The organism is Fusobacterium sp. IOR10 (assembly GCF_010367435.1).
Classification (GTDB): Bacteria; Fusobacteriota; Fusobacteriia; order Fusobacteriales; family Fusobacteriaceae; genus Fusobacterium_B.
Genome location: NZ_WJWY01000015.1, coordinates 1 through 46,497 on the forward strand (window position 1 = coordinate 1; position 46,497 = coordinate 46,497).

At 27.7% G+C, this 46,497-nt stretch carries 45 protein-coding genes, 1 pseudogene and 1 CRISPR repeat array; all 46 genes and pseudogenes read left to right on the plus strand.

Annotation, left to right across the window (positions count from 1 at the left end; translation table 11 throughout):
• Positions 1–186 precede the first annotated feature (186 nt).
• Positions 187–1,587, plus strand: coding sequence for an anthranilate synthase component I (gene trpE, locus GIL12_RS05605; protein WP_163469511.1), 1,401 nt, complete (start codon positions 187–189; stop codon positions 1,585–1,587).
• On the plus strand, positions 1,584–2,144 hold the full coding sequence (locus GIL12_RS05610; protein WP_163469512.1) for an aminodeoxychorismate/anthranilate synthase component II: 561 nt from the start codon (positions 1,584–1,586) through the stop codon (positions 2,142–2,144). Before trpE ends, GIL12_RS05610 begins: the two co-directional genes overlap by 4 nt.
• 9 nt (positions 2,145–2,153) lie before the next feature.
• Positions 2,154–3,164, plus strand: coding sequence for an anthranilate phosphoribosyltransferase (gene trpD / locus GIL12_RS05615; protein ID WP_163469514.1), 1,011 nt, complete (start codon positions 2,154–2,156; stop codon positions 3,162–3,164).
• Positions 3,165–3,166: 2 nt separating this feature from the next.
• Entirely contained in the window at positions 3,167–3,913 is a 747-nt protein-coding gene (gene trpC / locus GIL12_RS05620) for an indole-3-glycerol phosphate synthase TrpC (RefSeq protein ID WP_163469516.1), read from the plus strand.
• Positions 3,914–3,925: 12 nt separating this feature from the next.
• Positions 3,926–4,546, plus strand: coding sequence for a phosphoribosylanthranilate isomerase (locus GIL12_RS05625; RefSeq protein ID WP_163469518.1), 621 nt, complete (start codon positions 3,926–3,928; stop codon positions 4,544–4,546).
• A gap of 15 nt (positions 4,547–4,561) precedes the next feature.
• On the plus strand, positions 4,562–5,761 hold the full coding sequence (trpB, locus tag GIL12_RS05630) for a tryptophan synthase subunit beta (protein ID WP_163469520.1): 1,200 nt from the start codon (positions 4,562–4,564) through the stop codon (positions 5,759–5,761).
• A 12-nt stretch (positions 5,762–5,773) separates the two neighbouring features.
• A complete protein-coding gene (gene trpA / locus GIL12_RS05635; protein ID WP_163469522.1) occupies positions 5,774–6,535 on the plus strand; it encodes a tryptophan synthase subunit alpha in 762 nt (253 codons plus the stop codon).
• 102 nt (positions 6,536–6,637) lie between these two features.
• Entirely contained in the window at positions 6,638–7,753 is a 1,116-nt protein-coding gene (locus GIL12_RS05640; protein WP_163469524.1) for a GGDEF domain-containing protein, read from the plus strand.
• A 240-nt stretch (positions 7,754–7,993) separates the two neighbouring features.
• Positions 7,994–8,254, plus strand: a complete 261-nt coding sequence (locus tag GIL12_RS05645; protein WP_163469525.1) for a TM1266 family iron-only hydrogenase system putative regulator — start codon at positions 7,994–7,996, stop codon at positions 8,252–8,254.
• Between the two features lie 17 nt (positions 8,255–8,271).
• Positions 8,272–9,723: a [FeFe] hydrogenase H-cluster radical SAM maturase HydG gene (gene hydG / locus GIL12_RS05650; protein ID WP_163469526.1), complete on the plus strand. Its 1,452-nt coding sequence runs from the start codon at positions 8,272–8,274 to the stop codon at positions 9,721–9,723.
• 170 nt (positions 9,724–9,893) lie between these two features.
• On the plus strand, positions 9,894–10,598 hold the full coding sequence (locus GIL12_RS05655) for a radical SAM protein (protein WP_163469527.1): 705 nt from the start codon (positions 9,894–9,896) through the stop codon (positions 10,596–10,598).
• Positions 10,595–11,299 (plus strand): queuosine precursor transporter, encoded by a 705-nt coding sequence (locus GIL12_RS05660; RefSeq protein WP_163469528.1) that lies wholly within the window; start codon positions 10,595–10,597, stop codon positions 11,297–11,299. Before GIL12_RS05655 ends, GIL12_RS05660 begins: the two co-directional genes overlap by 4 nt.
• Positions 11,300–11,313: 14 nt before the next feature.
• Positions 11,314–12,246 carry a tetratricopeptide repeat protein gene (locus GIL12_RS05665; protein WP_163469529.1) on the plus strand — a complete coding sequence of 311 codons (933 nt, stop codon included), beginning with the start codon at positions 11,314–11,316 and terminating at the stop codon, positions 12,244–12,246.
• A 218-nt stretch (positions 12,247–12,464) separates the two neighbouring features.
• Positions 12,465–14,573, plus strand: a complete 2,109-nt coding sequence (gene pnp / locus GIL12_RS05670) for a polyribonucleotide nucleotidyltransferase (protein WP_163469530.1) — start codon at positions 12,465–12,467, stop codon at positions 14,571–14,573.
• 13 nt (positions 14,574–14,586) lie between these two features.
• Positions 14,587–15,921, plus strand: coding sequence for a 30S ribosomal protein S12 methylthiotransferase RimO (rimO, locus tag GIL12_RS05675; protein WP_163469531.1), 1,335 nt, complete (start codon positions 14,587–14,589; stop codon positions 15,919–15,921).
• A 19-nt stretch (positions 15,922–15,940) separates the two neighbouring features.
• On the plus strand, positions 15,941–16,486 hold the full coding sequence (pgsA, locus tag GIL12_RS05680; protein WP_163469532.1) for a CDP-diacylglycerol--glycerol-3-phosphate 3-phosphatidyltransferase: 546 nt from the start codon (positions 15,941–15,943) through the stop codon (positions 16,484–16,486).
• Between the two features lie 13 nt (positions 16,487–16,499).
• Positions 16,500–16,760: a YggT family protein gene (locus GIL12_RS05685; RefSeq protein ID WP_203522533.1), complete on the plus strand. Its 261-nt coding sequence runs from the start codon at positions 16,500–16,502 to the stop codon at positions 16,758–16,760.
• Positions 16,761–16,804: 44 nt separating this feature from the next.
• Positions 16,805–17,755, plus strand: a complete 951-nt coding sequence (gene rsmH, locus GIL12_RS05690) for a 16S rRNA (cytosine(1402)-N(4))-methyltransferase RsmH (RefSeq protein ID WP_163469533.1) — start codon at positions 16,805–16,807, stop codon at positions 17,753–17,755.
• Between the two features lie 15 nt (positions 17,756–17,770).
• Complete coding sequence (locus GIL12_RS05695; RefSeq protein WP_163469534.1) at positions 17,771–18,052, plus strand: hypothetical protein; 282 nt, start codon at positions 17,771–17,773, stop codon at positions 18,050–18,052.
• Entirely contained in the window at positions 18,036–19,400 is a 1,365-nt protein-coding gene (gene rlmD, locus GIL12_RS05700) for a 23S rRNA (uracil(1939)-C(5))-methyltransferase RlmD (RefSeq protein ID WP_163469535.1), read from the plus strand. The genes GIL12_RS05695 and rlmD overlap by 17 nt, the downstream gene beginning before the upstream one ends.
• Before the next feature lie 209 nt (positions 19,401–19,609).
• Positions 19,610–20,236 (plus strand): hypothetical protein, encoded by a 627-nt coding sequence (locus GIL12_RS05705; RefSeq protein ID WP_163469536.1) that lies wholly within the window; start codon positions 19,610–19,612, stop codon positions 20,234–20,236.
• Positions 20,237–20,239: 3 nt separating this feature from the next.
• Positions 20,240–21,544 (plus strand): HAMP domain-containing sensor histidine kinase, encoded by a 1,305-nt coding sequence (locus GIL12_RS05710; protein ID WP_163469537.1) that lies wholly within the window; start codon positions 20,240–20,242, stop codon positions 21,542–21,544.
• On the plus strand, positions 21,541–22,152 hold the full coding sequence (locus tag GIL12_RS05715; RefSeq protein WP_163469538.1) for a response regulator: 612 nt from the start codon (positions 21,541–21,543) through the stop codon (positions 22,150–22,152). Before GIL12_RS05710 ends, GIL12_RS05715 begins: the two co-directional genes overlap by 4 nt.
• A 251-nt stretch (positions 22,153–22,403) precedes the next feature.
• Entirely contained in the window at positions 22,404–24,092 is a 1,689-nt protein-coding gene (gene ggt, locus GIL12_RS05720) for a gamma-glutamyltransferase (protein WP_163469539.1), read from the plus strand.
• A gap of 25 nt (positions 24,093–24,117) precedes the next feature.
• Positions 24,118–24,651 (plus strand): DUF6305 family protein, encoded by a 534-nt coding sequence (locus tag GIL12_RS05725; RefSeq protein WP_163469540.1) that lies wholly within the window; start codon positions 24,118–24,120, stop codon positions 24,649–24,651.
• A 79-nt stretch (positions 24,652–24,730) separates the two neighbouring features.
• Positions 24,731–26,002 (plus strand): TRAP transporter large permease, encoded by a 1,272-nt coding sequence (locus GIL12_RS05730; protein ID WP_163469541.1) that lies wholly within the window; start codon positions 24,731–24,733, stop codon positions 26,000–26,002.
• Between the two features lie 13 nt (positions 26,003–26,015).
• On the plus strand, positions 26,016–26,159 hold the full coding sequence (locus tag GIL12_RS10050; RefSeq protein WP_203522535.1) for a hypothetical protein: 144 nt from the start codon (positions 26,016–26,018) through the stop codon (positions 26,157–26,159).
• A gap of 13 nt (positions 26,160–26,172) precedes the next feature.
• Positions 26,173–27,300, plus strand: coding sequence for a succinylglutamate desuccinylase (locus tag GIL12_RS05735; RefSeq protein WP_163469542.1), 1,128 nt, complete (start codon positions 26,173–26,175; stop codon positions 27,298–27,300).
• 19 nt (positions 27,301–27,319) lie between these two features.
• Positions 27,320–28,447 (plus strand): poly-gamma-glutamate synthase PgsB, encoded by a 1,128-nt coding sequence (gene pgsB / locus GIL12_RS05740; RefSeq protein WP_163469543.1) that lies wholly within the window; start codon positions 27,320–27,322, stop codon positions 28,445–28,447.
• On the plus strand, positions 28,444–28,872 hold the full coding sequence (gene pgsC, locus GIL12_RS05745; protein WP_163469544.1) for a poly-gamma-glutamate biosynthesis protein PgsC: 429 nt from the start codon (positions 28,444–28,446) through the stop codon (positions 28,870–28,872). The genes pgsB and pgsC overlap by 4 nt, the downstream gene beginning before the upstream one ends.
• The gene (gene pgsW, locus GIL12_RS05750; protein ID WP_163469545.1) at positions 28,869–29,822 is read left to right on the plus strand and encodes a poly-gamma-glutamate system protein; all 954 of its coding nucleotides are present in this window, start codon (positions 28,869–28,871) and stop codon (positions 29,820–29,822) included. The genes pgsC and pgsW overlap by 4 nt, the downstream gene beginning before the upstream one ends.
• Positions 29,823–30,172: 350 nt before the next feature.
• Positions 30,173–31,372: a glycine betaine/L-proline ABC transporter ATP-binding protein gene (locus GIL12_RS05755; protein ID WP_239056069.1), complete on the plus strand. Its 1,200-nt coding sequence runs from the start codon at positions 30,173–30,175 to the stop codon at positions 31,370–31,372.
• Entirely contained in the window at positions 31,365–32,195 is an 831-nt protein-coding gene (locus GIL12_RS05760; protein WP_163469547.1) for a proline/glycine betaine ABC transporter permease, read from the plus strand. The genes GIL12_RS05755 and GIL12_RS05760 overlap by 8 nt, the downstream gene beginning before the upstream one ends.
• A 360-nt stretch (positions 32,196–32,555) precedes the next feature.
• A complete protein-coding gene (locus GIL12_RS05765; protein WP_163469548.1) occupies positions 32,556–32,897 on the plus strand; it encodes a conjugal transfer protein in 342 nt (113 codons plus the stop codon).
• Positions 32,898–32,906: 9 nt separating this feature from the next.
• Positions 32,907–33,266: a hypothetical protein gene (locus GIL12_RS05770; RefSeq protein ID WP_163469549.1), complete on the plus strand. Its 360-nt coding sequence runs from the start codon at positions 32,907–32,909 to the stop codon at positions 33,264–33,266.
• Positions 33,267–33,323: 57 nt separating this feature from the next.
• Positions 33,324–33,584, plus strand: coding sequence for a hypothetical protein (locus tag GIL12_RS05775; protein WP_163469550.1), 261 nt, complete (start codon positions 33,324–33,326; stop codon positions 33,582–33,584).
• Between the two features lie 87 nt (positions 33,585–33,671).
• Positions 33,672–34,379 carry a CRISPR-associated endoribonuclease Cas6 gene (cas6, locus tag GIL12_RS05780; protein ID WP_163469551.1) on the plus strand — a complete coding sequence of 236 codons (708 nt, stop codon included), beginning with the start codon at positions 33,672–33,674 and terminating at the stop codon, positions 34,377–34,379.
• A gap of 14 nt (positions 34,380–34,393) precedes the next feature.
• Positions 34,394–35,785 (plus strand): type I CRISPR-associated protein Cas8a1/Csx8, encoded by a 1,392-nt coding sequence (cas8a1, locus tag GIL12_RS05785; RefSeq protein ID WP_163469552.1) that lies wholly within the window; start codon positions 34,394–34,396, stop codon positions 35,783–35,785.
• The gene (gene cas7i, locus GIL12_RS05790; RefSeq protein WP_163469561.1) at positions 35,782–36,678 is read left to right on the plus strand and encodes a type I-B CRISPR-associated protein Cas7/Cst2/DevR; all 897 of its coding nucleotides are present in this window, start codon (positions 35,782–35,784) and stop codon (positions 36,676–36,678) included. The genes cas8a1 and cas7i overlap by 4 nt, the downstream gene beginning before the upstream one ends.
• Before the next feature lie 2 nt (positions 36,679–36,680).
• Positions 36,681–37,793 carry a CRISPR-associated protein Cas5 gene (cas5, locus tag GIL12_RS05795; RefSeq protein WP_163469553.1) on the plus strand — a complete coding sequence of 371 codons (1,113 nt, stop codon included), beginning with the start codon at positions 36,681–36,683 and terminating at the stop codon, positions 37,791–37,793.
• A gap of 8 nt (positions 37,794–37,801) precedes the next feature.
• Entirely contained in the window at positions 37,802–39,976 is a 2,175-nt protein-coding gene (gene cas3, locus GIL12_RS05800) for a CRISPR-associated helicase Cas3' (protein ID WP_163469554.1), read from the plus strand.
• Positions 39,977–39,997: 21 nt separating this feature from the next.
• Positions 39,998–40,486 carry a CRISPR-associated protein Cas4 gene (gene cas4 / locus GIL12_RS05805; RefSeq protein ID WP_163469555.1) on the plus strand — a complete coding sequence of 163 codons (489 nt, stop codon included), beginning with the start codon at positions 39,998–40,000 and terminating at the stop codon, positions 40,484–40,486.
• 12 nt (positions 40,487–40,498) lie between these two features.
• Positions 40,499–41,491 carry a type I-B CRISPR-associated endonuclease Cas1b gene (gene cas1b, locus GIL12_RS05810; RefSeq protein ID WP_163469556.1) on the plus strand — a complete coding sequence of 331 codons (993 nt, stop codon included), beginning with the start codon at positions 40,499–40,501 and terminating at the stop codon, positions 41,489–41,491.
• 2 nt (positions 41,492–41,493) lie between these two features.
• A complete protein-coding gene (cas2, locus tag GIL12_RS05815; protein WP_163469557.1) occupies positions 41,494–41,772 on the plus strand; it encodes a CRISPR-associated endonuclease Cas2 in 279 nt (92 codons plus the stop codon).
• Positions 41,773–41,970: 198 nt separating this feature from the next.
• Positions 41,971–44,727: direct repeats of the CRISPR family, unit length 25 nt; unit sequence ATTTTAATCTAACCAATGTGGAATG.
• Between the two features lie 207 nt (positions 44,728–44,934).
• Positions 44,935–45,848: pseudogene (locus GIL12_RS05820) on the plus strand (DEAD/DEAH box helicase family protein); the annotation flags it as partial.
• A gap of 246 nt (positions 45,849–46,094) precedes the next feature.
• Entirely contained in the window at positions 46,095–46,406 is a 312-nt protein-coding gene (locus GIL12_RS05830) for a DEAD/DEAH box helicase (protein WP_255461046.1), read from the plus strand.
• Positions 46,407–46,497 lie beyond the last annotated feature (91 nt).

Below are 46,497 nucleotides of genomic sequence, written 5' to 3' on the forward strand. Positions count from 1 at the left end.
ACATCCTTTCTTTTGGTGTCGCAACTTAATTGTAACGGATTTTTTTATTTGTCTCAATTTTTTTTTGCAAAAAATAAAGGCATTAGTATTTTTACAAATACCAACACCAAATATTATAGACCCTTTAATAATCGTCCCAGTTTTTGGGACGATTTTTTTTATACTTTTTTATAATTAGGAGGAAAAATGAAATTAAAAACTTATGAAGAGATTATTTCAGGAGACATAGAAACTCCTATCACTTTATTTAAAAAATACATAAAAGAGGAAGTGGGATTTTTACTAGAAAGTGGTGAGAAATTTCATCCAAAGGGGAGATATTCATTTATAGGAAAACCATATATGCTATTAACTGGTGATGAAAAAGAAATAAAAGTTCAAGAAAATAATGAATTAAAAATTATTAAAGGGGATCCATTTAATTTAATAAAAGACTATCTAGATGAAATAGAAGTTGAAAATACAACTACATTTAATTTTGTAGGAGGAGCTGTTGGATCTGTTTCCTATGACTCAATAAGAGTTTATGAAAATATTCCAAATGAAAACAGTGACAAAATAAAAACTCCAATGATTGATCTAATGTTTACAAAGGAATTTATTGCATATGATCATTTATTTCAAAGAATACATATTATTGTTTTAGAGGAAGATACAAAGGCTGGAGAAGAAAAAGCTAGAAAAAAAATAAAAACAATAATGGAAGACATTAACAAAGAGGTTAAATTAAATCACAATATTCAGGATATAGATATTGATTTTAAAAGTAATGTTACAAGGGAAAAGTTTATAGAAAATGTAAAAAAAGCAAAGGATTATATATATGCAGGGGATATATTTCAAGTTGTTTTAAGCCAAAGATTCAGTGGTAAAAAGGAAAATGTGGATTCCTTGGACCTATATAGAAAACTAACTCAAGTAAACCCTTCAGCCTATATGTATTATTTGAAAATGGAATCATACGAGGTTATTGGATCTAGTCCAGAAATGTTAGTTGAAGTAAATAATAATATAGTAAAAAATTGTCCAATAGCTGGAACTAGAAAAACCTCAAAGGATGAAAAAGAAAATAAAAAAATAGAAGAGGGACTATTAAAGGATGAAAAGGAAATATCTGAACATAATATGTTAGTTGATTTAGGAAGAAACGATATGGGAAGAATAGCTAAAATAGGTTCAGTTAAAGTTCCAAGCTATTTAAAAGTAAAAAATTATTCCCATGTAATGCATATTACATCCCTAGTACAAGGGGAACTTAGGGAGGATAAAAATATTTTAGATGCATTTAAAAGTTTTTTCCCTGCTGGAACCTTAAGTGGTGCTCCTAAGATTAGGGCAATGGAAATAATTGATGAGTTGGAAAATTTAAAACGTGGAGTTTACGGGGGAGCTGTTGGATACTTTGGATTTAATAATACTATGGATATGTGCATTGCCATAAGAACAATTATTAAAAAAGATGATGTTATAAATATACAAGCAGGGGCAGGAATAGTTTATGACTCAGATCCTGAATCTGAATATGAAGAAACTTTAAATAAATTAAGAGCCTGTGTGAAAGCTATAACAGGAAAGGAGAAAATATGATAGTACTAATAGATAATTATGATTCCTTTACTTACAATCTATATCAATATATTGGGAAATATAATAAAGATATACTTGTGTATAGGAATGATGAAATAACTTTAGATGAATTGGATAAATTACAAATAGAGGGAATAATAATCAGCCCAGGACCAAAAACTCCATATGAAGCAGGGATAACCCTTCCTATTATAAAAAAATACTATAATAAAATTCCTATTTTAGGTATATGTTTAGGACATGAGGCTATAGGAGTTGCCTTTGGAGGGAAATTAAATCACAGTAAAAAAATAATGCACGGGAAGACAAGTAAAATAAAATTAAATGATGATAAATTATTTTCAAATATGCCAGATGAAATAAAAGTAGCAAGGTATCATTCTTTAATAGTTGAAGATCTTCCAGATGAGCTAGAAATTTTAACAATGGGGGATAATGAAATAATGGGAATAAAACATAGGGACTATGATGTTTATGGACTTCAATTTCATCCAGAATCAATTCTTACCCAATGTGGAGATGAAATAATAGCTAATTTTATTAATTTATGTAGATAGGAGGAAGTTATGAAAGAAATAATAAAGAAATTAGTTAATTTAAATAATTTAAGTGCTAGTGAAATGGAATATGCAATGAACTATATTATGGATGAAAATAGTGATGATATTCTTATTAGCAGTTTTTTAACAGCTCTTTCAATAAAAAAGGAAACTTCTGTTGAAGTTACTGCAGGGGCAAAAGTTCTAAGGAACCTAGCTACTAAAGTAAATGTTGATGACTTAGTTATGATAGATATAGTTGGAACAGGGGGAGATTTATCCAATACATTTAATATAAGTACAGCAACAGCTATAGTAGTTGCTGCTGGAGGTGGATGTGTAATTAAACATGGTAACCGTTCAGTATCTAGTAACTGTGGAAGTGCAGATGTATTGGAAGGATTGGGAGTAAAGCTTGATTTAACTCCTGAGGAAGTTAAAGAATGTGTTCAAAGAACTAATTTAAGTTTTCTATATGCCCCTTCATTTCATAGGGCAATGAAAAATGTTGGAAAAGTAAGAAAAAATTTAGGACTTAGAACTATATTCAATATACTTGGTCCCCTTATAAATCCAGGATCAGCAAATCATATGCTAGTTGGAGTTTATGAAGAAAGGCTAATGGATATTTACGGAGATGTTTTAAAGAATCTAGGTGTTAAAAAAGCTTTAATAGTTTATGGGGAAGATGGATTAGATGAGGCTACTATAACAGGAAATACAAAGGTTCTTGAATTAAATAATGGTGTGTTTAAAAAATATACTATAAATCCTAGGGATTTTGGCTTTGAACTTGGGAAAAAAGAAGATATTCAAGGAAGAGATGCAATTTTTAACGGAAAAATTATAAAAGATATTTTCAAAGGGGAAAAGGGAGCTAAAAGGGATATTGTAATATTAAATTCAGCCCTTGCTATGTATGCTTCTAATTTAGTAACTTCTATAGAAGATGGAATTTTAAAAGCAAAAAAAATAATTGATGAAAGATTGGCTTATAAAAAATTAGAAGAATTTATACTAGTAAGTAATGAGGTGTAAACATGGAGGAATATTTAAAAAAAATTGTGGAAACTAAATTAAAATTTATAGAAAAGAAATATAAGCATAAAAAAAATATGAGCTTTTATGAGGCTATTAAAAAGGATGGATTAAGTATAATTGGTGAAATAAAAAAAGCATCCCCTTCCAAGGGATTAATAAAAAAAGATTTTAATCCTCGTAAAATAGCTAAAAAATATAATAGTTGTGTAGATGCAATATCAGTACTCACAGAGGAAGATTTCTTTTTAGGTAAGGATAAATATCTAAGAATGGTTTCAAAAAAAGTAGAAATACCTGTTTTATGTAAAGATTTTATACTAGATAAAATTCAAATTTATAATGCCAAAGCCCTAGGAGCAAGTGCAATATTGTTGATTGTAAATATTTTAGATGAAGATAAATTGAAAAATCTTTATGAATTAGCAAAAAAAATAGATTTAGATGTTCTTATGGAAGTTCATACAAGGGAAGAAATTCAAATAGCCCTAAGGGTGGGAGCAGACATTATAGGTATAAATAATAGGGATTTAAAAAGTTTTTCAACAAATATTGAAAATACAATTGAACTTAGAAAATATATTCCTAAAAATATTTTAGTTGTTAGTGAATCTGGAATAAAAACAAAGGAAGATGTGGAAAAATTATCAAGTGTTAAAATTGATGGAATTTTAGTGGGAGAAAGTTTTATGCTGTCTCAATGTGTAGAGGATCTAGCTAGAACTTTTAAAGAAAGTTATTCTAATTAAAGGGGAGTTCCCATGGAAATAAAAATATGTGGAATTAAAAAAATTAAAGAAATTAATATAATAAATAACTTTGATTTAACCTATGCAGGTTTTATTTTTTCCCATTCAAAAAGAAAAATATCTTTAGAAATGGGGAAGGTATTAATTGAAAAATTAAGAAGGGATATTTTACCAGTTGGAGTTTTTGTAAATGAAGACATATCCTTTATATTAAAGGCAGTTAAAATATGTAAACTTAAAGTTATTCAGCTTCACGGAGATGAAACTACAGATTACATAGAAAAATTAAAAAATAATTTGGAAATTAAAGGGATAAAAATATGGAAGGTAATCCATGTGAAAAATGAAATAAATATAGATGAAATAAAAAAATATAATATGGTTCATGGAATATTATTTGAAACCTTTAAAACTGGATCTTACGGTGGAACTGGTGAGACTTTTAATTGGGATCTTATTAAAGATATAACTGTTAATCAAAAAAAAATACTAGCTGGTGGAATAAACAGTGAAAATATAAATTCAGCAATAAATATTTCAAAAGCTAATGTTATAGATGTAAATTCTGGAGTTGAAACAAATTTAATAAAAGATAAAGAAAAAATAAAATTGTTATTTAAAAATATAAAATAATACAAGGGGGATAAGATGACAAAATTTGGAATATACGGAGGACAATATGTCCCAGAAAGTTTAATGAATCCTTTATTGGATTTAGAAAGAGAATTAAAAGAGGCTTTAAAAGACAAAGATTTCATGGATGAGTATAACTATTATTTAAAGGAATATGTTGGAAGAGCAAATCCTTTATATTATGCTAAGGCCCTTAGTGAAAAATATAAGGGAGCTAAAATATATCTTAAAAGGGAAGATTTAAACCACACAGGTGCCCATAAAATAAATAATGTATTAGGACAAGTATTACTTGCTAAAAGAATGGGAAAAACTAAAATTATTGCAGAAACAGGAGCAGGACAACATGGTGTAGCAGTTGCCACAGTTGCTACATTAATGGGAATGGAATGTAGAGTCTTTATGGGAAAAGAGGATGTTGAAAGACAGTCTTTAAATGTATTTAAAATGAAATTATTAAATGCAGAGGTTATTTCAGTTACAAGTGGAACTAGTACTTTAAAGGATGCAACTAATGAGGCAATAAAGGAATGGGTACGTAGTGTTGAAGACACTTTTTATGTTATAGGTTCAGTTGTGGGACCTCATCCTTATCCTTATATGGTTAGAGAATTTCAAAAGGTTATAGGTGTTGAAGCAAGGGCTCAAATTTTAGAAAAAGAAGGAAGATTGCCAAATAGAATATATGCTTGTATTGGTGGAGGAAGTAATGCAATGGGAATATTTTATCCCTTTGTAAAGGACGAAACTGTTCAATTAATAGGAGCTGAAGCTGGAGGGCTAGGAGTTAAGTCAGGAAAACATGCTGTTGTTTTATCAGATGAAGTTGATGCTCATATTGGAGTTTTCCAAGGAATGAAATCAATATTATTAACTGATGAAAATGGAAATATTCTTCCTGCCCATTCAATATCAGCAGGTCTTGATTACCCTGGGGTAGGTCCTGAACATGCTTATTTAAAAAGTATAGATAGGGCAGTTTATAAATCTATCACTGATGAGGAAGCTTTAGTTGCTTTAAAGGAGCTTTCAAGTGTTGAGGGGATTATTCCAGCAATAGAAAGTTCCCATGCAGTTGCTTTAGCTTTAAGAGAGATTGATGAAACTACAAAGGATGACATTATAATTATAAATATCTCTGGAAGAGGGGATAAGGATATGAATACTATAATGGATTATTATGAAAACAATGATATTCACAAATTAAATAAATAAGGAGCTGTGATTATGAATAAATTGGAAAAAAAATTAAGAGAAAAGAATAAAAATTTTATAGGATTCTTAACAGGGGGAGATCCTAGTATAGATAAATTAGGATCAATGGTACATGCACTAGAAGATGGAGGATGTGATGTTATAGAAATAGGAGTTCCATTTTCAGATCCATTAGCTGATGGACCAGTTATTCAAAGTGCAGGTCAAAGAGCTATTGAAAAGGGAGTTTGTTTAAGATCAATCTTTACTGAAATCAGTAAATTTAGAAAGGATATACAAGTACCCTTGGTGTTTTTAATATACTATAATTCTATATTTAATTATGGAGTAAAGGAATTTGTGGAAAAATGTGAAAAAATAGGAATAGATGGTCTTATAATTCCAGATCTTCCATATGAGGAACAAGATGAAATTTTAGAATTTTTAGATCAAGAAAAAATAGCTTTAATTCCATTTGCAACACCAACTTCAAAGGATAGAATGAAGAAAACCCTTTCTAGGGGAAGTGGATTTGTGTACACTGTTTCTTCTCTTGGAGTTACAGGAAGGGATTCTGAAATTTATAAGGATTTTGAAGAATATATAAAGGAAGTAAAAAAATATTCTAACATACCTGTGGCAGTTGGTTTTGGAATAAGTAGTAAAGAAGATGTGGAAAATATATATAAATATGTTGACAATGTTATAGTGGGAACAGCAATAGTTAAAAAAATTCATGAATCAAGTGGAGACTATGAAGTTGTAAAAAATTATGTGAAAGAACTTTGCATCTAAAAAATATTTTTATAAAAGAGTTTTAAATTTTACTTTGAAAATGGTATAATATTATAATCATAACAAATTATTAATCATGACAATTCAAAGGAGATGTATGCCTTGCTTTTAAATAATAGAATTTCAACTTTCTATATACCTATATTAACTTTAGTTAATTCTAAATTTCTTTTTGCACATGACACTTTTTCTAAAACAAATTTTGATTTTAAAAATTATGTCCTTTTAGGAACTATAGAACTAATTATTTTATCTTGTTTGTTAATGTTGTCATTATTCCTTTTAATTTTATTAAATTATAAATTAAGAAAAACAAAGGATAATCTAACAATAGCGTTAAAAAATTTAGAAGAAAGTAAACAAAGATTTCTAGATGTTACAGATGCTGCTGAAGCAGTTGTTTGGGAAATAGGAAGGGACAGTAAGTTCAATTATGTATCAAATAAAATAGAAAAAATTTTAGGTTATTTTCCTGAGGAATTATTTGAAATGTCAGTTTATAATATTTTAAAGGAAAAAGAAAATTTTCAAATTGAAATTTTAAAAAGCATAGAGGAAAAGGAAAAACTTTATAAAAGGAAATATAAGTTCATACATAAAAATAATAATGAAATTTGGTTGCAAATAAGTGGGGTACCTATATACGATGAACATAATAAATTCATGGGTTTTAGAGGAGTTTTAAATGATATAACTAGAGAACATCACAGGGAATGTAAATTGAATATTTTAGCTAGATCAGACGCACTAACAGGGCTTATGAATAGAAGATATTTTTTAGAGGAATCTAGAAAATATTTAGAAAGTAACATTCTTGAAGAAAAGGATTTTTCCTATGCAATGGTTGACATTGATTATTTTAAAAATATTAATGATACCTATGGACATGATGCTGGGGACAAAGTTTTAAGAGAGCTAGCTATATTAATGAAGGAAGTTTCAAAGGGGGAATGTTTAATTGGTAGATTAGGAGGAGAGGAATTTGCCTATGCCTTTCCAAATACAAATATAAATCATGCAAAACAACTTATGATTGATTTACAAAATAAAATTAATCGTCATGCCTTTATTGTAAATGGGGAAAAAATATTCATATCAGTAAGTGTTGGAATTAGTTATTTAAATGAAACAAATAAAACATTAGATGAATTAAATAAAGCTTCTGACATTGCCCTATACAAAGGGAAAAACAATGGAAGAAATAGAATAGAAGTATAAAAAAAATAAATTATTATTAAATCTTTAGCCATTGACATTTTAATGAACATGGAATATACTGTAGTAAATGTGCAATGTATTTGCTTGTAATATACTTGGGAATACAGGGCTTTGAAGATATCTGACTCATCGGTATTTCCGTAGAGGAGGACTTATTAATAAATTCAAATGACCTTCCTTGCAAATGTATGGAAGGTCTCTTTATCTTTAAAAAAATTAAGGTTAAGGAAGGGAGATGTTATGAGTGAAGAAAGGGACACAAGAATAGCCATAATAGGAATTGTAGTTGAAAATCTAAGTAAATTTTACTTGGTAAATGCTATTTTACATGAATACTCAAAGCTATTTGTTGGAAGAATGGGAATCCCCTATAAAGAACGTGAAATCTCTGTAATTACATTAATTGCTGAGGGCACAAATGATGAGATATCTGCTGTTACAGGAAAACTTGGAAGAGTGGAAGGTGTATCTGTTAAAGCAATGTTGACTAAAGTTAAATAATTAGGGAGGATTTATAAATGAATTTCACACAAAAATATGCTAAGGAAATGGCAGAATATGATAAAATGGACAAAGATTTTATTGATGATGATTTAATTTGGGAAAAATTAAATCAAGCAGAAGCACCTTCAAAGGAAGATGTTAGAAGGGTTTTAAAAAAGGCAGAGAAATGTGTTAGATTAGAACCAGAAGAAACAGCTATATTAATTCAAAATCAAGATCCAGACACTATTAAAGAAATGTATCAACTAGCATACAAATTAAAACATGAGGTTTACGGAGATAGATTAGTATTTTTTGCACCACTATACTGTAGTGATGAATGTGTAAATAAATGTAAATATTGTGGATTTAGATGTGACAATGGAGTTATGAAACGTAAAACTCTTTCTTTAAAAGAAGTATCAGAAGAAGTTAAGGTAATGATAGAAGAGGGACAAAAAAGAACTATACTAGTTTATGGGGAATCACCTAATACTCAAGTTGATTATATGGTAGATACAGTAAAAACAGTATATGACACAAAAACAGAACACGGTGAAATTCGTCGTGCAAATATAAATTGTGCTCCACTAAGAACAGATGAATTTGCAAAACTAAAGGATATTGGAATAGGAACTGTTCAAGTTTTCCAAGAAACTTATCATCACAAAACTTATAGATTCATGCATCCAGAGGGAACTATGAAGGGTCACTATCGTTGGAGACTTTACTCTATGGATAGAGCAATGAAAGGTGGAATAGATGATATGGGTCTAGGAGTTTTATTTGGACTTTATGATTGGAGATTTGAGGTTATGGGTCTTTTATATCACACAATTCACTTGGAAGAAAATTTCAATGGTGTTGGACCACATACAATTTCATTTCCTAGGATAACATTTGCAACTGAAACACCTTTTAGTAGAGAATTGAAATATAAAGTTTCAGATGAAGACTTTAAAAAATTAGTTGCAGTTATTAGATTGTCAGTTCCATATACAGGATTAATATGTACTGCTAGGGAACCAAAGGAAGTTCGTGATCAAGTTATACCTCTTGGAGTTTCTCAAATAGATGCAGGTACTAGAATAGGTGTGGGAGCTTACGCAAAATCAAAAAAAGCCAATCAATTAAATGATTCTGAACAATTTACAATTAATGATGACAATTCCTTAGATGACGTTGTTAAAACAGTTTGTGAAACTGGAGAAATTCCATCTTTTTGTACTGCATGTTATAGAGCAGGAAGAACTGGGGAAGAATTTATGAAAGTGGCAAAATCTAAATTTGTACATAATTATTGTATTCCAAATGCTATGTTTACATTGAAGGAATATGTTTTAGATTATGCAACACCAGAAACTGCAAAAATTGCACTTAAAGTAATTGAACAACATTTGGAAAAATTAAAGGACGAACCATATTATAAAGAAGTGGCAGATGGACTTAAAAGTATTGATGAAGGAAAAAGAGACGTTAAATTCTAACATAATATTAAAAACAATTGACAAAGTTTGAAAATATTAATATACTTTAACCTGAAAGATGTTCTGCACAGTTAAACCATCTATAAAAAACTAGGTCTAAATTTGTACTATTTAGATTGTCAGGGCAGGTATATTCTGCCCTTTTTTATTTAAATGTAAAAGGAGGTTAAATGGGAATAAGATATAATAAAATTCAAGATAAGCATAGAAGGGAAATAGTACTTTTAAAAAGTTTTCCATGTGCTTATGGAAAATGTAGCTTTTGTAATTATATAGAAGATAATTCTTTAGATGAAGATTCTATGGATATAATCAATAGAGATACAATAAAAAATATTACTGGGGAATTTGGAGTTTTAGAAGTTATAAATTCAGGTTCTGTATTTGAATTAACTGATGAAACTATGAAGATGATAAAAGATGTTGTCTATGAAAAAAACATTAAAATTATTTATTTTGAAATATATTATGGATATTTAAAAAGATTAGATGAAATTAGAAAATTATTCCCAGGAGTAGAAGTTAGAATTAGAATGGGGCTTGAGACTTTTAATGAGGATTTTAGAATTAATCATTATAATAAAAATTTTAAATTAAATGAAGATATTCTAAAATTATTAGGAAAGGAAATATATTCTATTTGTTTACTTGTTTGTACCAAGGGTCAAACAAAAAAAATGATAGATAGGGATATAGAATTAGGGCTTAAATATTTTAAAAATATAACTTTAAATATCTTCATAGATAATGGTACAATAGTTAAAAGAGATGAAAATCTAGTGAAATGGTTTATAGAAAAATATAGTTATCTTCAAGATGATGATAGAGTGGAACTTCTTATCAATAATAAAGATCTAGGAGTGTTCGAACAATGAGAAATGAATTAATGTGGTTGGTTATGTTACTTGTAAATTTTTTAAGTATATTATTTATTTACAAAAAATATGGTAAAATAGGACTATACATATGGATACCTATTTCAACTATACTTGCTAATATACAAGTTGTTTTATTGGTTGATTTATTTGGTGTAGGTACTACTTTAGGAAATATTTTATATGCTGGTGGATTTTTAGTTACAGATATATTAGCTGAAAATTATGGTAAAAAACATGCTCAAAGGGCTGTTTATATAGGGTTTTTCTCTTTAATAGTTATGAGTGTAATTATGAAAATAGCAGTATCATTTGTTCCAAGTGATGTGAAAGAAGCAGTTATAATGTTTCAAGGTTTACAAAGAATATTTGATTTTATGCCTAGATTAATATGCGCATCTCTACTTGCTTACTTAACTTCACAAAGTCACGATATATGGGCCTATGAATTTTGGAAGAAAAGATACAGTGAAACAAAGCATATTTGGATAAGAAACAATGCAAGTACCCTTGTAAGTCAATTAATTGACAATACAATATTTACATTGGTTGCTTTTTATGGTGTTTATCCTAAAGAAGTTTTAATAGAAATATTTATAACAACTTATATTTTAAAAGTTTTAGTTGCGATTTCAGATACTCCATTTGTATATTTAGCTAGTTATTTGCATAACAATGGAAAAATACAAGAAGTTGAATAAGTAAAGGAGATATTATGTTTAGAGGATATGAAGAAGACGAACTTATGGAAAACGAGCTTATAGAAAGAAGACGTAAGGAAAAGGAAGAACTTAAAGAGGAATTAAAATCATATAAAGAACTGGAAAAACAAGGGGAAAAATCATATTGGCTTTATTGCAATATAGGAGGTTGTCTAAGCAGATTAGAAGAAATGGAAGAGGCTGTGGAATATCTATTAAAGGCTGAAGCTCAAAATGAATATGATGAAAATGGATGGTTAAGTACTCAATTAGCTTTTAACTATAAAGCTTTAAAAAAATATAAATTGGCTATATATTATTTGAAAAAATCCCAAAAATATGGAAGGGATGATTATTTAATAATTAGCGAAATAGGTTGGAATTATTCTCAATTGGGAAATTTTCAAAAAGCAATTGAAAAATATATGTTGAGTATTGAGCTTGGAAGGGATGACTATTGGATTTATTCTGAAATGGGTCTTGTTTATGAAAAGATGGGAGACTATAAGAAGGCTCTAAATTACTATTATGGAGCTAAATATCATTTAAATGAGGATATTTGGGTTAATTCTCATATAGCTTGGTGTTTAGAAAGATTAGGAGAAATAGATCGTGCTTTTAAATCTTTATTGTTTGTTGAAGAACAAGGAAGAGACGATGTATGGCTTTATTCACAAATTGCTTGGTGTTATAGTAAAAAATTCCAACACGACAAGGCTATTAAATCCCTTGATAAAGCTAAGGAAAAGGGAAGAGAGGATTTTTGGATATTATGTGAGTATTCTTGGAACTATTCAATGTTAAAGGAATATGATAAAGCTATTGAATTTATGGAAAAAGCTAAAAAAATAAAAAGCAATGATGAGTGGTTATTAAAGCAAATGAAAATAGTTGAAAAGAAAATAAAAGAAAATAATAATGATGAAAAAAGTATGGAAAAAGAGTAGGATTTTTGGTCTTACTCTTTTTCTTTAATTATAATTATCTTTGATTTTTGTGTTTAAAAATGGTATACTTTAAGGATGAAAAGATTGTTATAATGAGGATTGATAAGTAAGTAGTAAGAGATAATTTATGTAAATTTAAGAATTTAAAATACATAATTTTTCCCTTATTATTTACTGATTCCTTTATAATAATTTATAAAAATATTAGGAGGAAATAAATGTTTGAAGAAAAAAAACTAGAAATAGAATTTGCAGGTAGAAAGTTATCACTTTCAACTGGTAAATTTGCAAGACAATCTAATGGGGCTGTTATGGTTAAATACGGTGATACAGTAATGTTAAGTACTGTTAACCGTGGAAAAGAACCAAGAGTTGGGATAGACTTTTTCCCATTAACAATAGATTATATTGAAAAATATTATGCTGCTGGAAAATTCCCAGGAGGATTTAATAAAAGAGAAGCAAGACCATCTACTGATGCAACTCTTATTGCTAGATTAACAGATAGACCTTTAAGACCAATGTTCCCAGAAGGGTTCACTTATGAGGTTCAAATAGTAAATACTGTTTTTTCTTATGATGGAGAAAATGCAACAGAAGCTTTAAGTATTACAGGTGCTTCTGCAGCACTTATGATATCTGATATTCCTTTCTTAGGACCAGTTGCTTCAGTTTGTGTTGGAAGAATAAATGGAGAATTTGTTCTTAATCCAACTCCAAAACAATTGGAAGAAAGTGAACTTAATCTAAAAGTTGCAGGAACAAAGGATGCTATTAACATGGTTGAATCTGGTTCTAAAGAAATGGACGAAGAAACTATGCTTCAAGCTATTATGTTTGGACACAAAAATATCAAAATATTATGTGAATTCCAAGAAGAATTTGTAAAATTAGCTGGAAAAGAAAAAATAACATTCACTAAACCAGAAACTAATCCATTGGTAAAAGGATTTATTGATGAAAATGGAACTGAAAAATTAAAGGAAGCTGTATTAAAAGTTGGAAAACAAGAAAGACAAGATACAGTGGACGCTTTAAAAGCAGAATTAACAGAAAAATTTGTAGCTGAAAATTTTGCAGATGTTGAAGCAGAAGAAATTCCAAAAGAAATTATGGATGAATTTAAAATGTACTATGATAAATTAATGAAAAAATTAGTAAGAGATTCTATTCTTTATCATAAACATAGAGTTGATGGAAGAAAAACTGATGAATTAAGAGAATTATATGCAGAAGTAGGTTCTTTACCTATGCCTCATGGTTCAGCAATGTTTACAAGGGGAGAAACTCAAGCTCTAGTAACTACAACTTTAGGTTCTAAATCAAATGAACAATTAGTTGACACTTTAAATGAAGAATATTACAAAAAATTCTATTTACATTATAACTTCCCTGCTTATTCAGTTGGAGAAACAGGAAGAAATGGAGCTCCAGGAAGAAGAGAATTAGGACATGGATCTCTAGCAGAAAGAGCCCTATCTTATGTAATGCCAAGTGAAGAAGAATTCCCTTACACAGTAAGAGTTGTTTCTGATATTACAGAATCAAATGGTTCATCTTCTCAAGCTTCAATATGTGGAGGATCTCTTGCTCTTATGGATGCTGGGGTACCTATTAGAGAACATGTAGCTGGTATTGCAATGGGACTTATAAAAGAAAATGAAGAATTCACTGTTCTTACTGATATAATGGGACTTGAAGATCATTTAGGAGATATGGATTTTAAAGTTGCAGGAACAAAATCTGGAATCACTGCTCTACAAATGGATATAAAAATAACTGGAATTACTGAAGAAATTATGAGAATTGCATTAAATCAAGCTCATAAAGCAAGAATTCAAATTCTTAAAGTAATGAACGCAGCTATTTCTGAACCAAGAGAAGATCTAGCAGCAAATGCACCAAGAATTCATCAATTACAAATTGCCACTGACAAAATAGGTGGATTAATTGGACCTGGTGGAAAAAATATCAAAAAAATAGTTGAAGATACAGGAGCTCTAATAGATATAACTGACGACGGAAAAGTTTCTATATTCTGTGCAGATTTAGAAGGATTAAAATTAACAGTACAAAGAATAACTGACCAAGTTAAAGATGTTGAGGTTGGAGAAATATACAGAGGTAAAGTTGTAAAAGTTATGAATTTTGGAGCATTTATGCAAATACTTCCAGGAAAAGAAGGACTATTACATGTTTCTGAAATTTCAAAGGAAAGAGTTGAAAAAGTTGAAGATGTATTAAAAGAAGGAGACGAATTTGACGTTAAGGTAATATCTACTGAAAAGGGAAAAATTAGTCTTAGTAAAAAAAGAATATTAGATTAGATGAGGTATGATAATGAAATTAGGTTTAATTAGTTTAGGTTGTAGTAAAAATACAGTTGATAGTGAAAATATGTTGGGTATCCTTATAAATGAAGGAAAAATTCAATTGGTAGAAAATTTAAAAGAAGCAGATGTTATTATTGTTAACACTTGTGCTTTTATAAATGATGCAAAAATGGAATCTATAGAGACTATACTTGAAGTTGGAGCATATAAGGAAGACTATAACTTGAAGAAGTTAATAGTAACTGGATGTTTATCTGAAAGATATAAAGAAGAACTTATGGAAGAAATTCCTGTAATAGATGCTGTTGTTGGAACTGGAAATATTGATCATATTTATGAAATTATAAAATCAGTAATGCATGGAAATAAAGAAACAGTTGTAGGAAAGCTAGACTTTCTTGCAACTACTGATACTAAAAGAGTTCTTATAAATAATGTTCATTCAGCTTATATTAAAATATCAGAAGGTTGTGACAAACATTGTACATATTGTATAATACCTACTTTAAGAGGAGACTTGAGAAGTAGATATATAGAAGATGTAGTGGAAGAAGCTAAGGCTTTGGCAGCTCAAGGTGTTAAGGAATTAAATATATTAGCTCAAGAAACAACAGAGTATGGAAAAGATATTTATGGGGAACTAGCTTTAGCTAAACTTTTAAAAGAAGTAGTTAAAGTAGAAGGAATAGAATGGATTAGACTTTACTATATGTATCCAAATTCAATAACTGATGAATTAATTCAAGTTATTAAAGAGGAACCAAAAATTTGTAAATATTTTGATGTACCTATTCAACATATTTCAGATAACATGCTACAAAGCATGGCTAGAGCAAAATCAGGGAAACAAGTAAGGGATATTTTAGGAAGAATTAGAAGTGCAATTCCTGATGCTACAATAAGAACAACTGTAATAGTTGGATTCCCTGGAGAAACAGAGGAAAATTATGAAGAATTAAAGGAATTTGTAAAGGAATTTAGATTTGATTATGTTGGAGTATTTAAATACTCAAGAGAGGAAGATACAATTGCTTATTCTCTTCCTAATCAAGTTGATGAAAAGATAAAAGACGCAAGATGGGCGGATCTTCTAAATGTTCAAGGGGAAATAGCAGAAAGCATAAATGAAAAATATATAGGAAAAGAAGTTGAAGTTATTATTGATGGAGTTTCTTCTGAAAGTGAATATATGTTAGAAGGAAGAATGAGAAGTCAAGCACTTGATATTGATGGAAAGGTTTTAACTAGCGATGGAACAGGGAAACAAGGGGATATTGTAAAGGTTAAAATTGAACAAAGATTTCAATATGATTTTATAGGGCCTATATTAGAAGATAATTAAAAATATATGGGGGGAGAATATGAATTTACCTAATAAGTTAACAATTACAAGATTATTACTAGCAGTACCTTTTATTTATTTTTTAGAGAATTCACCAGGAAATTTAATTTACAAAATCATTGCTTTAGTTATATTTGCAGTGGCTTCTATTACAGATTTTTTTGATGGATATCTTGCAAGGAAACATAATTTAGTAACAGATTTTGGAAAGATTATGGATCCACTGGCAGATAAAATATTAGTTATATCAGCTTTAGTTGTAATGGTTTCAATAGATTATATACCATCTTGGATGTCAATTGTTGTTATTTTTAGAGAATTTTTAATAAGTGGAATAAGAATGATTGTAGCCTCTAAGGGTGAAGTCATAGGAGCTATTAAATTAGGGAAATACAAAACTACTTCCCAAATGATAGTTATCATGATATTAATTATTTTTGGTAAAAAGTATGATACTATTTTAAATATAAATAATGCTTTAATGTTAATACCTGTAGTTTTAACTATATGGTCAGGATTAGAATACATTAAAATTACAAAGCATCACTTTTTAGAAGAAAATTAAAAAGGGGGAAAATATGAGGATAATGATATGGAATATTGTTAATTATGCTATGACAATACTTAATTTAATTATTTTAATTAGAGTGGCTCTTTCGTGGTTAGTGCCTTATAAGAGAAATGAATTTACAGAAGTGGTTTATGCAATAACAGAACCTGTGCTAGCACCTTTTAGAGCACTGATTCCAATGGGGTCCATGAGAATTGATTTATCTCCCATCTTAGCATATTTTGCTTTAAATGTTTTAAGAAGAGTAATATATTATATAATGTTTTAATTAATAGAGAAGCTCGCTTCTCTATTTTTTCAATGGAGGTAAAAATGAATGAAAAGTTAGATGACACTTTTAGTGATTATCATATTCCAGTTTTATTTAATGAAACAATAGAAAATTTAATAATAAATAAAGATGGAGTTTATCTTGACTGTACACTTGGTGGAGGTGGACATTCAGAGGGAATATTGAAACATCTTTCAGAAAAGGGAAAACTAATTTCAATGGACCAAGATCAACAAGCTATTGATTTTGCATCAAAAAGATTGGAACCATATAAAGATAAATGGCAAGTTTTTAAGGAGAATTTTGAAAATCTAGACACAGTTATTTACATGGCTGGGGAAAGTGAAATAGATGGAATATTAATGGATATTGGAGTATCTTCCACACAATTAGATGATGAAGATAGGGGATTTTCCTATAGATTTGACACTAAATTAGATATGAGAATGGATAAATCCAATCCTATTTCTGCCTATGACATAGTTAATAATTATGAAGAGGAAAGACTTTCAAAGATTATCTATGATTATGGGGAAGAAAGATTTGCTAGGAAAATAGCAAGATATATTTGTGAATCTAGACAAGAAAAGGCAATTGAAACTACAGGGGAATTAGTAGCTATAATTAGAAGAGCTTATCACGGTAGAAGTAAAAAGCATCCTGCTAAAAAAACTTTCCAAGCTATTAGAATTGAAGTTAATAGAGAATTAGAAGTTCTAGAAGTATCAATAGAAAAAGCTGTGAAATGTTTAAAAGTAGGGGGAAGATTGGGAATAATTACCTTCCACTCTTTAGAAGATAGAATAGTAAAAAATAAATTTAGAGAGTTAGCTAAGGGATGTACTTGTCCTCCAACAATACCTATTTGTATATGTGGTAAGAAACCTCAAGTTAAGCTTGTAACAAAGAAACCAATTTGTGCTACAGGGACAGAACTAGATTATAACAATAGAGCTCATTCTGCAAAATTAAGAGTCATAGAAAAAATTTAGTAAAAAGGTGATAAAATGAAAACTTTTGTTGTGGGACTTGTAATTACATTAGTTGTATTTGGAGTAAATAAAAATTATCTCTCTAGAATTGAAAGACTAGAGGGACAAGTTAAATTTGAAAAAAAACAAGTTGAAATTTGCAATAAACAACTTAGAAAACAAATGATGAGTTATTATAATAAATCTAATTTTAAAAAGATAGAACTTGAAATGTTGGACAAAGGAAAAATGGAACATTCTAAAGAAATAAGGTATTTTAAACTAGAAGGAGAAAAAACAGATGTTGAAGGAAATTAGTATTGAAAAAATTGTTAATGGGGGAGAAGGAATGGGTCACATTGATGGCTTTCCTGTTTTTGTACCCATGTCAGTTCCAGGAGATGAATTGGAAATCCAATTAATCTCAAAGAAGAAATCCTACGGAAGGGGCATAATAAAAAAAATAATAAAACCTGGAGAAGAAAGAATTGATTTTCCAAAGTTCACTGAAGAGGATTTTCATGGATGTAATTTTGCAATGCTTAGTTACGAAGCTCAATTAAAATATAAAATGTTATTAGTTTCAGATGTTATGAAAAAAATAGGTGGAGTTTCAGATGCCTATATTTTACCAATTATAGGGTCAGATAAAGAAATTAACTATAGAAATAAAGTAATTGAACCCTTTGCCTATGGACAAAATGGTGAAATAATAACAGGGATGTTTAAAAGAAGATCCCATGAAATTTTTCAAATTGATAAAAATATGTTAAGCTCAGACTTAAGTAATGAAGTTATAAATAAAGTTAAAAAAATCTTAAATAAAAATAAAAATATTTCTGTATATAATGAGAAATTTCACAAGGGAATTCTTAGACATATTATGACTAGAACTAATTCTCAAAATGAGGCTATGTTAGTTTTAATTATTAATGCTAAAAAAATACCAGATGAAGTTTTTGCTTTATTAAAGGAAGTTTATGAAGAAATGGATCAAGTAAAATCAGTATATATTTCTTTAAATGATAAGAGAACAAATGTTGCCCTTGGAAATTCACAAAAACATTTATTTGGTCAAAGAACTCTTCAAGAAAATATAAAGGGAATAGATTTTAGTATTTCTCCAACTTCTTTTTTCCAAATAAACTTAGAACAAACTAAAAAGCTATATGAAGTTGGAATAAGTTATTTCAATAATATACAAGATAAATGTATTGTAGATGCCTTTGCAGGAATAGGAACTATTGGGATGATTCTTTCTAAGGAAGCAAAACAAGTATATTCTATGGAAATAGTTGAAAAAACAGTTGCAGATGGATTAAGAACTGCAAAAAGAAATAATATTACCAATGTTGAATTTATATGTGGTGATGTTAATAGGAAAATACAAGAATTAATGAAGGACGAAAAAACTATAGATGCAGTAATATTTGATCCTCCTAGAAAAGGAATTGAAGAAGAAACATTGAGAACATTATCAAGTCATAAGATAGAAGAACTTGTGTATATTTCTTGTAATCCTTCAACTTTTGCAAGGGATAGTAAAATATTAATAGAAGAAGGTTATGTATTAGAAAAGATTCAACCTTTGGATCTTTTCCCTCAAACTTCTCACATTGAATTAGTAGGTAAGTTTACATTGAATAAATCAGAAGTTACAGAGTAAAAACAAAGTAAATATGTAGAAATGCCAACATTTTGCCAACATTTTTAAAAAGTGTTGGCATTTTTTTATACATAATTAACACTTAAAATAGGTGAACTGGTGTCTGTGTATGGAAAAAGAAAATAAAGTGTGATATAATTTTAAATATTATGTAATTATATGAGTATAATTCGTTAAAAAATAAGTGAGACAAAGAGGAGGGAAATATTTTGAAATTCAATAAAGTACAAATGGAAGCATTGGATAAAATAATAGAAAAAAATCCTAGAGGTTTAAATTCTCCCATGGATCATATGCTAGGAATGGGGTCCCTTTGTAATTATTTTCAAATAGAAGATGAAACTGGTGTCTGTGGATATTTTTCAACTAACAATAAAAATATTATGCTGGAATTTTATTTAGAGGATGAAAATAGAGAGGATATTTATGAAATACTAGAAAAGATTATAAGGGAAAATGAAATTAAGGATGTTGTAGAACATACTAATGATCCACTGCATTATTCCATGTGTAAGAAAATATTAAATAATATAATTTCATTTGATAAAATAAATATAAACTATCCAACTATTAATGAAATTTATGAAATTCTAGGATATTTTAAAAATATAGGTAGATCCAAAGAAAATCCAGAAGATTATATAATAGAAAGAATTAATAAAAATGAAATAATATTATTTAGATATAATGATATTATCATTGGAATAGGTGAAATTATAGGGAATGCAGAGGATGAAAATAAAATTATAAAAGTTACTGTGTCAGATGATTATAGAAAAAAAGGAGTGGATAAGTTTATAGAATCTTCTCTAAAGAAAATATCTTCCAAGGAGTAATGTATGAATAGTGAATTTCAAGCAAATATAAATAGTAGAGAATTAAAAAAAGCAATTGTTGTTTTTTTTCTAGGATTATTATTTCCTATTATTTTTAAGCATGAAAATTTCAAAATATATGATTCTATAATTTATGGGTTGGACAATTGGGATAAGGAGTATATTTTAATAGCTATGTTTAAGTTGGTTTTTTTAAATACAGTGAGATCTTATCCTATTTACCTTTCTATGATTATGTTGTTTGATGCCTTTTCCATAAAAAAAAGAGGAAAGAAAATAATATATAGAAAAATGATTTTAATATCCCTAGTGATTCCCCTAGCATATATTATAATAAATATGTTTTATAAAATTTATCTTCCCTTTGGAAAAACCTCAATTTTAGGCTTAATTTGGTTTTTTTATTATGTGAGGTTAGATTTTGAAAATGTAAACTCCATAGAAAAATACTTTGTTTTCTTATTTTTTATAATAGGTCTTCAATGGCTAGATGTAAGTACCTATTTAAATTTTTTAGGTGTTGGGGAAATAACTTTGTTTCTAAACCAAGCTATTAATTTTATGGGAGCTAAAAGAATTACAACTATTTTATGTATGAGTTTCTTTTTTGTTTTTATGCTTGTTTCAGTTTTATTACTATATTTTTTCAAATGGCAGGAAGAAAATATAAATAGACAAAAATCAGAAATTGAAAATAGATATTTAAAGGAAATTCAACATGTGGTTCATGATTTAAAAACACCTATTTTTTCAATAGGTACCCTTGTGGAAATTTTAGATATGCAAGATGATAATAAAAAACATAAGGAATATTTTTCTAGAATTGAAAATTCCCTTGAGAAATTGAATCTATTAATAGAAGAAATTTTATATAGAAATGTTAGAAAGATAATTAATTTAAAGGATGTAGTTGATTTAACCTTATCCATACTATCAGTTAATGAGAAATCTAAAGATATTAACTTTGAGAATTATATATATAAAAAACATAAAATTTATGGAAATAGGATTTTATTATCTAGAGTGTTAATAAATATAATAACTAATTCATGGGAAGCTAATTCAAAAACAGTTAATTTAATTTTAAAGGAATATAATAATAAGATTGTTATAAAAATAGAAGATTACGGTGATGGAATAGATGGAACAGTTGATAAATTAATGGAAGAGGGCTTTTCAACTAAAAACTCATCAGGAAAAGGCCTTACTTTTGTGAAAAATGTTTTAGAGGAAATTGGTGCTAAATATTATATATTTAAGAAGAAAAAAGGGGTAATTACATATATAGTTTTAGAGGGGGAAATATGAGTAGAATTTTAATAATTGACGATGCTAAGGAAATATGTTTTGCAATATCAGAATATTTTAATTTGAAAAATTGGGAAGTTGAAGTAGCCTATGATATTGAAACAGGACTAGATAAATTAAGAGCTAAAAAATTTGATGTTATTATAGTTGATTACAATTTACCTTATATAAATGGTGTTGTTGGAACTAGACTTATTAGGCAAGTGGATAAGGATGTTTTAATAATAGCTTTAACTATTTTAGGAGAAGAGGATGTTGCAGAAAGTTTTTTTAAAGCTGGGGCAAATGATTTTGCAGTGAAACCTATAAAAATGTTGGACTTATTTTGTAGAATAAAAAGTCATTTGGGAAAGCCCATGGAAGAAAGTGTAATAAAAATAGAAGATTATCCAAAGGGAATAGATAAGAACACATATAAATTAATAGAAGACTATTTAAAATCAACTGATAAATATGTTGATGTTTCAGACATTGCCAGGGAAATAGCAGTTGCAAAAAAAACTGTAAATAGATATTTAAAGTATATGGTTTCAGAAAATGTATTAACTGTAAATTTAATTTATGGGAAAATAGGTAGACCAAGAAAGGAATATAAAATATTAAAATAACTAACATCCTAATGGATTTATTCCTTAGGATGCTTTTTTTTGTATATATTAAATAGATGACTCTAATATACATAAAGCATACTTTTTCAGGAAAAATTGTTCTTAAAATATGTATATAGATTAAAAATAGATGGTTATTCATGAGAATAATGAGAAATAAAGGAAAAAGGTCTTTTATATATGAAATAAAAGATATTTGTGGTATAAATACAATTGATGAATAATACAATAAAATTTTTTAGGAGGGGAAAATGATAAAGTTGAGAAAAAGATTATTAGTTGGATTTGTTGCCACAGTATTAACTACAATTACTTCATATGGTACACCGTTGAACACATATGAAAGGGATGTTGAATCTAAAAATGGTGTAGTAGCAGCAGCAAAACCAGAAGCATCAAAAGTAGGTGTAAAAATATTAGAAGAAGGTGGAAACGCAGTGGACGCAGCAATAGCAACTGCATTTGCCATAGGAGTATTGGAACCAAATGCTTCTGGTCTTGGAGGTGGAGGATTTATGTTAATAAAACCTGCCAATGGGGATCCAGTTGTAATAGACTTTAGAGAAGAGGCTCCAGGAAAATCTACTCCAGATATGTATACACTAGATGAAAATGGAAAGGCAATTAATCAAGAATCAACAGTAGGTGGTAAAGCAGTTGGAGTTCCAGGGGAAACTACAGGACTTTTAACAGCTTTAAAGAAATATGGAACAATGAGCAGAAGACAAGTAATGCAACCAGCAATAGATTTTGCTTACAATGGAATACCTGTAACTGTAAACTTATCTTCAATAATTTCAGACAACTATGATAAAATTTCCAAATATCCAGCAACAGCAGAAATTTACTTAAATGATGGATTACCTTACGAAGTAGGGGACAAAATAAAAAATGTAGATTATGGAAAAACTTTAGAAAAAATAGCTGATAATGGAGCTAAAGCTTTCTATAGAGGTGAAATAGCAGAGAAAATAGCAAATGAAGTACAAAAACAAGGTGGAATATTAACAACAGAGGATTTAAAAAATTATTTTGTTAAAATAAGAAAACCAATTGAAGGAACTTACAGAGGATATGAAATTATATCAACTCCTCCAGCAAGTTCAGGTGGTACTCATGTTATAGAACTTTTAAATATGATGGAAAATTTTGATCTTAGAGCAATGGGAGACAATACAGCTAAAACTTGGCATGTATGGTCAGAGGCTATGAGACAAATGTATTCAGATAGATCAGAATATATGGGAGATACAGACTTTGTAAAAGTTCCATTAAAAGGTTTAACTTCAAAGGAATATGCAAAGGGATTAGTTGAAAAGTTTGACTTGGAAAAACCAAGTGTTGATAAAGTTCCAGGGGAACCTTGGAAATATGAAAGTGAAAGTACAACTCATATAGCTGTTATGGATAAAGAAGGAAATATGGTATCAATAACTAAATCAATTAACTATTTCTTTGGATCTGGAGTAGTAGTTCCAGGAACAGGAATATTATTAAATAACCATATGGATGATTTTGTAGCAGAACCAGGACATAAGAACTCAATAGAAGCAGGAAAAAGACCACTTAGTTCAATGTCTCCAACAGTAGTTTTAGATCCAAAGGGAAGACCATTTATGGCAATTGGATCTCCAGGTGCAACAAGAATAATAACAGCAGTGGCATTAACAATAAGTAATGTTATTGACCATGGTATGAATATACAAGAAGCTATTAATGCTCCAAGAATTACTCAATATCAATTTGGATCATTAAAGGCAGAGGGAAGAATAAGTGCAGCTGCTTACAATGAACTTAAGGAAATGGGACATGAAATAGATTTAAAAGACTATTATGCTCCATATTTTGGAGGAGTTCATGCAGTTATGATGGATTATAGTAGAGGAATATTAGAAGGTGGAGCAGATCCAAGAAGAGATGGAGTAGCAGCTGGATTCTAAATACAAAGATAAAATAGGAGAAGATATGAAGAAAATAATAGGATTACTAACATTTATATTACTAGGAGTAGCAAGTTTTGCAGCAACATTTGAAAAACCAATTTTACTAACTTCAGTTGGTCAAAGTGCAGATGTTCAAATGGTAAAGATTTTATTAAAAAGAGCAAAAATAGAATCTACATTTGATAAAGTAGTTACAGAGGATGGATTAAAGGATTCTAAAACATTGATCTTAGCAATTGGTGGAAGTTCAAAGGGACTAGGAGCAGCAGGAATAAAAGTTGAAGATGAAGTGGCAAGAGCTGAAAAATTAATAGATGCAGCAAAGGAAAAGGGAATGAAAATAATAGGATTACACATAGGTGGAGAGGCAAGAAGAGGAAATTTATCTGATAAATTTGTAAATGTTGCAGCTAACAAATGTGATAAATTAATAGTAGTTTCCAGTGGAAATAAAGATGGATTGTTTGACACAATTGCTGCAGAAAATAATATAGAATTAATATTAATTCCTAAAATAACAGCAGCAGTAAAACCTTTAGAAGAAGCTTTTAATTAATACATTATAAATTATAAATAAAGAAAGGCCTAATATAGCAGCTTTCTATTGAGGGCCTTTTTATATATAAGGAGGAACCGTGCAAATAGAATTAATTATATTCTTAGGAATGATACTTACCTTTACAATTTCTTGTTTTAAATTAAAACTTCCAGTAAGTATTGCCATGGTATTGTCAGCAATAGTAGGAGCTTTAATTGGTGGGGAAGGAATTCCCATAAGACATTTAATTGAAGGTGGGTTTGGTTATTTAAATACAATATTAGTTATAGCAACAGCTATGATTTTCATGAAAGTAATACAAGAATTAGGGACTTTAGATGCTTTAAGTGCTCTAATATTGAAGAAGTTTCATTCAAATAAAATTTTACTACTTGTATTTTTAATGTTCATTAGTATGTTTCCAGGAATGATAACTGGATCGTCAACAGCAGCAGTTTTAACTGCAGGTAGTATAGTTGCTCCAATATTAATGTTAATAGGAATTCCAATAGTGGAAACAGCTACAATTATAGCAATTGGAGGTATATTAGGAATGATAGCTCCCCCAGTAAATGTACCAGCTATGATAATAGGTGGAGGAATTGATATGCCCTTTGTTGGATTTACAATTCCATTGCTTATGTTAACAATTCCAATAGCTATATTTACAGTTTTATTTTTAGGATTAAAATTTACTAAAAATTTAGATTATGAAAAAATTAAAGGTCAATTAAAAACAGAAGACATAGAAAAATTAGGAATAAAAGTATATATTCCAATTATTTTAAGTGTTGTTTTAATGGTACTTGGGAAAATAATTCCAACAGTATTCAATTTAGGAATGCCTTTGATTTTTATAATAAGTGCACTATCAGCTCTTTTCTGTGGAAAGAAAATTAACTTTATAAAAGTATCCAAAGTAGCAGTTAAGGAAGCTCTTCCAGTATTAGGTATTTTAGTTGGTGTGGGAATGTTTATTCAAATTATGACATTAACAGGGGTAAGAGGTTATGTTGTAGTTAGTAGTTTAAGTTTACCTCCAGCATTAATGTATCTAGCAATGGCAATTACAATTCCATTATTTGGAGCAGTATCTTCATATGGTGCATCATCTGTATTGGGAGTTCCATTTTTAATGGCGTTATTATCACATAATCAAATAATAACAGCTTCAGCAATTTCACTTATTGCTGGACTTGGGGATTTAATGCCTCCAACAGCACTTGCAGGAATATTTGCAGCTCAAGTTGTAGGATTAAAAGATTACAGTGAAATATTAAAGAAATCAATAATACCAGCATTGGTAATGATAGTGTATGCAATTGTTATGATTATTTTTTCAGGGAAATTAGCAGGAATTATATATTAAAAGGAGGGATGGAATGTTTTTCATATATTTAGTAATAGCATTGTTTATATTAATTTTAACAATTTTAAATATGTTTGAAGATGACAATATTTTTAGTCAAATGAATGCAGCGTTAATAATAATCCCTTTGATTTTAAGATTGTTGATGATAAAATAATAAGGAGCGTAAGATGATAGGAAATAAAAAAACTGCAATAGGTATATTAGTCTGCTCTTTAATGGTAGCATTTTTAGCAGGTAAAGAGTTTGTGAAAATGAGAGAGCCAGCTCCTATATATAAGGGAGAAGGGGTAACAGATGTAAAAATGTTAAGTGAATACTTCCCTGGAATAAAGGGAACACATGCAGATACAGAAGTTTATATATTAAAGGGAAAAGAAAAAGGTGGAAGTACATTGGTATTAGGAGGAACACATCCTAATGAGCCATCTGCCTACTTAGCAGCAATAACAATAATAGAAAATGCCAAGGTAAACAAAGGAACTATATATGTTGTTCCTAGAACTAACAACAGTGCATTTTCTCACAATGATCCACAAGAAGCATCACCTCAAAGATTTCATATAAAAACTAAAAATGGAGAAAGATGGTTTAGATATGGTTCCCGTGCAACTAATCCTTTAGATCAATGGCCTGATCCAGATGTATATATTCATGCAAGTTCTGGTCAACATCTATCAGGAAGTGAAACTAGAAATATAAATAGAGCTTATCCAGGAAGAAAAGATGGAACTTTTACAGAAAAAGCAGCCTATGGAATAGTGCAATTGGTGAAAAAAAATAATATAAATTTAGAAATAGATTTACATGAAGCATCACCAGAATACCCAGTAATAAATGCTATGGTAGCACACGAAAGAGCTATGGAACTTGCATCTACAGCAGTAATGAATTTAGAATTTGATAATATTAAAATTGGATTAGAACCTTCCCCTGTAAACTTAAGAGGATTAACTCATAGGGAAATAGGAGATTATACAGATGCCTATGCTGTGTTAATGGAAACAGCCAATGCATCTCAAGGAAGACTTAGAGGTAAAACAGATGAAAAACTTGTTTTAACAGGAATAGATCCAACATATGTAAAGGCACAAAAACTAGGAAGACTATATGTTCCCTATGATGAAAAAGGTCATCCTATTGAAGAAAGAGTGGGAAGACATACAACAGGAGTTATAGAACTTATAAATGCTATGGGAGATATAGAACCTAATAAGGCTATAGAAGTGGAAGGAATTCCAACAAAGGATGAATTAATGGAAAATGGTTTAGGTAACTATTTACATGATCCAGAATAAAAAATAAAAAGGGGAGACTATGAATATTGTTGGCTTACTGTTTATAATAATTTATTTTGTTAAAATAATAGTTGAAAAGAAAAGATTAGAAAAAAGTAGATCTAAAATAAAAATTATTATACATGTAAATGGAATAAGAGGAAAGTCAACAGTATCTCGCCTTATTGATGCAGGACTTAGAGATGGAAAAACTAAAGTTTTTACAAAGGTAACAGGTACTAATCCTAGATATATAAATGTGGAAGGAATAGAAAAGCCCATAAATAGAAGAGGAAAAGCAAATATAAGGGAACAAATAAAGATTATAAACAAAGGGGCAAAGTCTAGAGCAGAAATTTTAGTTTTAGAATGTATGGCAGTGAAGCCAGAATTTCAAAGAATATGTGAAGATAAGATACTAAGGGCAAATATTTCAGTAATAACAAATGTAAGGGAAGATCATTTAGATGAAATGGGTGATACTCTTGAAAAAATTGCAGAGTCCCTAAGTTCTACAATTTGTACCAATGGAGCTTTATTTACAGGGGATAAAAATTATTTTGAATTTTTTAAAGAAGTTGCAAAAAAAAAGAACACCAAAGCTTATTTGAGTTCTTGTGAAAATAAAGAGTATGAGGAAATTGATTTTCCAGAAAATGTAGCCCTTGCTTTGGAAGTATGTACCTATTGTGGTGTGGATAAAAAAGAAGCCCTTGAACGAATGAAAAACTATAAAAGGGATGTTGGAATTCTAAAGGGAATTCAGTTTAAAAATAAATTAGAAAAGAACATATATTTTCTCAATGCTATGGCAGCAAATGACCCAAACTCAACAGAAAATATTATAAAACTATATAAAGAGAAACCTGTATGGAAAAGAGAAAGATACCTAATGGTAAATAATAGAAAAGATAGGTTAACAAGATTAAAGCAATTTGCAAAGTTTGTAAAGGAAAATCAAGGGGATTATGAAAAAATATTTATTTCTGGGGAGAGTAAAAATATTTTCTATAAAAACCTAAAACATTTAAAGGACAAAATAAGAATAATAGAAGATTTAAATGAATTTGATGAGCTAAGTTCAGATTCATTAATAATAGCAGTTGGAAATATTTGTGGAAAAGGAAAGGAAATATTAGAAAAGATAGAAAGAAGAGGGGAAAAATGAATGAGACTATAGTGATTTTAGGAATAATTTTAAGTATATTATTTTATGAAATAACAGAAATGTCCCCAGGGGGACTTATTGTACCTGGATATTTCGCTCTTTTTTTAAATGATCCTAAAAGAATAGCTATAACCTTAGTAGTTGTAATAATAGGGCTATTTATAGTTAGATTTTTAGAAAATTATATTATTTTATTTGGAAGAAGAAAGTTTGCTATTTATATAATTGTAACTTTTTTAATAAAAATATTTTTCCAAAGTTTGGATTTGGAAATTTTAATAGGTGGAGAAGTTATAGGTATATTAATACCTGCTATTTTAGCCCAAGATATAGAAAGAAATGGAATGAAAAAAACCATACCTGCTTTAATAATACTTAGTATTACAATTAAAAGTATATACATGCTTTCTGAGGTTATACTATGAAGAGTAAAATATTATACATACAGTGTATTTTAATATTATTAGTATATATAATTGGAAATAATATGCCAAATAAAAAAGTTAAATATTATGGGGATATGGTACAGGCTAAAAATAATGTGAAAATACTCTTTAAAGAAATAAAAAATAGAAAGGAAGAGTTAGGTATAGTCTTTGATAAAAAATTAGATATAAATAATACTGGGCTTATAGGGGAAGAATATACTGGAATGACAACTACAATGGGAGATTTGGATAGTAAAAGATTATCTACCAATTCTAATTTTGCAGCTTATTTCATAAAATTGTTTAAAGATAACAATTTAAAAGAAGGAGATCTAGTATTTGTTAATATGTCTAGTTCATTTCCAGGAATAAATTTATCATTAATATCAGCTTTAGACACATTGAATCTCAAGGGAATACTTATTAATTCCATAGGCTCATCAATGTACGGGGCTAATAATGAAGAGTTTACATTTTTAGAAATGAATAAATATCTCTATAATAAGGGATTAATAAAAAATGAAGTTTCAGCTTATTCCTGGGGTGGAGATTGGGATATTGGAGGAAATTTTTTACCAGAGGTTAAATTAAAAATAGAAGAAAGAATTAAAGATTATAAAATAAAAATGTTTTACAATAAAAATTTACAAGGAAATTTAAATGAAAGATGTAATTACTATAATTCCTTTGGTGAACCTAAATTATTTATAAATATAGGTGGAAATTTATTATTTGAAAAATTAATGAAAAGGTATGAAAATAAAGGAATAAAAACAATTTCAGTATTGAACTTAAAGTTTTATGCAAGTAAATTAGGTTTGTCAATAAAAGAAAAAAATAATATTGAAAATATACCAATTTATTATAAATCTAGGAAAAATATTTTTCAAATAATTATAATTATAATTTTTATAATAGGGTTAATTATTTTTAGAAAATTAAGATGAATATTTGTGAGAATACCACCAAATTTGACATTTAAAAGATTATATGATGAACTATATATAGATTAAATACATTTGTGTCTTTTTTAGAGACAAAATTAATAGTGAAGTAAACGCTGGTAGTAGGAAATAATTTATTATATTAATAAATTACAGGTAATTATAATTCTGAAATTAACGTGGAAAAACTAAATTGAATAGAACTGGGGCTTATCTAGGGTCATTTTTTAATGGCAATGGATTAAACTAATAATTTAAAAGTAAAAGCACTCTAACTCTATGTGTTGGAAACAATTACATAAAGTCAGTGTGCTTTTTTTTGTTTTTTAAAAATTATGGAGGTAGAATGGAAGGTGAAATTAGTGGAGAAAAAAGTTGAGGTAAAGAATTTATATAAGGTTTTTGGTAAGAAAAGCAAAAAAGCCTTTGAGTTATTAAAAAAGGGTGAATCAAAGGATACAATATTAAATAAAACCAAACAAGTAGTTGCATTAAATAATGTATCTTTATCAGTAAATGACGGGGAAATATTTGTTGTAATGGGTCTATCAGGAAGTGGAAAATCCACTCTTATAAGATGTATTAATAGACTTATAGAACCAACAAAGGGAGAAATTTTTATTGAAGGTAAAGATATTACAACTTTAAGTTATAAAGATTTAATTAAAGTAAGAAGAGAAAAAATGGGAATGGTTTTCCAAAATTTTGGACTGTTTCCCCATATAAATATTATTGAAAATGTTGCCTATGGTTTAAAAATCCAAGGTGTTGAAAAAAAAGAACGTCTATTAAGAGCAGAAGAAGCAATTGAAAGCGTTGGATTAAAAGGCTGGGGAAATAGATATACTAGTCAATTAAGTGGTGGAATGCAACAAAGAGTTGGGTTAGCTAGAGCACTGGCAAATGATCCTGATATTTTATTAATGGATGAGGCCTTTAGTGCATTAGACCCATTGATTAGATCAAATATGCAAGATGAGTTGTTAGAAATTCAAAGTAAAGTTAATAAAACTATTATTTTCATAACCCATGATTTAAACGAGGCATTGAAAATTGGAGACAGAATAGCTCTAATGAAAGATGGAGAAGTAGTTCAAATTGGAACTCCAGAAGATATATTACTTACACCTGCAAATGAATATGTAAGAAAATTTATTAATGATGTTGATAGAACTAAGATTCTAACAGCTTCTAGGATAATGAAAAATCCAGTGGTTGTTGCTAGGGATAAAGACAGTGTCGAATTAGTTGCTAAGAAAATGAAAAAGCATAAATTTGATAGTATCTTTGTAGTTGATGAAAATAAAAAATTACTAGGACTGTTAAGAAAAAATAAAATAAAAGACAATGTTAATGAAGAAAATATTATGAATCTATTGGATTCTAATTTTACTAAAATAGATGAAAATGTAAGTATTGATGAATTATTTGTATATTTAGCTAATTCTAATGAACCTATTGCAGTAACTTCAGAATCAGATAAATTAATAGGTGTAATAATTAGAAGTGATATTATTCAATTTCTTGCTGAAAGGAGGGATATAGATGAATAGACTATCAATACCATTAGCAGAAGTGGTTAATAAATTTTTTGATAAAAATATAGAGCATATTGCTCCTATTACAAGGGGTATATCTAAGGGGTTAGAACATTTTATTAATTTAATGGAAAGCGTTTTATTGTTTGTAAATCCATTTGTTTTAATTTTTTCCTTTGCCCTAATAATATGGTTAATAGTAAGAAATAAAAAATTAAGTATCTTTGTAATAGTTTCTTTATTATTTATTTTTTCTTTGGATCTATGGGATGAAACAATGAGTACTTTAGCCCTTGTTCTTACAGGAACTTTTGTTTCCCTTGCAATAGGTATGCCACTAGGAATAGCTTCAGCTTTAAATGATAAAATAGAAAAAATATTAAGACCTGTAATGGATTTAATGCAAACTTTACCAAGTTTTGTATATTTGATTCCAGCAGTAATGTTTTTTGGACTAGGAAAAGTAGCAGCCCTTGTGGCAATATTAATTTTCTCAATGCCACCAGCTGTGAGACTAACAAGTTTAGGTATTAGACAAGTGCCAGCAGATAAAATAGAAGCAGCTCAAGCATTTGGAGCAACTAAATGGCAAATACTTATAGGTGTTCAACTACCTCTAGCAACTAAGACTATTATGGCAGGGATAAATCAATGTATAATGATGGCTTTATCAATGTCTGTAATTGCTGCTATGATTGGTTCTGGAGGACTTGGAAGAGGAGTTTTAAAGGCAATGCAAACAGTTGATATAGGTATGGGTATAGAAGCTGGTTTGGGAATAGTTGTACTAGCTATATTACTTGACAGAGTTACTGAACAACTATCAAAAAGAAAATAAATTAATAAAATACTATAAATAATTTTAAATAAAGCTGTGAATTTTTAAGAAGATACTTCTTATAAACTCACAGCTTTTTATATTTTTTTGAAAATTTCGCAAAAAATCAAAAAAAAATCAAAAAAATCAAAAAAAATAGGGAACATAGGAAACATAGGGAACATAGGGAAACTACGTTCTGGAAAAAATTTTTAAAACATAATAAAATATTAGCAAGGTGCATAAATAAATTATGTAAAAAAAATACGTCATATACGTCATATACGTCATATGCGTCATATAGGTTTTTGACTTTTTTGGAAAAATATTTAAAATATAAGTTAGAAGAGAAAAAAAATATGTATAAAAAGGGAGGACAATATGAATCATAGCTTTAATGTGGAACTGGCAAAAAAATATGGAATAGAGGAGGCAATTCTTATGGAAAATATTGCCTTCTGGATTAAAAAAAATATGACTAATAATAAAAACTATATAAATGGAGAATACTGGGTATACAATAGTTCAAAATCCTTTAATGAATTGTTCCCATATATGAATTGTAAAAAAATTCAAAGGGCCCTATTAAAATTGGAAAAATTAAATGTTATTAAATCAGATAACTTTAATAAACTTCCCTATGATAAGACCAAATGGTATGCAATTGTTGATCCTCAAGTGAAGAGAATCTATGAATTAAATGTAAGTGATGATTTTTTCTAAAAAGACAATATGTCCAATGGAACAGACCATTTTGTCCAATGGAATGACCCAAATTGTCCAATGGATAGGTCAGATTTGTCCAATGGAAGGGACGATTTTGTCCAACCAATACCTGTTATAAACACTATTATAAAAACAGATATAAAAACCACCACTACTAATTCACATAAAAGTAAATTAGATAGACCTAAAGATATACAAAAACCTAGTGGTGGTTCTCTTAGAGCAATAAAACAAAAACTCCTAGATGCTCATCTAGAAATTTTAACGTGCAAAAATATTATGAAAATCATAAATGACAAGAACATAACCCTTGAAAGATTAACTAAAGTACTTGACTTTAGTGCTAAAAATAATAAATCCCCTTGATTCATAGTAGCTGCTCTAAAAAATGATTATACCCTAGATCCTTCCCCTAGGGAAAGTATGTCCATTGAAAGGTCAAAGAAAATTAATGAGGAGATTAGAAGAGACAGGGAAATTAGAGAAAAACAAATACGTGAAAAAGATGAGTATCTAAGGGAAAAAGAACATTTAGATAATTATTTTAATGGACTTTCCAAAGAAAAACAAGGAAAGATAATGGAAGAAGCCAATAGTATAGCTAAAAAGAAATATGGTTTTATATGGGAGATCATGGGAAGAACTAAGGTGAAGTATGACATTTTAAAGGGGTTAAAGGGTTGAAAAAATAAAAAAAATGGGGTATACTTATACTGGCAGATAATTACATAATAAAAGTATTACTTATAAATAGTTAAGGAGGGAAATCAAATGAGATATGAAGTATGTTTTAAATTGGAAAAAAAAGAAATAACAAATGATTATAGAAGAAAATTTATTTCTTATATCAAAAATATTTTAGAAAAATATGATAGTAAAATTAAAGATAAATTCTATGATAATAATCAAGAAAAGGAATTTTCTTTTTCAGTATATTTTCAAGGTGAAAAATTCACAGATGAGAAGATATATTTAAAAAGCAATGATATTAAATTATTTATATCAATTTATTCTTTGGAAGATTCACTATATTTTACAAATGCCATGCTTGGATCAATTCATAAAAAATATTTAATAGCAGACAATCAAATGGAAGTTATAAAAATAAGATCATTACAAGAAAAAAAGATAACAAAGGAAGAAGTTATTTTTAAAACAATGTCTTCAATTGCTATAAGGGAAAAATTAACTGATAAAAAGTCTTGGTATCATGACTTTGATGAAAAAGGGTTAAAAGTTTTGAAGAAAAACTTAATAAATAATTTATCTGATAAGTTTCCTGAAAAGTATTTAAAAGAAATAAATATTTATCCTTATGAAATCAAAAGAACTGTTGTAAAAAATTATGGGATAAGATTTCCAGTGTCCTTAGGAGTTTTTAAGATGGAAGGGAATAAGGAGATATTAAATTATTTGTATAAAACAGGAATTGGGAGCAAGACTAGCTCAGGCTTTGGAATGGTAGATATTTTAAGTTAAAGGAGGTGAATATAATGATTGAAAATTTAAAAAATGACTTTTTAAGAGTCAAACCTTCTAACTGGAGATGGAGTGCTACTATAGTAGGATTAATGAAATATTTTAAAAACTATAATTTAGAATCAGAAGTAAAAGTAGACAATGATTTTATAGAATTTGATTCAAAATTAATAGAAGATGAAAAATATTTACTCTTTGCTGAAAAACACTTTAAAGAAAATATGCATCATAAAAAAGTAGAAGATTTAATAAGCATTGAAAATCCTTCAGAAGAAGTCATAAAAGAAGTAAATGAAAAATTATCAAAAAATGCCGTAAGTAATACTGTTATGCTAAAAACTTTTAAAGGAATAAAATATAATGGGAATAATTCAAAGGAAATTCAAGAGGTAATAGATAAAAACAGATTAAACTTAATAAAACAAACCTTTAAAGGTGGAAGAGCTTTATATTATAATTTTTGCAATGATAATAATCTTTTAAAGGATACTGGTAAATCTTGTAGAATTAAAGGATATAGTTTAGATATGGGGAAAAAAGGAAAATCAGTTTCATATATGGGAGATCAAAGAACTTTTGTATATGAAGATTCTAAATTATTTGATTTTATTCCCTTTGCATTTTCTTTAACTAGAGAAGCTTTTTTTATAAATAATAACTTCTCTATAAAACAATTATTAGAATCTAATAAAAATGATATTTTTGAAAAGGAAAATAATATAAAAAGTGATTTGTTTTTTAAAGTAAAAGAATCTTCAAAATATATAAATTATGACGTTGAAATTATAAGAAAAGATAGAGAAAATGAATACTTTGACACTATTTATTTAAGAAAAGAATCTATTAAAAGATTTGAAAAAATAAACACAATTACTTTAGAGGCTATTTCAAAATCATTAAAACTTGAAAAATATAGAGGAAATGTATTAAATGAGGCTGTAAATAAAGATGGTTATTTAAATGTTCAAAATATAGTTGTTAACTGTATTTTGAATAATCTTAGTCTAGATGATTTGATAGATGTTTTATTAAGAGAAGAAAATAAAAATTATATTATAAGTCATTTAATAAATATTAATATGGGAGGGAAAATGAATTTAGAAGCTAAAAAAGTTGAACAAAAAAAAGCAATAGCTTCAGCTATTGGAATAAAGCAAAAATTTGTAAGAGAAGGAAAGAAAAATAAATTAAGAGCATATGAACAAAGATTTATATCAGCAATTACACTTAAAGATTATGATAGAGTGAAGGAATTATTACTACATATTTCAGCAACTACTCAACAACCACTTCCATTTATAAATGTTTTATTTGAAGATTTTGAGGAAAATAAAGACATAGCTTATACATTTATAAATGCTTTAGGAGAAAAGAAAATTGATAAAAATAAGGGAGGAAATGAATAATGAAAAAATCTTTGACATTAACAATTGTAGCAAATATGACATCTAATTATGGGGAATCTTTGGGAAATGTTGCTTCTGTACAAAAAGTATTTAAAAAAGGAAACACTTATACAATAAAAAGTAGAGAAAGTTTAAAAAATGCAATTATGGTGCAAAGTGGAATGTATGATGATTTACAAGTAACAGTTGACGGAGCTACTCAAAAAGTTGTAAGTGAAGAATTAAATGCAACTAATTGTAGAGCTTTAGAAGGTGGATATATGAATACTAAAGTTGGAAAAGAAGGACTTACATATATTAGAAACAGTTCTTTTTATTTAACAGATGCAATATCTTGTGAACCTTTTGTTTTAGAAAATAGATTTCATAATAACTTATATTTAGCAACTACTTATGCTAAAGCACATGGAAAAAATGTCCAAAATGATGCTAAAGATGTTGGATTAATGCCTTACAATTATGAATACGATAAAAGTTTCAAAATTTATTCTTTGACAATAGATTTAAATAAAATAGGAAAAGATGAAAATTTTGATAGTAAAGAAGCTAGTAAAGAAGAAAAAGTAGATAGAGTTATTTCCATTTTAGAAGCTGTTGAAAATTTAAATCTAATAGTGAAGGGAAATTTAGACAATGCAGAACCTTTGTTTGCAGTTGGTGGTCTTAGTGATAGAATGACTCATAGATTTGAAAATGTAGTAAATGTTTCTGGAGGGAAATTAAAAATAACTAAGGATTTAAAAGATAAAATTGCTAAAGGATATAAGGTTGCTCTTTTAGAAGGAGAAAATTTTGAAAATGAAATGGAGATTATAAAAGAATTAAATCCTGAAAGCATGACAGAATTTTTTGATAATTTAAAAGCAGATGTGAAAAAATATTTCGAGGTATAATTATGAAAGCTATAAGATTAGTACTAACTCAAAATAAAGCTCATTATAGAAAAGAGGAAACAATTACTAATAAAATGACATATCCATTACCACCAATTTCCACTCTAATTGGAGCAATTCACAATGCTTGTGGATATAGAAAATATCATGAAATGGATTTGTCTATACAGGGAGAATATGAATCTATGGGGAAAGAAGCATATACAGATCATTGTTTTTTAAATTCTGTAATGGATGATAGGGGAATATTAGTTAAATCTAGAAATGGAGATTTGCAATCAAAAGCTTTCGAAAAAGTAGCAAAAGCTCTGAAAAGTACAGGAAATAGTTTTAGAAAAAGAAAAACAATTCAAGTATTAAATGAAGGACTTTTTGAAGAATATATTAACCTAAAAAACTTAAATGATGAAATAGGAAAATATAAAAAATTAAAAATTGATAGATTTTCAAAGCTAGCAAAAATCAGAAAAAATTCTTTAAAGGAAAAAAAGAAAATTTTTGATAAAGAATCACAAGAATTTAAACTAATAAGTCACAGAGAAGAGGAAATAAAAAAATTAGAAAAGTTAATCAAGAAAAAATTAGATAAATATATTCATGAAAAATATACAAAGGAAATTTCAAAATATCAATCTCTTACTACATCTATTAAATATTATGAAGTTTTATATGGAGTAAAATTAATTATTCATATAAAAACAGATGAAAAAACATTGAAAGATATTTATGAAAATATATATAATTTAAGATCAATTGGTAGAAGCGAAGATTTTGTAGAAGTTAAAGAATGTGAGTTAATAGAGTTAAATGAAGAGCTACCAGAGAAAATTTTCAGTAAATTTAAAGGGAATTTTATAGGGAAGATAAAAAATTCATCATATTTACTATATGATGAGATTACAAGTGGAAATTTAATATTAAAATCATCTGAAGATGGAACAGATATAAATGGAACTAAATATTACTTAAACAAAGATTATAAGATAAAAAACAATCAAAGAATTTTTAATAAAGTAAAAGTAATATATACATCTAATTATACAATAGATAAAAAATCTAAAAATGTATATTATGACAAAATTGACGGGGAAGATTATTTAGTTAACTTTTTATAGGAGAAAATATGGATTTAAATAAATACTTAGCAAAACCAGAAAAAACAATAAGAGAACATACTGATGATTTACATAATAATTTTAAGATTTTAGAATCTTATTATTCTATTCCTAAAAAAATAAGTGAATTAGTAGAACAAGCTATAGAATATCATGACTATGGTAAGGTAAATAAATATTTTCAAGAAAGAGTAAAGAGTAAAACTAAACATTTTGATTTAGAAGTGGAGATAGCACATAATCTGCTATCTCTATTTTTTATAAATAGAGATAAAATAGAGAATGAAGATTTTTATAAGATTGCATATGCGGTTATGAACCATCATCAAAAGTATGATCCTTATAAAAAATTTAGTGCTCTTGATGACAATATTTTAGAAAATAATTTAGATGGTTTCTTTGATTTTTGCAACGAGATTGGAGATAGAGAAATTGAAAATATTAAAGAAGAAAGGAATAATTTAGAAGCTCAGCTTGTAAAAGGATTTTTACAGAAATGCGACTACTCTGCATCTGGGGGATACGTAATAGAATATCCAAACGATTTTTTAAATAAAAGTTTAAAGAATTTAGGATATAAATGGAGAGAATTGCAAGAGTATGCTATAGAAAATAGAAATGAGAATATAATAATGATTGCTAACACAGGAATTGGGAAAACAGAAGCAGGATTGCTTTGGATAGGGGATAATAAGGGTTTTTTTATATTACCTTTGAGAACAGCTATAAATGCCATGTATGATAGGATCAAAGAAAATATTATAAAAGAAAAAATAGATGAAAGATTATCCTTATTACATTCAGATACAATGTCAGTATATATGGATGAATCTGTTGTGGAAGAAGATAAAGTTAGGGAATATTATAATAAGGGTAAAAATTTATCAATGCCTTTAACTATTTCAACTCTTGATCAAATATTTGATTTTGTTTATAAATATAAAGGATTTGAATTGAAACTTGCAACTTTAAGTTATTCTAAAATTGTAATAGATGAAATTCAAGCTTACTCTCCAGATTTGATAGCGTATATTGTAAGTGCTCTTGAAATGATTAATAAAGCTAATGGTAAATTTGCAATTATTACAGCAACTTTATTTCCATTTATTAAAGATTTAATAGAGGAAAACATTGGGAAAATCCAATATAAAAGCTTTATTAAGGGTGAAGATAGGCATCATATAAAAGCTATTGACAGGAGAATAAATTCTGAAGATATTAAAAATTTTTATAATAATAATCATGGAAAAATATTAGTTGTATGTAATACAATAAAAGAAGCTCAAAATATTTATAAGGAATTAGTTGAAGATAATTTAAATGTAAAATTATTGCATTCAAAATTTACAAAGGAGGATAGATTAAATAAAGAAAAAGAAATTTTAGAATTTGGGAAAACAGAAAATACAAATAATGGAATATGGGTATCTACTTCTTTGGTGGAAGCTAGTTTAGATATTGACTTTGATTACCTATTTACAGAATTAAATGATATTAGTGGATTTTTTCAAAGATTAGGAAGAGTTAATAGAAAGGGAATAAAAAAAGAAATGTTAGTTTCTCCAAATGTATTTGTATATTTATCTATAAATAATAATTTATTTATTAATGGAGAAAGAGGCTTTATAGATCCTGATATATTTAGTATGTCTAAAAATATTCTTTTAAATTTTTCAGGAATATTAAGTGAAGAAAAAAAAGCTAGTATAATTGAAGAAAATTTCACATCTGAAAATTTAAAAAATTCTAAATTTATAGAAAGGTATTTACAAGTAAAAAAATATATAGATTCTTTATATGTAAATGAAATGGAGTTACCTGATGTTAAAAAATATTTTAGGAACATTATTTCATTTAAAATTATCCCAAAAGAGGTTTATAAAGAGAATGAAGATGAAATATTAGAAAATGAGAAGTTATTAAAAGAAAGATATAAATATAATTCTAAAATTAGTAAAGATGAAAACAATAAAGAAAGAAACTTATTTAGAGTAAGACAACAAAGAATAAAAAATGAAATAGATAAATATACTATTTCTGTAGGAATATATGATTTAAATAGTACAGGAATAGTGGTAAATACAAATTTTGAAAAAATTCAAGTAATTGATTGCAATTATGATGGAAAGATAGGCTTTATTAGAAAAAAGAAAGAAAAAAGTAGAGATCAAGTTATTTTCTAAAGTGTTGGAAGGAGGTTATTTATGAGGATAACTGGAATAATGTTTTATTATTATTTTGTATGTCCTAGAAAATTATGGCATTTTAGTAAAGGAATTTCCCTTGAAGATGAAAATGAAAATGTTATGTTAGGTAGATTATTAGATGAGTCTTCTTTTGGCAGAGAGAAAAAGCATATTATGATAGATAATACAGTTAATGTTGATTTTATAAGAGACTGGAAGATATTACATGAAATTAAGAAAAGTAAAAGTATCGAAGAGGCATCAATTTGGCAAGTTAAATATTATTTATATTTTTTGAAAAAAAGAGGAATAGAAATTGAAAAAGGAATATTGGATTATCCTAAGATAAAAGAGAGAGAAGAAATATTTCTATTAAAAAAAGATGAAGAAAAAGTAGAAGATATATTAAAAGAAATAGAAAAAATAGTTAATATGGAGAAAGTTCCTGAAAAAATAAATTCAAAAATTTGTAAAAAATGTGCTTATTACGAGTATTGCTATATCTAGTAGGAGGAGTTTATGAGTGAAACTTATTATTTATTCTCAAATGGAAGATTGAAAAGAAAAGATAATGTTTTAAGATTAACTACACCAGAAGGACAATACAAGGATATGAAAATAGAAGTAACAAATGAGATTTATATTTTTGGAGAAGTTGATTTAAATACCAAATGTTTAAACTATGTGGGACAATTAGGAATAAAATTACACTTTTTTAATTATTATGGTTTTTATACAGGAAGTTTTTATCCTAAGGAAAGAGCAGTCTCAGGAAGGCTTTTAGTAAAACAAGTGAATCATTATGAAGATTTATCCAAAAGATTACTTATAGCCAAAAAAATAATAGGAGGAGCAAGTTTTAATATTAAAAGAAATTTGGGATATTATAATTCTAGAGGTAAAGATTTAGAAGAGGAAATTCTTAGAATAAAAAGACTTAGAATTGAAATTGATAAATGTAAAGATGTAATGGAACTGATGGGAATAGAAGGTAATATTAGAAAAGTATACTATAGTGGATGGAATAAGATTGTTAACCAAGAAATAAATTTTGAAAAAAGAGTAAAAAGACCACCTGATAATTTAATCAATACTATGATATCATTTATTAATTCTTTAATATATACAACATGTTTAGCTGAAATATATAAAACTCAGCTGAATCCAACTATAAGTTATTTACATGTTCCAGGGGAAAGAAGATTTTCTTTATGTTTAGATTTATCTGAAATTTTTAAACCTATTCTTGGAGATAGATTGATATTTTCTCTTTTAAATAAAAACATTATAACTGAAAAGGATTTTGAAAAAGATTCTAATTATTATTATATGAAGGATAAGGGAAGGAAAAAAGTTCTTCAAGCATATGATGAGAGATTGAAGATGACAATAAAACATAAAACATTAAATAGAAATGTGAGCTATAGACATTTAATAAAATTAGAATGCTATAAATTAATTAAACATTTGATGGAAGATCAAGAATATATTCCTTTTGAGATGTGGTGGTAATTATGTATATAATATTAGTTTATGATATAAGATTAGATAAAAACGGAGCAAAAGTTTTGAGAAATGTTTTTAAAATATGTAAAAAATATCTTACTCATATTCAAAATTCAACTTTTGAGGGAGAACTAACAAGGCCTCTATTTGAAAAATTAAAACTTGAATTGAAAGAATATATAAGAGAAGATATGGATTCACTTTTAGTTTTTGAAAGTAGAAATGAAAGATTTTTAAAAAAACATTTTTGGGGGATGAAGGACGATAAAACTTCTAATTTCTTTTAATTTTAAAAACTGTCGACCTCTGATGATGTAAAAACACCTGTAGATCGACAGTTCCTTATAAAGTTAACAAAATAAATAATTTATAGAAAAATAGCAAGAATAAATAAGGAGAACTTATAGCAAAAATCATAAAAATTTAGGGGGTCGACAGAAACAGGGTTCTTATGCTATAATTTTAATAAGGTTATAAGGGTACCTATTTTAATCTAACCAATGTGGAATGATGCTTATTTTCAATAGCAGCTTCAATAACTAAATCGCAATATTTTAATCTAACCAATGTGGAATGATGCTATCTGTAACTAGATACAAAGAATAATCTATATCCTTTTTATTTTAATCTAACCAATGTGGAATGATGCTTAAGAAGCTATTATTGTTAATATTCCAGCTATTCTAGTATTTTAATCTAACCAATGTGGAATGATGCTTACGGAATACATATATTCCTCGTCTATTGTTTCCAAAAATTTTAATCTAACCAATGTGGAATGATGCTTTTTTTCTTGGTCAGCTTTAGTTTTTGGTTCAACTGCAAATTTTAATCTAACCAATGTGGAATGATGCTACTCTTTTGTATTTTACTGATTGAGTAAATATAGGAAATTTTAATCTAACCAATGTGGAATGATGCTTCAAAACATTATACCTCATATAATTTTAAAATTCAAATTTTAATCTAACCAATGTGGAATGATGAAACAGGAACAGTTTTTCTAAATGCTGGCGATACTTATATTTTAATCTAACCAATGTGGAATGATGAACTTGTATTTTACCCCTTCGCGTTCTTCTGTGTTTAGGATTTTAATCTAACCAATGTGGAATGATGTGTTCTTTTGGAATTATTATCCCTTTTGATGTTCCTACATTTTAATCTAACCAATGTGGAATGATGTGGTACAGTAGAGGGAATATTATATATACTCTCTCTTTAATTTTAATCTAACCAATGTGGAATGATGTGCATGTTCAGGTCTAGGCTTTATTTTAGCTGCTCCTGAATTTTAATCTAACCAATGTGGAATGATGTGCAATTTGATATTCAAGCATCACAAACAGATCCTGATGCAATTTTAATCTAACCAATGTGGAATGATGTGAAATGTATGAGCATATTAAAAAAGTAGAAAGAGAATTTTAATCTAACCAATGTGGAATGATGTACGAGAGGTAACTGAATGTCTAACTAAATATATTGTAATTTTAATCTAACCAATGTGGAATGTAAATAAGAATTGAAATTGAATCTTTAAATAAAAAAATAATTTTAATCTAACCAATGTGGAATGTAAATATCTTTTAAAAAATCTTCAAAAGCCATTATATCGCTATTTTAATCTAACCAATGTGGAATGTAAATTCCAAAGCCACATGTTCAGGTCTAGGCTTTATTTTAGATTTTAATCTAACCAATGTGGAATGTAAATGTTAGAAATGCAACAGCAGGTTGAGAAAGCTGGAATTTTAATCTAACCAATGTGGAATGTAAATATGTTATGCAAAAAAAGGCTACACTTTGGGGAGAAGAAATTTTAATCTAACCAATGTGGAATGTAAATATCATTGTTTTTATGTATGATTTAGTGACTGTTTTTATTTTAATCTAACCAATGTGGAATGTAAATAGAGATAATATTAAATGTAAGAGATATCGAGATTAGATTTTAATCTAACCAATGTGGAATGTAAATTTTAAATTCAGAGTACAAATAGTAAAAAATGAAGAGGGATTTTAATCTAACCAATGTGGAATGTAAATATCGAACAAGTTTTAAAGAATGTCTTGGAAGACAGAATTTTAATCTAACCAATGTGGAATGTAAATTCGTTCTATGGAAATATTTTTCTGCATCTTCTTTTCATTTTAATCTAACCAATGTGGAATGTAAATGTGTCACTACTTTCTGCATCAAATGTCACTACTTCAATTTTAATCTAACCAATGTGGAATGTAAATAGAGTTTTAGATTGATACACTAGAAAGCTCCTTGTGATTTTAATCTAACCAATGTGGAATGTAAATAGCTTTTTTTATTTGGTCCAGCGTCATCAATTCTGTGATTTTAATCTAACCAATGTGGAATGTAAATCCGTTAACTTGAGTATCGAATAATTTAAATCTTGCATTTTAATCTAACCAATGTGGAATGTAAATATTTCAAGTTAAAAAATAATTTGGAATGGTTTGAATGGAAATTTTAATCTAACCAATGTGGAATGTAAATTGATTTTTGCCATACCCTTTACGGTTAGTGTTTCCGACATTTTAATCTAACCAATGTGGAATGTAAATGCATTTATATTTTCTTCTAGTATATCACTCACATAGTTATTTTAATCTAACCAATGTGGAATGTAAATGTGTAATGAATTAAAATTATCTGGACTTGTCAACAAATTTTAATCTAACCAATGTGGAATGTAAATATTCTTTTAAATTTCCCAAATAAACTAAGCTTCCAATTTTAATCTAACCAATGTGGAATGTAAATTTCTTTAAAGAACTTTTCACTAATCAACGAAGAATTTATTTTAATCTAACCAATGTGGAATGTAAATCGAACCATATATTTTATAAATGATAGATTTTAGTTTACATTTTAATCTAACCAGTGTGGAATGTAAATTTTGGTACACTATGTTCTATATCATCACACATCGTGTTTTAATCTAACCAGTGTGGAATGTAAATATATTAATTTGATTTTTCTATCTTTTATAATTTTTTCTTTTAATCTAACCAGTGTGGAATGTAAATAAAAAAGATTAATTTGTGGAAACATTCTTTGAATGCTTTTAATCTAACCAGTGTGGAATGTAAATTATCAAATCCCTACTCGTTCACGAAATATTCAACAATTCTTTTAATCTAACCAATGTGGAATGTAAATGAAAGATATGAAGCTGGAAGTCCAAATTTAGTTGGATTTTTAATCTAACCAATGTGGAATATTAATATGAAAAATATAGAAGACGCCTAATTATTTATTAATTAAATTGACAGATTGTCAGTTAATAGAAAAAATAGACGTCTTTTATATTTTAAGAATATTTTTGACTTGGAAAAAACAAATATAAATGGTAAACTTAAGGATAATAAGTGAAATAGAAAAGGAGATATTAATGGGTCTTATATCTAATAAAAATATAGATACAAATATGTATAATAATTTAAAAAATCATATTAATTCTTCAGATGAAATATATATGAGTGTTTCCTTTGTTAGAGATAGTGGATTAAAGCTTATAATTAATGATCTAAAAAGAGCTAAAAAACAAGGAAAGAAAATAAAAATATTAACTAGTGATTATCTTAACATAACAGAGCCAAATGCTTTATATAGACTTTTACAATTGGAAGATACAAAAATATTTAAAAACAATAAAAACATAAGTTTTCACCCTAAAGCATATATTTTTAAAAATAATGCAACTAAAAAAGTAGATATATATATCGGTTCATCAAATATATCTAGATCAGCTTTAACTGATGGTATAGAGTGGAATCATCACATAAATAAAGATTTTTCAGATAGTGAAATAAAGGATATTATAAGCTCTTTTAATGAACTTTATGAAGAATCTAGTTTTAATTTAACTATTGAATGGTTAAGAGAATATGAAAAAAGATATAAAAAACCTGAATTGGAATATAGAGATGTAAATAATAAGGTAAGCGTTATAGAACCAATAAGATTTCAAATTCCAGCTTTGTACGAATTATCTTTAACAAGAGAGGAAGGTTATGATAAAGGATTAGTAATAGTTGCTACAGGTCTTGGGAAAACTTATTTAGCAATATTTGACTCCATGAATTATAAAAAAGTTTTGTTTGTAGTACATAGAGAAGAAATTCTTAATCAAGCAAAAAATTCCTTTGAGAAAATTTATGGAAACAAAAAAACATATGGATTTTTTAATGGAAGCAAAAAGAAGTAAAAGCAGATATAACATTTGCAAGTATAGCAACTATTGGTAAAAAAGAATATTTAAATGAATCTTATTTTTCTAAAAAGCATTTTGATTATATTGTTATAGATGAGGTTCATCATGGTACAGGTAAAAATTATCAGAGTCTATTAAATTATTTTGAGCCCAAATTTCTCTTAGGACTTACTGCTACTCCAGAAAGAAGTGATAACGGAGATATTTATAAAATTTGTGATTACAATATAGTTTATGAATGTAATTTTATAATAGGTATAAATAAAGGTTGGTTATCCCCATTTGAATACTTTGGTATTTATGATAATGTTGACTATTCTAACATTCCTTGGAGAAGTGGAAAATATGATTTAAAAGAACTTGAAAATGCTTTAATAGTTGAAGAAAGAGCAAACTTAGTATACAAAAAATATTCATATTATAAAAAGAAAAGATCAATTGCTTTTTGTGCAAGTATAAAGCATGCAGAATATATGAATAAATTTTTTAAGGAAAAAGGTGTTAAAACAGTTGTTTTAACAGGAAATAATACAAATGAAAAAAGAAAAAAAGAAATTCAAAATTTAAAAGATGGGAAAATAGATACTATATTTGTAGTTGATATATTTAATGAAGGAATTGACATACCAGCTATAGATACAATTTTATTGGGTTCTTTGTCAACTGGTGTTGGTGGAGAAAAATAAAAAAATAAATAATGTTTTTGTTCCTTCAGCTTTATGCTGAAGGAATTTTTATTTTTGTTAAATTGCTATAAATTAAAATTCTATTTCTTAA

Excerpts from the sequence above, each read along its gene's own strand:
- trpE (WP_163469511.1), top strand. The coding sequence starts at position 187 with ATGAAATTAAAAACTTATGAAGAGATTATTTCAGGAGACATAGAAACT.
- GIL12_RS05610 (WP_163469512.1), top strand. The coding sequence starts at position 1,584 with ATGATAGTACTAATAGATAATTATGATTCCTTTACTTACAATCTATAT.
- trpD (WP_163469514.1), top strand. The coding sequence starts at position 2,154 with ATGAAAGAAATAATAAAGAAATTAGTTAATTTAAATAATTTAAGTGCT.
- trpC (WP_163469516.1), top strand. The coding sequence starts at position 3,167 with ATGGAGGAATATTTAAAAAAAATTGTGGAAACTAAATTAAAATTTATA.
- GIL12_RS05625 (WP_163469518.1), top strand. The coding sequence starts at position 3,926 with ATGGAAATAAAAATATGTGGAATTAAAAAAATTAAAGAAATTAATATA.
- trpB (WP_163469520.1), top strand. The coding sequence starts at position 4,562 with ATGACAAAATTTGGAATATACGGAGGACAATATGTCCCAGAAAGTTTA.
- trpA (WP_163469522.1), top strand. The coding sequence starts at position 5,774 with ATGAATAAATTGGAAAAAAAATTAAGAGAAAAGAATAAAAATTTTATA.
- GIL12_RS05645 (WP_163469525.1), top strand. The coding sequence starts at position 7,994 with ATGAGTGAAGAAAGGGACACAAGAATAGCCATAATAGGAATTGTAGTT.
- hydG (WP_163469526.1), top strand. The coding sequence starts at position 8,272 with ATGAATTTCACACAAAAATATGCTAAGGAAATGGCAGAATATGATAAA.
- GIL12_RS05655 (WP_163469527.1), top strand. The coding sequence starts at position 9,894 with ATGGGAATAAGATATAATAAAATTCAAGATAAGCATAGAAGGGAAATA.
- GIL12_RS05660 (WP_163469528.1), top strand. The coding sequence starts at position 10,595 with ATGAGAAATGAATTAATGTGGTTGGTTATGTTACTTGTAAATTTTTTA.
- GIL12_RS05665 (WP_163469529.1), top strand. The coding sequence starts at position 11,314 with ATGTTTAGAGGATATGAAGAAGACGAACTTATGGAAAACGAGCTTATA.
- pnp (WP_163469530.1), top strand. The coding sequence starts at position 12,465 with ATGTTTGAAGAAAAAAAACTAGAAATAGAATTTGCAGGTAGAAAGTTA.
- rimO (WP_163469531.1), top strand. The coding sequence starts at position 14,587 with ATGAAATTAGGTTTAATTAGTTTAGGTTGTAGTAAAAATACAGTTGAT.
- pgsA (WP_163469532.1), top strand. The coding sequence starts at position 15,941 with ATGAATTTACCTAATAAGTTAACAATTACAAGATTATTACTAGCAGTA.
- GIL12_RS05685 (WP_203522533.1), top strand. The coding sequence starts at position 16,500 with ATGAGGATAATGATATGGAATATTGTTAATTATGCTATGACAATACTT.
- rsmH (WP_163469533.1), top strand. The coding sequence starts at position 16,805 with ATGAATGAAAAGTTAGATGACACTTTTAGTGATTATCATATTCCAGTT.
- GIL12_RS05695 (WP_163469534.1), top strand. The coding sequence starts at position 17,771 with ATGAAAACTTTTGTTGTGGGACTTGTAATTACATTAGTTGTATTTGGA.
- rlmD (WP_163469535.1), top strand. The coding sequence starts at position 18,036 with ATGTTGAAGGAAATTAGTATTGAAAAAATTGTTAATGGGGGAGAAGGA.
- GIL12_RS05710 (WP_163469537.1), top strand. The coding sequence starts at position 20,240 with ATGAATAGTGAATTTCAAGCAAATATAAATAGTAGAGAATTAAAAAAA.
- GIL12_RS05715 (WP_163469538.1), top strand. The coding sequence starts at position 21,541 with ATGAGTAGAATTTTAATAATTGACGATGCTAAGGAAATATGTTTTGCA.
- ggt (WP_163469539.1), top strand. The coding sequence starts at position 22,404 with ATGATAAAGTTGAGAAAAAGATTATTAGTTGGATTTGTTGCCACAGTA.
- GIL12_RS05725 (WP_163469540.1), top strand. The coding sequence starts at position 24,118 with ATGAAGAAAATAATAGGATTACTAACATTTATATTACTAGGAGTAGCA.
- GIL12_RS10050 (WP_203522535.1), top strand. The coding sequence starts at position 26,016 with ATGTTTTTCATATATTTAGTAATAGCATTGTTTATATTAATTTTAACA.
- GIL12_RS05735 (WP_163469542.1), top strand. The coding sequence starts at position 26,173 with ATGATAGGAAATAAAAAAACTGCAATAGGTATATTAGTCTGCTCTTTA.
- pgsB (WP_163469543.1), top strand. The coding sequence starts at position 27,320 with ATGAATATTGTTGGCTTACTGTTTATAATAATTTATTTTGTTAAAATA.
- pgsC (WP_163469544.1), top strand. The coding sequence starts at position 28,444 with ATGAATGAGACTATAGTGATTTTAGGAATAATTTTAAGTATATTATTT.
- pgsW (WP_163469545.1), top strand. The coding sequence starts at position 28,869 with ATGAAGAGTAAAATATTATACATACAGTGTATTTTAATATTATTAGTA.
- GIL12_RS05760 (WP_163469547.1), top strand. The coding sequence starts at position 31,365 with ATGAATAGACTATCAATACCATTAGCAGAAGTGGTTAATAAATTTTTT.
- GIL12_RS05765 (WP_163469548.1), top strand. The coding sequence starts at position 32,556 with ATGAATCATAGCTTTAATGTGGAACTGGCAAAAAAATATGGAATAGAG.
- GIL12_RS05770 (WP_163469549.1), top strand. The coding sequence starts at position 32,907 with ATGTCCAATGGAACAGACCATTTTGTCCAATGGAATGACCCAAATTGT.
- GIL12_RS05775 (WP_163469550.1), top strand. The coding sequence starts at position 33,324 with ATGTCCATTGAAAGGTCAAAGAAAATTAATGAGGAGATTAGAAGAGAC.
- cas6 (WP_163469551.1), top strand. The coding sequence starts at position 33,672 with ATGAGATATGAAGTATGTTTTAAATTGGAAAAAAAAGAAATAACAAAT.
- cas8a1 (WP_163469552.1), top strand. The coding sequence starts at position 34,394 with ATGATTGAAAATTTAAAAAATGACTTTTTAAGAGTCAAACCTTCTAAC.
- cas5 (WP_163469553.1), top strand. The coding sequence starts at position 36,681 with ATGAAAGCTATAAGATTAGTACTAACTCAAAATAAAGCTCATTATAGA.
- cas3 (WP_163469554.1), top strand. The coding sequence starts at position 37,802 with ATGGATTTAAATAAATACTTAGCAAAACCAGAAAAAACAATAAGAGAA.
- cas4 (WP_163469555.1), top strand. The coding sequence starts at position 39,998 with ATGAGGATAACTGGAATAATGTTTTATTATTATTTTGTATGTCCTAGA.
- cas1b (WP_163469556.1), top strand. The coding sequence starts at position 40,499 with ATGAGTGAAACTTATTATTTATTCTCAAATGGAAGATTGAAAAGAAAA.
- cas2 (WP_163469557.1), top strand. The coding sequence starts at position 41,494 with ATGTATATAATATTAGTTTATGATATAAGATTAGATAAAAACGGAGCA.